Genomic DNA, 56,131 nt, shown 5'->3' on the forward strand with positions numbered 1-56,131 from the left:
GGGCATCGGGGGGCGGGACCGCGGGGGACCGGGGGGCGGGGGCGGCGGCGGGGTGCGCCGGGGGTCACGCTCGTCGTTCACCGGGCGGCTCCGTGGGATGCGGTGGACCGGATCCGCAGCAACCCGGGCCGGGGGTGCCCGGGGCCGAGGGGATCCGGCGTCGGACCGGCGCGGTGCACGCGGTCCGGGTGGTCGTGCTCGTCGGGCAGGGCGCCATCGGACTCAGCCACCCGCACTCCGCCGGCCACGGCGGGGGCGGCCGGTGCCGAGGACGAACGAGCGGACCAGGTGGTTCCAGCGGCACTCGGTGCACACCTCGACGACGTGCACCGAGAAGTCGGGCACCTGCGCCGCGAGCTGCTCGAGGTCCGCCGCGGAGCGGGCCGAGCCGGAGACGTGACGCAGACTCTCGCCGAACACCCAGGAGACCTGGGCGAGCTCGTCGTGCCGGCAGACCGGACAGGCCCGGTCGGCGGGGGCGCCGTGGAAGCGCGCGGCGCGGAGCAGGTAGGCACCCGCATCACACACCTCCTCACGGCCGACCCGACCGGCCCGGACGTCGGCCAGCAGAGCACGGCGCTGCAGGGCGTAGTCCACCACCTGTCGCGGGCTGAGCACCCGTCCAGGGTACGCGGGACGGACCCGCGGACCCATCGCCGTCCCGCACGGGGCCCTGCGGGCACGACCGTTCCGTACCTGGTCGGGGGACTCGTCCGGTCCGCGGTCGCCTGTGATCACGATCATCACACGGGCGGATCGATGTATCGGACCGATAGGGTGACCGGTCGGCGGTCCGCACGGAGGAGGTCGCGATGCTGGACTTCGCGGTCCTCGGCCTGCTCCAGGACGGTCCGCTGCACGGGTACGAGCTGCGCAAGCAGCTCGGTCGCCGGCTCGGCGGCTTCCGCGCGTTCTCCTACGGCTCGTTGTACCCGGCCCTGCGCCGGCTGCTCCGGGCCGGGTCGATCGCGGAGACCACCGACGAGGCGGGTGATCAGTACGGACGCACTCCGGGACGGCTGCGACGGGGCAGGCGGGTCTACCGCATCACCCCGGCGGGCCGGGACCGGTTCGCTGCCATGCTCGCCGAGGCCGGCCCCCAGGCCTGGGAGGACGGAAGCTTCGACGTGCACCTGGCGTTCTTCGCGCGGACACCGGCGGAGACCAGGATCCGGATCCTGGAGGGCCGCAGACGGGCCGTCGAGGAACGCCGGGACGGCCTGCGCACCGCGCTCGGCAGACCCTGCGAGGGCGTCGACCGCTACACCCGCGAGCTGCACCGGCTCGGGCTGGAGTGCTCCGAGCGCGAGGTGTGCTGGCTGAACGAGCTGATCGCGACCGAACGGGCCGAGCAGGATGCCACGGACGGCCGTGACGAGAGGACCTTCCCCGGCGGCGGGCCATCCCGGCCCGCGACCGGCGGGGTACGACAGGACGAGACAACAGGAGGAGCCTGACATGAGCCAGGTTCGGGTGGCGGTCGTCGGCGTGGGCAACTGCGCGGCATCGCTGGTCCAGGGGGTTCACTACTACGCGGACGCCGATCCGTCGACCCAGGTCCCCGGCCTGATGCACGTCGACTTCGGCGGGTACCACGTCCGGGACGTGACCTTCGTGGCCGCGTTCGACGTCGACGCGAAGAAGGTCGGTCAGGATCTCGCCGACGCGATCTCGGCCAGTGAGAACAACACGGTCAAGATCGCGGACGTGCCGCCGCTCGGGGTGACCGTGCAGCGCGGGCCGACCCTCGACGGTCTCGGCCGCTTCTACCGGGAGACCATCACCGAGGCCGACGGCGAGCCCGTCGACGTCGCGGCGGTGCTGCGCGACACCGAGGCCGACGTGCTGGTGTCCTACCTGCCGGTGGGCAGCGAGGACGCCGACCGGTTCTACGCACAGGCCGCGCTGGACGCGGGTGTCGCCTTCGTCAACGCGCTGCCGGTGTTCATCGCCTCGGACCCGGAGTGGGCGGAGAAGTTCCGCGCGGCCGGCGTCCCGATCGTCGGCGACGACATCAAGTCCCAGGTCGGGGCGACCATCACCCACCGGGTGCTGGCGAAGCTGTTCGAGGACCGCGGCGTGCAGCTGGACCGCACGATGCAGCTCAACGTGGGCGGGAACATGGACTTCCTGAACATGAAGGAGCTCGAGCGGCTGGAGTCCAAGAAGGTCTCCAAGACCCAGGCCGTCACCTCGCAGGTGGACCGGGACATGGGCAAGGGCAACGTGCACATCGGCCCGTCGGACTACGTGTCCTGGCTGGACGACCGCAAGTGGGCCTACGTCCGGCTCGAGGGCCGCGCGTTCGGTGACGTCCCGCTGAACCTGGAGTACAAGCTCGAGGTCTGGGACTCCCCGAACTCCGCGGGCATCATCATCGACGCGGTGCGGGCGGCCAAGATCGCCAAGGACCGCGGCATCGGCGGACCGATCCTGTCGGCGTCGAGCTACTTCATGAAGTCGCCGCCGGAGCAGTACCGCGACTCCGAGGCACGCGACAAGGTCGAGGCGTTCATCCGGGGCGAGATCGACAACTGATCGGTTTCTCGGTACAACGGCCCGGGGACGACCGCGCAGGTCATCCCCGGGCCGTTCCCGTACCGGAGACGTTCCGGAATCTGAAATTACCGATCCGGAATGTTCTCGTTATTCGTCGTGATCGCAGTCATGCAATGAATGTGTTCTGCGTCATTTAATCGAGCGATATCTGTTCGTAATGTGCGGTCCGGCCTTGCGCGACCACCGCCCATCCGGGGTGAGGGGTGCAGGGTCACCGCCGGGCGACGACGCGGGCGGGTCGTGAGCGCTGTCCGGTCTCCCCACCGGAACTCCCCCTTCGTACCGGCGTCCACGGGTCCCGCCCCGACCGCTCCTCCGGTGGTGCAACATCCCGAGGACCCCACCGTGCCCCAGCGTCATTCCGCTCCGGCGCTCCGCGTCGCCGTCGTGGCCACCACTGCCGCCGCGGCCGCAGTTCTGTCCGTGCTCCCCACCGCCACCGCGGCACCCACGGGCACCACCGCTTCCGCGGCACCCACCGCGGAGACCGTGACCCGTGCCGTCGCCCCGGCCGCGAACGTGCTGCCGACGCGCGGCGCGACCCCGGCCGCGCTCTCGGTCTCCTCCGCGGCGCAGGCCGCGGCCCCGGCCGCGCAGGCCGCCGCCGCACGCAGCGGCGCGATGTCGACCGCGCTGGCCCAGCTCGGCAAGCCCTACCGCTGGGGCGCCACCGGCCCGAGCGCGTTCGACTGCTCCGGCCTGGTCCGCTACGCCTTCGCCAAGGCGGGCAAGGACCTGCCCCGCACGAGCCGTGCCCAGGCCCAGGTGGGCACCCCGGTGTCGAAGTCGAACCTCAAGCCCGGTGACCTGGTCTTCTTCTACAGCCCGGTCAGCCACGTCGGCATCTACATCGGCGGCGGCCAGATCGTGCACGCCTCCACGAGCGGTCAGCCGGTGAAGATCTCCGACGTCGACCGGATGCCGTTCAACTCGGCCCGCCGGGTCTGAGAGAAGCGTGCGGAACGAAGCTCAGCGTCTGAGAGAAGCGTGCGGAACGAAGCTCAGCTCTGAACGCACCCGCTCCCCGGTACGACCGGCCCCGTCCGCGCGCAGGACGGGGCCGGTCGTCGTAGGTTCACCGGGTGACCGCTCCCCGCCGCCCGCTCGCCCTGATCACCGGTGCCTCCCAGGGCATCGGCGCCGCCACCGCCCGGCTGCTCGCGCCGCGCTACGACCTGGTCCTCGGCGGCCGGGACGAGAAGCGGCTGGAGGCCCTCGCCGATGAGCTGACCGAGGCGGGCCCGGTCGCGGTCCGCACCATGGCCGTCGAGCTCACCGACGACGACGCGCTGGCCACCGCCCTCGACGGCATCGACCGGCTCGACGCGCTGGTCCACTCGGCCGGGGTCGGGGAGCTGGGCACCGTCCAGGAGACCACCGCGCAGACCTGGCGCCACCAGTTCGACGTCAACGTCGTCGCGGTCGCCGAGACGACCCGGCTGCTGCTGCCCGCGCTGCGCGCGGCCGGGACGGACACCGGGGCCGACGTCGTGCTCGTCAACTCCGGCGCCGGGCTCACCGCCCGCCCGGGCTGGGGTTCCTACGCGGCCAGCAAGTTCGCGCTGCGCGCCTTCGGCGAGGCGCTGCGCGCCGAGGAGGCCGGCAACGGCATCCGGGTCACCTCCGTGCACCCGGGCCGGGTGGACACCGCGATGCAGGAGCGGGTCGTGGCCCAGGAGGCGGCCGCAGCCGGGACGGCGGACGGCGGGTACGACGGCTCGAAGTTCCTGCGCCCCGAGTCGGTCGGCGCCGCGATCCTGGCCGCGCTGACCGCGACCCGCGACGCCCACCTCACCGAGATCATGGTGCGCCCGCAGGGCTGAGGGCGGACTGCGCGCGCAGCTCGTCGAGCGCCGCCAGCAGCGGTGGCGCGGCAGCGGCGGCGTCCCGGACCACCGCGAGGATCGTCCGCACCGGCGTGGGGCGCACGACCGGCACCGCGCAGGTCCCGGCCGGCAGGTCGACGGCCCCGAGCCGGGGGAGCACGGTGACTCCGATGCCGGCGGCGACGAAGGCCAGCGCCGTGCGGTAGTCGTGGGCCTCGACGTGGAACGGCGGGCGGAACCCGGCGGCGGCGCAGGCCTCGACCAGGTTGCGCCGGCACCACCCGCGGGCGAAGTCGTTGTCCACCCATCGCTGCCCGGCCAGGTCTGCCAGGTCGACCTGCTCCGCCCCGGCCAGCGGGTGATCGTCGGGCAGCACCACGACGTAGGGGTCGTCGAGCAGGTGGTGTACCGAGAACCCGGGCCAGGCCTCGTAATCCGGTCGCTCGACGGCGATCTGCAGGTCCGAGCGGTCGGCCGGGTCGTCGGGCAGCCACTCGCGCAGGGCCAGGTCGAGTCGGACGCCCGGGAAGCCACCGGTCAGCCTGCGCACGACCCGCGGCATCCAGGCGGACCCGACGGAGGCGAAGTAGGCCACGGACAGCGACCCGGTGCGCCCGGTGCGCAGGTCCTCGACGAGCACCTGGGCCTCCCCGAGCCGGGCCAGCACCGCGTCGGCCTGTTCGGCCAGCAGCAGCCCGGCCGCGGTCGGCCGCAGCCCGCGGCCCACCCGCTCGAACAGCACCAGACCGGTCTCGCGGGCGAGCGCGGTGACGTGCTGGCTCACCGCCGACGGCGTGTACCCCAGGTTGGCGGCGGCGGACTGCACCGACCCACCGGCCACGACCGACCGGAAGATCATCAGGCGATGGGTGTCGAGCACCACCCGACCGTACAGCAGAACTGAATCCAAGAACAGAACATGTCGCTGGTGCTGAACCGTGGGCGGTCCGACGATGTCCTCATGACCACCGCGCACCTGGGGCTGCTCGCCCTCACCACGCCCGCCGTCCTCGCCGCGCTGTACCGGTCGTTCCGGGACCGACCGCGACGGTTGCCCGTCCGCACCGGCTACGACACCCGCCGGCCCACCCTGTGAGCCCCGCGACCCGGTCCCGCCTGCTGCCGCTCGCCGCCGCGGCCACCACCGTCGTGCTGTGGGCGTCGGCGTTCGTGGCCATCCGCGCCGTCGGTCACGACCTGTCCCCGGGTGCGCTGGCCCTGGGGCGGATGCTGCTCGGGGCCCTGACCCTGACCGCGATCCTGAGCGTCGTCCGCGCCCGGAGACGCACCTCCGGCCCACCGCTGCCCCGCGGACGCCTGCTGGCCGCGGTGGCAATCTGGGGTGCGGCCTGGTTCGGCGTCTACAACCTCGCGCTGAACGCGGCCGAGCGGCACCTCGACGCCGGCACCACCGCGCTGCTGGTGAACGTGGCGCCGGTGGTCGTCGCCGTCCTGGCCGGGCTGCTGCTCGGGGAGGGCTTCCCCGCGCGGCTGCTGGCCGGGATGGGCGTCGCGTTCGCCGGGGTGGTGCTGATCGCGGCCGCCTCCTCCGCCGGGGGCGTCGACCTGTCCGGGGTGCTGCTGGGGCTGCTCGCCGCGCTGGTCTACGCGGGTGCGGCCGTCGCGCAGAAGCGGCTGCTGCCCCGGGTGGACGCCCTGACGATGACCTGGACCGGCGCGGTCGCCGGTGCCGTCGCGCTGCTGCCGTTCCTGCCGTCGCTGGTCGCCGAGCTCGCCACCGCACCGGCGACGGCCGTCGCCGGCGTCGTCTACCTGGGGGTGTTCCCGACCGGCGTCGCGTTCCTGACCTGGGGGTACGCCCTCACCCGCACCACAGCGGGCAAGCTGGCCGCGACCACGTACGCGATCCCGCCGCTGGTGGTCGGACTGTCCTGGGCGCTGCTCGGGGAGGTGCCCGCACCGGCCGCGCTCGCCGGCGGCCTCCTCTGCCTGGTCGGCGTCGCCGTCGCCACCCGTCCGGCCGGGTCCCGGGGTCGGGGATCCTCCGAACGACCGACCCCGGTGACCGGCTCGGTCACTACGCTCGACGGGCATGGGGGAGTCCAGGGACGACGAGCGGTCCGTGCTGCGGGTGTCGGACGCCGAACGGAATGAGGTCGCGGAACGGCTGACGCTGGCGCACGACGAAGGCCGGCTGTCCCTGACCGAGTACGACGAGCGGTTGCAGCAGGCCTACGCGGCGACCGTCCGCGCGGATCTCGACCGGCTGGTCGCCGACCTGCCCGCGGTGGAGCGCACGGCCCTGCCGTCGGTGCGCGCCGAGACCGCGGAGGTGGAGAAGGCCGAGGCGAGGCGTGAGCACCTCACCGAGTGGCGGTCGTGGGCCGGCACCGCGGTCATCCTGACCGGCATCTGGGTGGTGACCGCGATCTCGTCGGTCTCCGACGGGGAAGGACCCCCGTTCTTCTGGCCGATGGTGCCGATGGGGATCTGGGCCGCGGTCCTCGTCGCACAGTTCTTCTTCGGCTCCGATGACGACGACGACGAGGACGACGACGAGGACGACAAGGACTGACGACGAGGACCGACGCGAGGACCGAGGCCCCGCGACGGCTGCCACGCGCCCCGGACCGGGCATAGAGTCGCCCCCGTGCTCGACCCCGCCCGCCTCGATCTGTCCGCGCTCGCGGACGCGCTCGAGGACCGCACGCCGGAGGTCACCTGGTACCTCGACCCGGCCGACGCCGAGGTGCACGGCGTGTCCGGCGGCACCCGGCCCGATCCGGACTGGGTGGAGATCCGACCGGTGACCAGCCGGGAGTCCTATCGGGACATGTCCGACTTCACCGCGGGCGTGCAGCACCGCCGGGCCGCGGCGCTGCTGGACCGCGCGATCGACGGCCGGGGCGCGTTCCGCCGGTTCAAGAACACGCTGTTCGAGTTCCCCGAGGTCCGTGACCAGTGGTACCGCTTCCGCGACGCCCGTGCCCGGCGCCGGGCGGCGGACTGGCTGGTCGCAGCCGGCCTGATCGGTGCCGAGGACGGCGAGCGGATCAAGGCCCGCCACCCCGATCCGGACCCGTCCAACGACGACGTGCCCGCCGCCGTCGCCGACGACCTGGCCCTGCTCTACGGCCCCCGGCTGCGCCAGGTGCTGCTGTTCGGGTCCTGGGCCAGCGGGGAGGGCTCGGTCGAGTCCGCGATCGACCTGCTCGTGGTGCTCGACGACGACGGGGTCCCGATCCTGCCCTGGGAGGAGGTCCGCGCGATGGACGACGTGCTGTGGCAGCACACCCGGCGGACCGGGCTGACGATCAGCGTGCTGCCGGTCGGGCAGGGCGAGCTCGTCCGTGCCGCCGACCCGACGGTCGTGCGGGCCCGCGCCGAGGCGGTGCGGGTCCGGTGACCCGGCGGGTGCACGGCGGGCTCGCCCGGGCCCGGGTCGAGCTGGGCGGGGCCCGGGTGCTGGCGGAGAACGGCTTCGGCGACGCCGCGGTCTCCCGCGCGTTCCACGCCGCGTTCCGGGCCGCCGAGATCGCGCTGCTGGTGCTGGGGGAGACCCGCGCCGAGCACTCCGAGGTGGTCAGCGCGTTCGTGCGCCGGGTCGTGCGGGAACGGTCGCTGGACCCGCGCGCCGGTCGGCTGCTGCGGTCGCTCTACAACCGGCGGGCGCTGGCCGACCACTCCGACGCGACCGCCCCCGCCGCCGAGGCGCGCGCCGCTCTCGACGACGCCGCGTTCGTCCTCGACGCCGTGGAGGCCTGGCTCGCCGAGCCTGCCCTGTCCACGCCCCCGGCACCGGAGAACGGGGCGACCCGGCGGCCGGAGAAGCCGGTCCGGCGCGGGTCCCGGGCCTGACCGTCCGCAGCAGCGGCCGGCATCACGCGGGTCAGAAGAAGTCCCCGCCGAAGTCGGAGTCGTTGTCGAACAGGCCCCCGCCGTCGAAGCCACCGTCGGAGCCCGGGTCGGCTTCGTCGACCCCGCCGTCGAAGCCCGGGTCGTCGAGGGCGGCGCCGTCGGCGAACCCGTCGGCGTAGGCGGCCTGGTCGGCGCCGGCCATCCCGCTGAACAGCGAGGTGAACAGCAGCGCCGAGCCGACGCCCCAGGCCCCGGCGACGAGTGCGGGCTTCCACCAGGGCTCGGAGTACCAGCCGCGCGGCACCGGGCGCCCGGCGACGGTCCCGCCGGGGTAGTAGTGGCTGTTGCGGTCGGTCGGTCGCGGCGACGCGCCCAGGCTGCGTCCCTCCACCTCGACCTCGCGGTCCTCGGTGACCTCACCGGCGCGGGACTGGCCGGGCAACGGCGGCAGCTCGGGTCCGGGGTCCATACCCATCGCTGTGCGTGCTGCACGGACGTAGTAGAGGCCCTCGTAGGCGGTCTCGGTGACCTGCCGGCACTGGGCGGGGGTCCGCGCCTGCTCCATCTGCGAGCCGGCCGCGGTGTAGCGCTCGGCCGCGTCGGCGAGCGCCTGACGGCTCGCCTCGTCGGTCCCGGTCAGGGCCAGGACCTGGCCGCCGAGCCGTTCCACCCAGCGCCGGGACTCGGCCTGGGCGTCGGCCAGGGCGGCGGCGGAGTCCGCGTTGTGCCGCCGCACCAGCCAGACGACGGCCGCGACGACGGCCAGCACCACGATCAGGGTCAGGACTGTGCTCATGACGGACCTCCTGCCCGCCTCAACGGGCAGGAGGTCGCCCGCGTTCCCTACCGGACGACGTTGACCAGGCGCCCCGGGACGACGATGACCTTCTTCGGCTCGGCCCCGTCCAGCGCGGCGACGACCTTCTCGTCGGCCAGCGCGGCCGCCCGGATGTCGTCCTGGCCGGCGTCGGCGGCGACGACGACCCGGGAACGGACCTTGCCGTTGACCTGGATCGGGTACTCGACGGTGTCCGCGACCAGGTAGCGCTCGTCGGCGACCGGGAACGGCGCGTAGGCCAGCGTGTCGTCGTGGCCCAGCTTCTGCCACAGCTCCTCGGCGATGTGCGGGGCCAGCGGTGCCAGCATCAGCACCAGCGCCTCCGCGACCTCGCGCTCGACCGGCGTGCCCCGCTTGGTCAGGGCGTTGTTCAGCTCGATCAGCTTCGCGGCGGCGGTGTTGTAGTGCAGCGCGGGGTAGTCGGCGCGGACGCCGGCGATCGCCTTGTGCACGGACCGCAGGATCTCCTCCGACGGCGCCGTGTCGACGACGGTGACCTCACCGGTCGTCTCGTCGACCAGGTTGCGCCACACCCGCTGCAGGAACCGCTGCGGGCCGACGACGTCGCGCGTCGACCACGGGCGGGAGGCGTCCATCGGACCGGTGTACATCTCGTACAGCCGGAAGGTGTCCGCGCCGTAGCGGTCGCACATGTCGTCGGGCGTCACGACGTTCTTCAGCGACTTGCCCATCTTCCCGTACTCCCGGGTGACGGGCTGCCCGTTCCACGTGAAACCGGCGGTGCCGTCCGCCCCCACGACCTCGACGACCTCCTCGGCCGGCACGTAGGTGCCGCGGGCGTCGGTGTAGGCCCAGGCCTGGATGTAGCCCTGGTTGAACAGCTTCCGGAACGGCTCCTCGCTGCTCACGTGGCCCAGGTCGAACAGGACCTTGTGCCAGAACCGCGAGTACAGCAGGTGCAGCACGGCGTGCTCGACCCCGCCGACGTACAGGTCGACGCCGCCCGGGTCGGCGACCGACCGCGCCGTGTCCTTGCCGATCCAGTACTTCTCGGCCTCGGCGGAGACGAACCGCTCGGTGTTCTCCGGGTCCAGGTAGCGCAGGTAGTACCAGCACGACCCGGCCCACTGCGGCATCGTGTTCGTCTCGCGGCGGTACTGCTTCGGGCCGTCGCCCAGGTCCAGCTCGACGGCCACCCACTCGTGCGCCCGGGACAGCGGCGGCTCCGGCTCGGAGTTCGCGTCGTCCGGGGCATAGGTCTTGGGCGAGTAGTCGTCGACGTCGGGCAGGACGACGGGCAGCTGGTCCTCGGGCAGCGCGATCGGACCGTGCTCGTCCCAGACGACCGGGAACGGCTCGCCCCAGTAGCGCTGCCGGGAGAACAGCCAGTCGCGCAGCTTGTACTGCACGACGCCCTCGCCCGCCCCCTTCGCGGCCAGCCAGTCGATGATCGTGCGCTTGGCCTCGTCGACGCCCAGCCCGTTCAGGCTGATCTCGTCGTTCGCGGAGTTGATGGTCGGGCCGTCGCCGGTGTAGGCGCCACCGTCCCAATCCGACGGCGGCGCCACCGTGCGCACGTGCGGCAGCCCGAACGCGGCGGCGAAGTCCCAGTCGCGGGTGTCCTCGGCGGGCACCGCCATGATCGCGCCGGTGCCGTAGCCCATCAGCACGTAGTCGGCGACGAACACCGGGACGGCCGCGCCGTTCACCGGGTTGGTGGCGTACGCGCCGGTGAACACACCGGTCTTGTCCTTGTTCTCCTGCCGGTCCAGCTCCGACTTGCGCGCGGCCTCGGCGCGGTACGCGGCGACGGCCTCGGCGGGCGTCGCGGCGCCACCGGTCCAGCGGGGATCGGTGCCGTCCGGCCACTGCGCCGGGACCAGCGAGGACACCAGCGGGTGCTCGGGCGCCAGCACCATGTAGGTGGCGCCGAACAGGGTGTCCGGGCGGGTCGTGAAGACCTCGACGGCGTCGTCGGAACCGACCACGGGGAACCGGACGCGGGCCCCCTCGGAGCGGCCGATCCAGTTGCGCTGCATCGCCTTGACCGACTCCGGCCAGTCGACCCGGTCGAGGTCGTCGGCCAGCCGGTCGGCGTAGGCGGTGATCCGCATCATCCACTGCTTCAGGTTGCGGCGGAAGACGGGGAAGTTGCCACGCTCGGAGCGGCCGTCGGGGGTGACCTCCTCGTTCGCCAGCACGGTGCCCAGGCCGGGGCACCAGTTGACCGGGGCCTCGGAGATGTAGGCCAGCCGGTGGCCGTCGATCGCCGCGCGCCGCTCGCCCTCGGACAGCTCGGCCCACGGACGGCCGTCCGGGGTCGGGCGGGTACCGGCCTCGAACTCGGCACGCAGCTCGGAGATCGGGCGGGCGCGGTCGGCGTCGGTGTCGTACCAGGACTCGAAGATCTCGCGGAAGATCCACTGGGTCCAGCGGTAGAACTCGACGTCGGTGGTGGACACCGAGCGGCGCGGGTCGTGGCCCAGGCCCAGCTGGCGCAGCTGCTGCCGGTAGCGGGCGATGTTGGTCTCGGTCGTCGTCCGCGGGTGCGTCCCGGTCTGCACGGCGTACTGCTCGGCGGGCAGCCCGAAGGCGTCGAAGCCCATCGGGTGCAGCACGTTGTGGCCGTTCATCCGCAGGTAGCGGCCCAGCACGTCGGTGCCGATGAAGCCCAGCGGGTGCCCGACGTGCAACCCCGCCCCGGAGGGGTAGGGGAACATGTCCATCAGGTAGACCTTCGGCTTCTCCGAGCCGGGCTGCCCCGGGTCGGGGGCGTGGAAGGTCTGCTCGGTCTCCCAGAAGTCCTGCCACTTCCGCTCGATGCGGGCGGCCATCTCGGCGTCGTAGCGGTACGCCGGTCGGTCCGCACGCTGCTCGGACGCGGTCGTGGTCTCGGTGCTCATGTCCGTCTCACCTCGGGGATGCCTGTCGTGACGGCCCGACTCGGGGCCCGGAACACGTCGCGGCCCCTCGTGCGCATCACGCAGGAGGGGCCGTCGCGGCGCCGTGTTGTGGCTACGACGCCGCGCCGGGAAGTCGGCGGGCCGTGCACATGTGACCAGGGTAGCCGGGGCGGGCGCCCCCGTTCCTCCGGGTTCTACCCTGGTCACGTGCCCACGACGCTCCGCCTGCTCCTCGCCGCCCTGCTCCTGCTGGCCGGGGTGGTCCTCGTCGTCCTCGCCGTGCTGGGAGCGACCGGCCGGCTGCCGCGCAACCGCTTCGTCGGTGTCCGCACCGCGGACAGCCTGCGGACCGCCGACGCGTTCGCGGTCGCCAACCGGGTGGCCGCGCCGCCGGTCGGGGCCGCCGGGGTGATCGCCCTGGTCGGCGGGACGGTGCTGCTGGCCCTGGACCGCCCCGGCGCCGCCCCGTGGGTGCTCGGCGCGATCGCGCTGGTCGGGACGGTCGTGCTCGCCGGACTCGGTGGCGCGGTCGGGGCGCGGGCCGCCGCCGCGGCGATCGCCGCGCAGGCCGCGGCCCCGAGCTGCGGCGGGGTCTGCGCCGGCTGCGACCTGGTGGCCGGCTGCCGCGACGCGACCGGCACCGAGCCGGGCTCCGAGCCCGGGGCCCGCACCGGCCTGTCCCACGAGGCCTGACCGGGCCCGCCGGCCGCGGAAACCCGGCCCGCCGGTGAACGGGCCGACGAGCTCGTCGGTGACCCGGCCCCCGTAGAACCCGCCGGGCTGCGGGCGAACCGTCTCCCCGTCGAGGGTGATCCGCTCGAACGGCGCCACGTGCACCGCGACGCGGTCGGCCGCGTCAGTTCCAGGCCGGATCCCGCGGGAACGTGGCGAGCAGCGCCAGCGGGACGCCCTGACGGCGCAGCACCCGTTCCCACAGCTGGTCGTAGACGGTGGTCAGCAGGTCGTCGGGCAGGCCGGGGACGACGTACCAGTCACCCCGGGCGATCTCGCCACCCAACTGACCCGCGTCCCAGCCGGAGTAGCCGGCGAAGATCCGCAGGCCGCGCAGCCGCCGCGCGAGCGGGGCCGGGTCGGAGTCGAGGTCGACCAGCTGCACCGGCGGCCGGACCGGCATCAGCCCGCCGATCCCGCTGCCGGTCTCCCCGGTCCGAAGGGCGGCCAGGCAGAGCGCGGTGCGGGCCTCCACCGGCCCGCCGACGAACATGGTCCCGGGGTCGCTGGTGAGCCCGGCCCAGCGCGGGAGCACGTCCCGCACGGCGGCCTGGCCCGGCCGGTTGAGCACGACCCCGAGGCTGCCCTGCGGACGGTGCTCGATCATGTAGACGACCGTCCGGGAGAAGTTCGGGTCGCCCAGACCGGGGGCGGCGACGAGCAGACTCCCCGGCGTGACCGGGGGAAGAGCGGCGCCTCGCGTGGCGCGGTGTTCCCGCACAGGTCCATGTTCGCACCTAAGACGCGGACGCGGTTCTGCCACCCGTTCGCCGTAGCGTCGTACTCCAGACATGATAGTTCATACGTTCGTGTAGGACGTACGTCCACCGATGTGTACGTCCGTACAGGACGTACGTCCGGGTCAGAGGTTCTCGGCCGCCCAGGCCCGCAGCGCGGCCTCGGCCTGCTCGGCGTCCATCGGGCCCTGCTCCATCCGCCGCGCCAGCATGTGCCGGTAGGCCTTCCCGACCGCCGGCCCCGGCGGGATGCCCAGCAGCTCCATGATCCGGTTGCCGTCCAGGTCGGGGCGGATCGCGTCGAGCTCCTCCTGCTTGCGCAGCTCGGCGATCCGGTTCTCCAGGCCGTCGTAGTTGCGCTGCAGGGCCGCGGCCCGGCGCCGGTTCCGCGTCGTGCAGTCCGAGCGGACCAGCTGGTGCAGCCGCTCCAGCAGCGGCCCGGCGTCGGCGACGTAGCGGCGCACGGCCGAGTCGGTCCACTCGCCCTTGCCGTAGCCGTGGAACCGCAGGTGCAGGTAGACGAGCTGACACACGTCGTCGACCAGGGCCTTCGGGTACCTGAGCGCCCGCAGTCGCTTGCGGGCCATCTTCGCCCCCACCACCTCGTGGTGGTGGAACGAGACCCGCCCGTCCGGCTCCTTGCGCCGGGTCGCCGGCTTGCCGATGTCGTGCAGCAGCGCGGCCAGGCGCAGCGTGAGGTCCGGCCCGTCGGTCTCGCGCTCGATCGCCTGCTCCATCACGACGAGCGAGTGGGTGTAGACGTCCTTGTGCTGCATGTGCTCGTCGGTCTCCAGCTGCATCGCCGGGACCTCGGGGACGACGTGCCGGGCCAGACCGGTGTCGCAGAGCAGCTCCAGACCCCGCCGGGGGTGCTCGCCGAGCATCAGCTTGGTGAACTCGGCCTGCACCCGCTCGGCGGTGATCCGGGTCAGCTCGTCGGCCATCGCCGTCATCGCGGTGGTGACCCGCGCGGCGGGGGAGAAGCCGAGCTGGGAGACGAACCGGGCGGCGCGCAGCATCCGCAGCGGGTCGTCGGAGAAGGAGCGCTCCGGGGTGTCCGGGGTGTCCAGGACCCCCTGGGCGAGCGCGGCGAACCCGCCGTGCGGGTCGACGAAGCGGCGCTGCGGCCCGGTCAGCTCGACCGCCATGGCGTTGACCGTGAAGTCGCGGCGCACGAGGTCGCCCTCGACGGTGTCGCCGAAGCGGACCTCGGGGTTGCGGGAGGTGCCGTCGTAGGTGTCGGCGCGGAAGGTCGTCACCTCGAGGGTCTGCCCGTCGCGACGCAGTCCGACGGTCCCGAACGCGATCCCGGTGTCCCAGACCGCCTCGGCCCAGCCGCGGACGATCGCGAGGATCTGCTCGGGGCGGGCGTCGGTGGTGAAGTCGAGGTCGCCGGAGTCCCGGGTCGACGCGCCGGTGCCGCGCAGCACCGCGTCGCGGACGCTGCCGCCGACGAGGTAGAGCAGGTGCCCGCGGGCGGCGAACCGGGCGGCCAGCTCGTCGGCGACGGCCGGGACGTCGAGCAGTGCGACCACGGCGTTCTCCTGTGCTCGCTGCAGCTCGTCCGGGTCCGGGGCGGATCCGGCCGGGGGCCGGGTCACCTGTCGGGCGGTGGAGGACGGGGACGACGAGGACACGACGGGCCAGTCTAGGCAACGCGCCCGGCCGCCGGGCACGGGTCCTCCGGTCGTCCCGCACCGTCCGACCGGTGATCGACGACGGGGCGACCGGGTGACGCCGCGGCCGCGGGCGGCTCGTCGACCCCCCTTCGGGCCACCTCCTCGTTACCATCGCCACATGTCCCCCTCCCGCGGCCGCTCCTCGGCAGGGCGCGGCGCGGAACCCGGCCGTGAGAGCCGGAGCGCACGCGCCGGCCGTGCCGGGCGCTCCGACCGGTCCCCGGACGGTCGTCGCCGGCTGCGCACGGTGGACGAGACGTCCGCCGGTGGGCTCGTCGTGCACCCCGAGACCGGCGCCGCCGCGCTGATCGGCCGGCTGGACCGCCGGGGCCGGTTGCTGTGGTCGCTGCCCAAGGGCCACATCGAGGCCGGTGAGACCGCGGAGCAGGCCGCGGTGCGCGAGGTGCAGGAGGAGACCGGCATCATCGGTGAGGTGCTGGCTCCCCTGGGCACCATCGACTTCTGGTTCGTCGCCGAGGACCGGCGCGTCCACAAGACGGTCCACCACTACCTGATGCGCGCCCTCGGCGGCGAGCTCTGCGACGAGGACGTCGAGGTCTCCGAGGTGGCCTGGGTTCCGCTCGACGAGCTCGAGGGCCGTCTCGCCTACGCCGACGAGCGCCGGCTGATCCGGCATGCGGCCGACCTGCTGGAGGAGACGGCGTGAGCCGGGTCGCGGCCCTGGTCGCGATCGTGCTCACCGCGGTGGTGGCGCTGTTCCTCCCCGCGGCGTTCCCGGCGGGCGCCCCGCAGGCGGCCGCCCGGGACAGTCCGGTGCAGCAACCGCTGCGGCAACCGGCCCAGCAGCCCGCCGCCCCGGTCCGGCTCGACGTCGCCACGATGACCCCGCGGGTGGTGACGTCGGCGGGGCCGGGCGAGCTCGTCGTCACCGGCACCGTCACCAACACCGGCCCGGGGACCGTCGACGACCTGTCCGTCCGGGTGCAGCGCGGGCCGGCGCTCACCGGTGAGGCGGCGCTGCGGACCGCGCTGGCCGGGGAGGCCGCGGTCGACGACGCGACGCCGCTGTTCGCCGACCTCGGCCCGCTCCCGTCGGGTGCGTCGGTCCCGTTCCGCTACGCCGTCCCGCTCACCGGGCCCCCGCAGTCGACGCTGGCGCTGCCCGGCCCGGGCACCTACCCGCTGCTGGTGAACCTCAACGGGACCGTCGACGGCGCGCCGTCGCGGCTGGCCGGGGTCCGCACGTTGCTGCCGGTGTCGTCGCTCCCGGGGGCCGCGTCGCCGCCGGCGCCGGGGGCCGCCGCGCCGGTGACGATGCTGTACCCGATCACCGACCCCCCGCGCCGGGTCCCGCCGCTGCCCGGCGAACCGCCGCTGCTGACCGACGACGACCTCGCGGTCTCCTTCGCCGAGGGCGGGCGGCTGCGCGGCCTGGTCGAGGCGCTGGGCTCCGCGGCGCCCGCCGGGTCCCCGACCCGGTCCGCGCTCTGCCTGGCGATCGACCCCGAGCTCGTCGCCACCGCGGCGGCCATGCGCGACGGCTACGACGTCGTCACCGGCCCCGACGAGTCCGAGCCGGGGCGCGGCGCGGAGGCGGCGGGCCAGTGGCTCGCGGCGCTGACCGCGGCCGCGCGCGGGACCTGCGTGATCGCCCTGCCGCCGTCGGACGCCGACCTGGTCGCCCTGGTCCGCGGCGGTCAGGCCGACCTCGCCCGGACCGCGCTGGACAGCGGCCGCCGGACCCTGTCCGCCGAGCTCGGGACCACGGTCCTCGACGGCGTCGTGTGGCCCGTCGACGGCGTCGTCGACGAGGCGACGCTGGACGCGCTCGGCGGTGGGACCCGGCTGCTGCTCACCGCCGACGGGGTCACCGGCGCGACGGCGTCGGGCCGGGTGCGGGTGGGCGGCTCCGGCGGCGCCGGCCGGGACGGCGACGAGTCCGCGCTGCTCACCGACCCGCTGCTCACCGAGGCCGCGACCGGACCCGCCGGTGTCGAGGTGCAGCAGGGGGCCGCGGGCGGGCTCGCCGGCCAGGACCTCGCCGGGGCGCTCGCGCTGCGCGCCGGGGAGGCCGACGGGCCGCTGGTCGTCGCGCCGCCGCACCGCTGGGCCGCGGACGGACCGGCCGCCGCCGGAGTGCTGACCGCCCTGACCTCGCTGATCGAGGACGGCCGGATCGCCCCGACCGGCCTGCCCACCCTCACCGGGGGCGAGATCCGGACCGGCGGGACACAGCTGTTCTACCCACCGCAGGCCGGCGGCGCGGAGATCCCGGTGAGCGTCGTGTCCGGGGTGGCCGACCAGGTCAGGACGATCGAGGCGATGCGCGCCGCGGCCGAGGCCCGCACCGGGGTCGGGGCGAGCCCCGCCGACGTGTTCGACCCGCTGGTGACCGGCACCCTGCGGGCGGTGTCGTCGTGGTGGCGGGGCGACCCGGCGCGCGCCGAGCAGGAGCAGACCGTCGTCGCCGACCGGGTGGCCCAGATCCGTGCCTCGGTGCGGGTGGTCGAGCCGCCCAGCCCGTACTCGCTCGGGACCAGCGACGCACCGCTGCTGATCACCGTCGCCAACGGGCTGCCGGTGACGATGAACGTGCGGGTGGTGCTGTCGAGCACCACCGGTCTGCGGGTCGCCCCGATCGAGGTGCAGGCGGTACCGCCGCGCGGCCGCGTCCAGGTGCGGGTCAGCGCCCAGGTCACCCGCTCCGGGGTGTTCAGCGTGGACGCCGGTCTGCTCACCCCGGACGGCGTCGCGCTCGGGCCGGACACCCGGCTGCGGGTCCGGTCGACCGTCTACGGGACGGTCACCGTCTGGCTGACCGCGATCGCGGGCGGCGTCCTCGTGGTCCTGGTGGTCCGACGGGTGCTGCGCAGGCTGCGTCCGGCCGCCGCACCCGGTCCGTCCGGTGGCCCGGGACCCGGCCCCGGACCGGGCCCGCCCCCCGACGCCCCCGTGCCACCGGGGCCTGCGCCGTCCGGACGCGCCCACCGCTCCTGAGCCCGGGACGGACGTCGGGGAGACATCGGGGGAGGGATCGGGGGAGACAAGGAACACCGACGTCGTTCGCCGTACGGTATTGACCGCTCGTCGCATCACCCCTGCTTCCGGGCGAATCGCGAGGATGGGTGGGCAAACCGATCGGCACCCGCCGCCGAAGACAGGGGAGACGGGTCCGGGGGCGTGTTCTCGGCTCGTCCGCATCCGACCGAGTGCCGTAGGCTGACGCCGGACACGACACCGAGCGCCAGGGGAGGGCGAGGCCGTTGAGCGGGCAGATCGGCGAGCGCACTGCCCGGACCGGCCCCCACCCCGTCGAGGACGACGTGGCACCTCGTCCGCACCCGTCGCTCGACCCCGTCGACGCCGCGGCGACCGCCGACGCGCCCGGGACCGCCGGGGCGCCCGCGGACGAACAGCCGACGGCCGCCGTTCCCGCCGTTCCGGCCCAGGCCCGGCCCACCGAGCGCATCCCGGCCGTCCGCGAGACCGCGAGCACGACGGCGGGTTCGCCGCTCACCGAGCGCTACGTGCTCCGCCAGCGGATCGGGTCCGACCCGGCCGCCGGGGCGGAGTTCTGGCGCGCCGAGGACACCGTGCTGCGCCGTCCCGTCGGCGTCACGCTGCTGCGCAGGCTGCCCGCAGACGACCGTTCCGACGACCCCGAGGGCACCGCCCGCGCCGGCGAGATGATCGTGCGCGCCCTGCGCTCGGGCTGCTTCGAGCACTCCGGCAGTGCCCGGCTGCTCGACGTCCTGGCCCCGGGCACGCACGGCCTGCCGGCCGACGTCCTGGGCGCCGCCGTCGCCGAGTGGGTGCCCGGGCGGTCGCTGGCCGAGACCGTGGCCGAGGGCCCGGTCCGCGCGCAGCGGGCCGCGAAGGCCGTCGAGACCCTGTCGGCCGCCGCCACCGAGGCCCACCAGCAGGGCCTGGTCCTCGGCTGCGACCACCCGCAGCGGGTCCGGATCACCCCGGACGGCCGCGCCATGCTGGCCTTCCTGCTCCCCCGCCCGTCGGTGTCCGCCGCCGACGACGTCCGCGGGCTCGGCGGGATCCTCTACTGCCTGCTCACCCGGCGCTGGCCGCTGTCGGTGTCCGACGCCGCCCGGGCCGGGCTCGTCGCCGCCGACCGCACGCCCGCGGGCCGGCTGCGCCCGGCGTCGCAGCTGCGCCCCGGGGTGCCGCTGGAGCTGGACACGCTGTGCAGCGGAGCGCTCGGCCAGGGCGACGGCGTCAGCCGGGTGCACACCGCCGCGGCGATGCACCGGATGCTGGCGGACGTCGTCGCGGAGGACGCCGACCAGGCGTTCTTCCCGCCGGTGCACGACGGCGCCCCCGCCGAGCCGGACGACGTGTGGCAGGACTCCGACCGGCTGCCCGACACCCGCAACGACCCCCGGCGCCGCCGCAACCTGCGGATCGGTCTCGGAGTGCTCGCCGTCGGTGTGCTGGCCCTGCTCGGGTGGGTGGCCGTGCAGCTGGGCATGTTGTTCGGTGGCGGTGGCACCCCGCCGGTCGTGATCCCGCCCGCGGCGAGCGCACCGGTGCAGCAGCAGGTGCCCGCCCCGCAGGGCCCGGCCGCGACGTCGGGGACGGGCGTCGCGGTGCAGGGCGTGTCGGCGACGGTGTTCGACCCGGTCGGCGACGCGGACAACGCCGGCACCGTCGGCAACGTCGTCGACGGCGACCCCTCCACCGTGTGGAGCACGAGCCGCTACTTCCAGCCCTTCCCGGCGCTCAAGCCCGGGATCGGTGTGCTGGCCTCGTTCGGCGCCGCCGAACCGCTCACCGGGCTCACCATCGACTCGCCGACCGCGGGCGCGGTCGTGCAGGTCCGCTCGGCCCCGTCCGCCGCGCCGACGCTGGCGGACACGACGCTGCTCGACACCGTCACCCTGTCCACGGGACGGACGACGGTGGAGCTCGACCCGAGCCGCCCCACCCAGCACGTGCTGCTGTGGATCACGAACCTGGGTCCGAACAACCAGACCCAGATCGACGACGTCACCTTCCGCCGCACCGCCCCCTGAGCCGACCCGTTCGCGATCGCGACGGACCGGCCCGGCAACGCCCGTGGGCACTCCGTCGCGCTGCCTACCGTGCGCGGGTGACGACCGTCGACCGGATCCCGGACCGGGCCCAGCCCGATCTGGACGAGATGTTCCGGAGGTATGCCGACCGGCTCTGGTCGGTGGCCCTGCGGATGCTCGGCGACCGGGCCGAGGCCGAGGACGCGGTGCAGGAGGCGTTCCTGTCCGCGCTCCGCTCGCCCGGGTTCCGTGGTGATGCGGCGACGGGGACGTGGCTGCACCGGATCCTCGTGAACGACTGCGTCGACCGGCTCCGCGCGGCCGGACGGCGGAGGGACCGGCTGCGGACGCTGGAGGCCGTCGTCGCGGCCCGGGACCACGCGGGCGGGCTCGTGGTGCGGCTCGCCGTCTCCGACGCGCTGGCCCTGCTGCCGGCGGACCAGCGGGCGGCCCTGGTGCTCGTGGACGGCCTCGGCTACGGCGTCGCGGAGGCGGCGGAGATGCTGGCCGTGGCGCCCGGGACGGTGAAGAGCCGCCGGGCCCGCGCACGGGCCCGGCTGGCCCCTGTGTTGCGGGAGGACGAGGGATGAGTAGTTCTCACCGGTTCGACGACAATGAGGGCCGCGCCAATCGTCAGAACGACGACAACCACGCAGCACCTGCTTCGTGTCATGTCGACGAGGAAGACCTCGTCGAGGTCGGAGCCCGGGTGGCCCGGGAGCTCGGCCCGGTGGCGATGCCGGACGACGTGGCGGCGCGGATGCGGGCACGGCTCGTCGCGGAGGCGTCGGGGAGCGCCACCGGACCGCACTCCCACGCGCTCCCGGTAGGCGGGAGCGGCCCGCTGAGGACCGCCGGACGCAGCGCCGCCCACAGCCTCCGGGGCACCCCCTGGCGGGCGCTCGCCGTCGCCGCGGCGGCGGTCGTCGTCTCCGTCGCCGGTGCGGCCGCGCTCGCCCCCACGGTCCCGGAGGTCGTCCCGGTCGCCGGGACCGCGCCGGAGGAGCTCCGGTCCGCCGCCGCGGGCGCGGCGGCACCCGTCGGTGCGCTCGACGACCCCGCCCGGGTCCGCGCCTGCCTCACCGCTGCCGGCGCCGCCCGGCCGGACGCGCCGTTCCTGGCGGCCCGCCCGCACGCCGTGGACGGCCGTCCGGCGGTCCTGCTGGTCCTCGGCGCACCGGAACGGGGCCGCTACCGGCTCGTCGTCGTACCACCGGACTGCGGGCCGGGCTCCGCACGGGTGCTCGCCGAGACCACCACCGGCTGACCCGGCAGGGCACCGGCGACGCCCGCGTCACCCTGGCCACGTTCGGCGGGACCGACGGGCGGGAATGCCCCTGTCTAGGATCGCGTTCGAGCCATACGGCAGCCACGACGCAGGAGCCGGCCAGCAGGGCCGGCACCCGCAGGCCCCGTCATCGCGCCCGTCTCGCGGGCGCGCCAGGAGGGATCGGTACCGGTGACCACCGACGACACGGTGCACAACCTGATCATCATCGGGTCCGGGCCGGCCGGCTACACCGCCGCGGTGTACGCCGCGCGGGCCCAGCTCGCCCCGCTCGTGTTCGAGGGCAGCCAGTTCGGCGGCGCCCTGATGACCACGACCGAGGTGGAGAACTACCCGGGCTTCACCGAGGGGATCATGGGCCCCGAGCTCATGCAGCAGATGCGCGGCCAGGCGGAGCGCTTCGGCGCCGACCTGCGCCCGCAGGACGTCGACGAGGTCCGCCTCGACGGCGACGTCAAGGAGGTGCGGGTCGGGAAGGAGACCTTCCGGGCCCGTGCGGTGATCCTCGCGATGGGTGCCGCCCCCCGCTACCTGCACGTCCCCGGCGAGCAGGAGCTCCTCGGCCGCGGTGTCAGCTCGTGCGCCACCTGCGACGGCTTCTTCTTCCGCGACCAGAACATCGCCGTCATCGGCGGTGGCGACTCGGCGATGGAGGAGGCCACCTTCCTCACCCGCTTCGCCGAGACCGTCACGGTCATCCACCGTCGCGACGAGTTCCGTGCCTCGAAGATCATGTACGAGCGCGCGAAGAACGACCCGAAGATGCGCTGGCGTACCAACTCCGAGGTCACCGCGGTGACCGGCGAGGGCTCGGTCAAGCAGCTGCAGCTGCGCGACACCGTGACCGGTGAGACCAGCACGCTCGACGTCACCGGCATGTTCGTCGCGATCGGCCACGACCCGCGCAGCGCGCTGGTCGCGGGCCAGGTCGACGTCGACGACGAGGGGTACGTGAAGGTGGACGGACGTACCACCTACACGAACGTCCCGGGCGTCTTCGCCTGTGGCGACCTCGTCGACCACACCTACCGCCAGGCGATCACCGCCGCCGGCTCCGGCTGCTCGGCCGCGATCGACGCCGAGCGCTGGCTGGCCGGCCACGAGGTCAGCTCCGAGCTGGTCGGTGGCAGCTACGGCTCGGAGGAGACCGCCCCGGCGGCCGCCGTCGCCGACGCCGCGCACTGACCGCCCACCGGCACCCACCAGACCCGCATCCGCGACCGAAGGAGAACCCCATGGGCAACAACACCGTCGACGTCACCAGCAGCTCGTTCGACCAGGACGTCCTGAAGAGCGACAAGCCCGTCCTGGTCGACTTCTGGGCCACCTGGTGCGGCCCGTGCAAGATGGTCGCCCCGGTGCTGGACGAGATCGCCGGCGAGAACTCCGAGAAGCTGACCGTCGCCAAGCTCGACATCGACGCCAACCCGGAGGTCGCTCGCGACTACCAGGTCATGTCGGTCCCGACGATGATCCTGTTCTCCGGCGGCAAGCCGGTGAAGCAGATCGTGGGCGCGAAGCCGAAGGCGGCGCTGCTCGCCGATCTCGCCGACCACATCTGATCACACTCCGTGCGCCGTATAGCGCACAGACATCACGCTGCGTGTCCCGGTTGATCACAACCGGGACACGCGCGTATCCGCCCCGCTGCACTCCTCCGGGGGTCGGGCAGGGCACAATGAGTCCGGCACGCGTCCGGTCACCGGGCGAAACCGACCCATCACGGGCGTCGCACGGCGCCTCACGACTGCGAGCGAGGGGTGCATGCAGCTGCTCCGGCGCGGGGACTGCGGTCCGGCCGTACGCGAGATCCGGACGACGCTGGGACAGCTCGGTCTGCTCCCGGCGGTGCCGCCGGGCTCGCGCGCCCAGGACATGTTCGACGACGGCGTGGACCGCGCCGTCCGCATGTTCCAGCAGGGCCGTGGCCTGATCACCGACGGCATCGTCGGCCCGGACACCGCCCGCGCGCTGCGGGAGGCGGGATGGAGCCTGGGCGACCGGATGCTGTCGTTCACGCTCTCCACCCCCACCACCGGCGACGACGTCGCTCACCTGCAGGAACGCCTGCTCGAGCTCGGGTACAACCCGGGCCGGCCGAGCGGGCTGTTCGACCAGCAGACCGAGCAGGCCCTGATCCGCTTCCAGCGGGACTACGGCATGACCCCCGACGGTGTCTGCGGGCCGGAGACGCTGCGCGCACTGCGCCAGCTCGGCCGCAAGGTCACCGGCGGTCGTCCGCACCTGCTGCGTGAGCAGGAGCTGCTGCGCCGTGCCGGGCCGCGGATGCGTGGCAAGCGGATCGTCATCGACCCGGGCCACGGCGGACACGACCGCGGCGTCGACGTCGGCGGGGTCACCGAGGCCGACCTGATGTGGGACCTCGCCCGCCGGGTCGTCGGCCGCATGTCGGCCACCGGGATGGAGGCCCTGCTCTCCCGCCCGGAGAACGGCAACCCGCCGGACAGCGAGCGCGCGCAGTTCGCCAACGACGTCGGCGCGGACCTGGTCGTGTCGCTGCACACCGACGCGAGCTTCAGCCCGCACGCGCAGGGTCTGGCGACCTACTACTTCGGCAACGGGTCGGGCACCACGTCCAATGTCGGCGAGGCGCTCGCCGGGCTGATCCAGCGCGAGCTGCTCACCCGGACCTCGATGCTCGACTGCCGTAGCCAGACGTGCACCTGGGAGCTGGTGCGCCGGACCCGGATGCCGGCCGTCCGCGTCGAGGTCGGGTACCTGACGCATCTCGGGGACCGCCGCAAGCTGCTCGACCCCGGCTTCCGTGACGTCGTCGCCGAGGGCATCCTCGTCGCCGTCAAGCGGCTCTACCTGCTCGGGCAGGACGACCAGCCCACCGGCACGTTCACCTTCAACGACGTGCTGGCCCGTGAGTACACCCGGGACGAGATCCGGGCCGTCTGAGGCCCGCCACGACCTGCAGAACCCGGCTCGGCCCCGTCCACTCGGGGCCGAGCCCGGCAGGCCGCTCACGGCCCGCTCAGAGCGCCCTCAGATCGTCCCTGTGGGTGGCGTGAACGACAGTCGGCAGGACCCCGCACGGGCCGGTGTCGCCGTCGGACGCGGCGCCGCGCTCTGCATCGGGATGGTCACCGTGTTGAACAGCTGTTCGAGCGCGGCCTCGACGTCGGACTTCCACTCCAGCCCCGAGCGCAGCTCCATCCGCAGCCGCGGCCAGCGGTGGTGCGGGCGGACGGTCTTGAAACCGACCGAGCGCAGGAAGTCCGCGGGGACGACGCAGTCGGACTCGGTGCCGGGGCGGGCGTCGCCGAACGCCTCCACGGCCTTCACCCCGCGCCGGGTCAGGTCCTTCACGACGGCCTGGGCGAGCGCCCGGCCCAGCCCCTCGCCGGAGAACTCCGGAGCCACCTGCATCGTGGTCAGCAGGACGGCGTCGGCGCTGACCGGGCCGGTCGGCATCTCGGTGGCGCGGGGGACCGACGCCGGCGGCGCGAACAGCACGTACCCCGCCGGGGCACCGCCGACGTAGACGACCCGGCCGCAGGAACCCCACTCGAGGAGCACCTCGGACAGCCAGGCCTCCTTCTCCAGGTCGGTCGTGCCGTACCCCTCGGCCTGCTCCGCCAGCTGGGGCGAGAGCTCCCAGTAGACGCAGTTCCGACACCGCTTCGGCAGATCGCCGAGGTTGTCGAGGTTGAGCGCGGCAACATGCCAGGACACGGAAACCGACCTCCGGATGTCGTCGTCACGCGCTGCACGCGCTGCTGCGCGGTCCGGCCCGTCCGGGGCGTGGTCCCGACCCCGGCGCCGGAGCGGCCGTCCCCCTGGCCACCCCCGGGTCCGGTGACCCGCGCAGCCCGAGAGTAGGTGGATTTCCGCGATCCCGTCACCCCGAGAGTGCTCACCGGTACGAACGTCACGACGAAGGGCGGGCCGATCACCCGTCGCGGTTACACTCGGCGGGTCCTTCCCTTCGCAGAGGAGCACGCGATGACCCTGCCCGACCGCCCGCAGCAGCCCGACGTCCGCCGTCCCGCGGCCGCGGCAGCAGCGGCGGCAGGGGAGGGGGCCGTGGTCCCGCTCGCCCCCACCGAGCGTTTCGCGACCCGCACCGCCGGGATGACGGCGTCGGAGATCCGGGCGCTGTTCGCCGTCGCGAGCCGCCCCGAGGTCGTCTCGCTGGCCGGCGGCATGCCGAACCTGGCGGCGCTGCCCCTGCAGTCCCTCGCCCGCGAGGTGGCCGAGCTGGTCGACGTGGACGGCATGTCCGCGCTGCAGTACGGCTCCGCCCAGGGCGTCCCGCAGCTGCGCGAGCAGATCTGCGAGGTCATGCGCGAGGAGGGCATCGAGGCCGACCCGAACGACGTCGTCGTCACCGTCGGCTCGCAGATGGCCCTCGACCTGCTGACCCGGATCTTCGTCGACCCGGGTGACGTCGTCCTGGCCGAGGGGCCGTCCTACGTCGGCGCGCTGGGCAGCTTCGCCGCCTACCAGGCGCGGGTCGTGCACGTCGCGATGGACGAGCACGGGCTGGTCCCGGAGCTGCTGCACGAGGCGCTGGAGTCCCTGGCCCGGCAGGGCGTCGTCCCGAAGTTCCTCTACACGATCCCGAACTTCCACAACCCGGCCGGCGTGACGCTCGCGCACGAGCGCAGGCCGCGGATCCTGGAGCTGTGCCGCCGCTACGGCGTCATGGTCGTCGAGGACAACCCGTACGGGATGCTCGGCTTCGACGGCGAGGTGCACCCGGCGCTGCGTTCCTACGACCCGGACGTGCTGTACCTGGGGTCGTTCTCGAAGACGTTCGCGTCCGGGCTGCGGGTCGGCTGGGCGCTGGTGCCGCCGCTGGTGCGGGACCGGCTGGTGCTGGCCGCGGAGTCGGCGACGCTGTGCCCGCCGTCGTTCACGCAGATGCTGGTGTCGCGCTACCTGTCGCACCACGACTGGCGCAGCCAGATCAAGACGTTCAGCGAGAACTACCGCGAGCGCCGCGACGCGATGTTGGCCGCGCTGGAGACGTACCTGCCCGAGGGCTGCACCTGGAACGTCCCCGACGGCGGGTTCTTCGTGTGGCTGACCGTGCCGGAGGGCGTCGACACGAAGGCGATGCTGCCCCGCGCGGTGACCGCGCGGGTCGCGTACGCGTCCGGCACCGGCTTCTACGCCGACGGGTTCGGCAGCCGGCAGCTGCGGCTGTCGTTCTGCTTCCCGACGCCCGAGCGCATCACCGAGGGAGTGCGGCGGCTCGCGGCGGTCCTGGAGGCCGAGATGGAGGTCGTGCGGACCTTCGGGACGCCGGTCCGCCCCGAGCTGAGCCGGGGCACCCAGAGCCCGTCGCCGGACACCACCTGACGCCGTCCCACGACGGCGATGTTTCACGTGGAACGCCCCGGACCGGCTCCCGGTCCGGGGCGTTCCCGTTGATGGCGCAGAATGCCCGCGTGAGCGATCGAACGGTGGCCGTGCTGGCCGGAGGCCTGTCCCACGAGCGTGAGGTGTCCCTGCGATCCGGTCGTCGACTGGCGGGCGCGCTGCGCGCGAACGGTGTCGACGTCCGCGAGTGGGACGTCGACGCGCGCCTGCTGGAGCGGTTGTCGACCGACCGGCCGGACGCGGTCGCCGTCGCACTGCACGGCGGCGAGGGGGAGAACGGCGCGGTGCAGCAGGTGCTGGAGCTGCTGGGCATCCCGTTCGTCGGGACTCCGTCCGGGGCGTGCCGGCGGGCGTGGGACAAGCCGAGCGTGAAGGCCGAGCTCGTCCGAGCGGGCCTGTCCACGCCCGACTGGGTCGCCCTGCCGCACTCGACCTTCCGGGAGCTGGGCGCCCAGGGTGTGCTCGGCGCGATCGTCGACCGGCTGGGGCTACCGCTGGTGCTGAAGCCGGACCAGGGCGGCTCGGCGCTCGGCGTGCAGGTAGTCCGGAACGCGGCGGACCTCCCGGCCGCGATGGTCAGCTGCTTCGCCTACGCGGAGACGGTGCTCGTGGAGCAGTTCGTCGCCGGGACCGAGGTCGCGGTGTCGGTCGTCCACGACCGCGAGGAACCCCGCGCGCTGCCCGCGGTGGAGGTGGAGGTGCAGTCCGGGTTCTACGACTACACGTCCCGCTACACGCCCGGTGCGGCCACGTTCCACTGCCCGGCACGGCTGCAGTCGGACATCCTCGACACGCTGGCCGACACTGCCCTGGCCGCACATCGACTGCTGGGCATGCGTGACGTGTCGCGCACCGATGCGATCGTCGACGCCGACGGTCATGTGCACGTCCTGGAGATGAACGTGTCGCCGGGCCTGACCGACACCTCGCTCCTCCCGACCGCGGTGGCCGCGGACGGTTCCGATCTCGCGACGGTCTACCTGGCGCTCGTCGAGCGCGCGGCGGCCCGACAGGGCTGAGCGATGTTCCACGTGGAACCACAGCCGTGTGGTTTCCCGTGGAACATCGGCCGAGCACGCCGGGCGACAGGACCGGTCGCCCGGAGCGGGACCCGCAAGACGGCGGCGTCGGTCACGGTCGCGTCGACGCTCGGGGCTCCACCGGCCCGATGCCCTTCGCGCCGTGCACCGGAGGGATCGTCGTCCACTCGCCGCGGGGCTCGATCGCGCTCACCGGGGGAGCCGTGGGTGGCGTCGAGCTGCCAGGCAGCACGCATCACCGTGACGGAGTCGCCCAGCGGGTGGATCCGTCCCGCCCACCCGGGCACGGCCGAAGCCGGCGTGCAGCAGGGGCCGTCGCATCGGTGTCGGGCGGGCATCCCCGGAGGACCGCCGAGCGATCCCGGAGGAGGACGGGTCTCGGGCGACGCCGGGACGCACGGCGCGCACCACCGAGTGCCGGTGTCCGACGCCCACCGGCAGACCGCGATCTCGCACCGCTGCTGCACTTTCTGTGCCGGCGCGTCGAGGCCGGGGGAGGACCGGTCGGATGCGCACCACGACCGGTTCCGCTCCAGCAGGACGACGACCGAGAACCGGCCTCGTGGGACGTGGGCGCGTCCGGCGGTCGCCGAGGTCACGCTCAGCCGGCACCGCGGGGCGACGGCATGCGCGCCGCGGGCGGGCGGTTCGGCGCCGGTGGGCACCCGACCGTCCGCACGGTGTTCCACGTGAAACACGCGCGCACGGAGCCGGGTGCCGGTCGATCTGATCTGCCTCACTCGGGGCGCGGCTGGGCTTCTGCGGCGGCGTACCGGCTCGTTCCCACCGCGCCACCCCGTCCCGCCCCGTAGGGCCCGTGCACACGCAGGCTGGCCCGGCCTCGCCAGGTTCTACATCGCCGGGTTCTGTATCGCCGGAGATCCGCGCTGCCAGGTTCGGTGGCGCCGGGGTTCGGGCATGACGGCGCGGCCCGCGCTGTCGCCGCCCACGGTGTCGGTAGGTTCGGTGTCCCCGCGGTTCAGCGCCCTGGTTCCGGCGGCCCTGGGTTCGGCGGCCCTGGGGTCCAGCGACCCGTGCCTCAGCGCTCCCCGGTTCAGCGCTCCGCGGCTCGGCACACCGGGGGGTTCAGCGCCCCGCGGCTCGGTGGCACCGGGGTTCGGCGCCCCGGGGGTCGACACCCTGGGGTTCGGCACCTCCGGAGTTCGGCACCGCCAGGTTCCGCACTGCCCGGGCTAGCCGGATCCGCTCACGCAGCCCACTCGATCCCGCAGTGCCACCCCATCCCTTCAACTCCAGCCCCACAGCACCCGGTCCCACAGCACCCGGTTCCACTCACGTCACCTGACCCCTGAGCGCCACCCGGTCCAGAAGCAATCGAGACCGCGCCGACCAGTCCCGCATCCCGCGCCAGGCCGGCGGTCGAGCTGCGCGAGGGCGCAGTGCAGAACCACCCCGGAACACCACACCCCGGGCCGACGGACACAGGGCGGCCGTGTCCGACACCGTCGCCGATCATCGGCACGAACCCGGTGACGCAGCAGTGCCGACGCCCCACCAGAAGCTTCCTCCGAGGCACAGCCCGGACCGCGGGACCACGCGTCGGTGTCGCGCCTGCCCACCGCACGGCCCGAAGTCGATGACGGGCCCGTGGTGTGAGGCGCCGTCCTGAGCACCGCACTGCCGACGACTCGCACGAGGTCCCACCGCTGGCCCCGCGCAGACCGACACACGGCCCCGCCCCCGTCGATGTTCCACGTGAAACAACCGCTCCACGGGAAACTGCCGCATCGCTCCACCCGCGGTCCGGGTCACGCCCCGAACCGACGGTCGACACCGCCACCGGGAGCAGCGACCCCACCCCACTCCGGTCACGCACGCCCACGGCAGGCGCCGCCCCGACCACCATCCCGTCCCGGCACCACCCGAACCCGTCACCGCCGCCCCGTGAAGCACCGATCCGCCTCCAGCGACCGTCGACACGGCCGGATGTAGACGTACGTACGACAGATCGGGTCGCACTGCGGGCCTTTCGCCCCAGCCGACAGCGAGATGACCAGACAGCGGACGAATCGGGCATCATCCGTGCCTCAGCGACCCCCTGCGCCTCCTGAAACCCCCCTCGGCCTCCCCACAAGCAGGATGTCCGAACGACATCTCAGAGACCGTCTCAGGGCGCCCTCAGATCCGCTCCACGGCTCGATACCTCACGTCCGAACAGGAACCCGGAAACGCCGACGGCCGCCGTCCACGGGGACGACGGCCGTCGGGGCAGGGGACAGGTGTGCCTATCAGTCGCGGTCGCTGATGCCCATCAGCCCGGTGATCCGGTCCAGATCCTCGACCGACCCGAACTCGACGACGATGCGGCCCTTGCGCTGACCCATCTCGACCTTCACCCGGGTGTCGAACATGTCGGCCAGCCGGTCGGCACGCTCGACGAACTCCGGACGCTGCTCGCCGCGACGACGGGCCCGGCGTTCCCGTGGGGGCCCCTCCTGCCGCGCGAGCACGACGGCCTCCTCGGTCGCGCGGACCGACATGCCCTCGGCGACGATCCGGGTGGCGAGGTCCTCCTGCTGCCCGGCGTCCTCGAGGCCGAGCAGGGCGCGCGCGTGCCCGGCCGACAGCACCCCGGCGGCGACCCGGCGCTGCACCGACACCGGCAGCTTCAGCAGCCGGATCATGTTGGTGACGACGGGCCGGCTGCGACCGAGCCGGTCGGCGAGCTCGGAGTGCGTCACGCCGAACTCGGCGAGCAGCTGCTCGTAGGCGGCCGCCTCCTCGAGAGGGTTGAGCTGGACGCGGTGGATGTTCTCCAGGAGCGCGTCGCGGAGCATCACGTCGTCGGCGGTGTGCCGGACGATCGCGGGCAAGGTCTCCAGCCCGGCACGCTGGGCGGCGCGCCACCGGCGCTCACCCATGATCAGCTCGTAGTCGACACCGGCGCGCCGGACGACGATCGGCTGCAGCAGCCCGAACTCACGGATCGAGTGCTCCAGCTCGGCGAGCTGGTCCTCGTCGAACTGGGTCCGCGGCTGCTTGGGGTTGGGGACGATCCGCGGCAGCGGGATCTCGCGGTATTCCGCCCCGCCGTCGACGACCGGGGTCTCGGGATCGTGGTCGTCGCGTCGGACGGCCGGGCCCGGGCGGTGCAGCGGCGCACCGGGTCCGTTGCCCCCGGGCCGGTCACCGGCCTCCGTCGGGCCGGTGGGAATGAGCGCGGCGAGGCCGCGGCCCAGCCCACCCTTGCGCTCGGCCATCTCAGCGACCGTCCTGGCGGTAGGCGCCACTCGCCCCGTGCTCGGCGATCTCACGGGCCGCGTCGATGTAGCTCATCGCGCCGCGCGAGCCGGGGTCGTAGGCGAGCACGGTCTGGCTGTAGCCGGGGGCCTCGGAGACCTTCACGCTGCGCGGGATGACCGTGCGCAGGGCCGTCGGGCCGAAGTGCTGGCGGACCTCGGAGGTCACCTGGTCGGCGAGCTTGGTGCGGCCGTCGTACATGGTCAGCAGGATGGTCGACACGTGCAGCGAGGTGTTCAGGTGCGAGCGGACGAGGTCGATGTTGGACAGCAGCTGCCCGAGCCCCTCCAGCGCGTAGTACTCGCACTGGATCGGGATGAGCACCTCGGACGCCGCGACCAACGCGTTGACCGTCAGCAGCCCCAGCGACGGCGGGCAGTCGATGAGCACGTAGTCGACGTCGAGCCGGGACAGCGTCTCGTCGTTGAGCGCCTGGGCCAGCCGGGACTCCCGGGCGACCATGCTGACGAGCTCGATCTCGGCGCCGGCCAGGTCGATCGTGGCGGGCAGGCAGAGCAGGTTCGGCGACGCGGTGCTGACCGCGACGGCTTCCTCGAGCGGGATCTCGCCGAGCATCACCTCGTACACCGACGGCGTGCCGGTGCGGTGCTCGACGCCGAGCGCGGTGGACGCGTTGCCCTGCGGGTCGAGATCGATCACCAGCACCCGGATGCCGTGCAGGGCCAGCCCCGCGGCCAGGTTGACCGTGCTCGTGGTCTTCCCGACCCCGCCCTTCTGGTTCGCGACGCTCATGATGCGGCGCGCGGCCGGGCGGGGCATGCCGTGCCGGTCGGGGTGCAGGACGCGTGCGGCCCGCTCGGCCTCGTCCGCGATGGGGGTCCATCCGGCACTCATGCGCGACCCTCGCTTCCTGGACGGTTCGTGCCCGGTCGGTGTTTCACGTGAAACGGCGCTCCGGCACCCATCATCGCCGTTCCTTCCTCGGGATGCGGCGGGGCGCGCCGGTCCGCGGGATCTCGACCACCGTGGTCAGCGGATCGACCACACCGGCTCCGGTCTCGTGGATCCGGGGCTCGCCCCCTCCGAGCGCACGGACCGCCGCGGCGTCGCGGGCGATCTCGTCCGGGGCGGAGGCCCCCTTCAGCACCAGCATCGCACCCCCCTGCCGCAGCAGGGGCAGGCAGATGCCCGCGAGCCGGGCCAGCGGTCCGACGGCCCGGGCGGTGACGACGTCGGCCCCCTCCCATCGTCGCAGAACGGGCCGCTCCTCGGCACGCCCCCGTTCGACGGCGATGTCCAGGCCGAGATCGGTCAGCACCTCGCCGAGCCACTCCACCCGTCGGGCGAGCGGCTCGATCAGCACGATCCGCAGGTCCGGGCGGGCCAGGGCGAGCGGGATCCCGGGGAGCCCGGCCCCGGAGCCGACGTCGGCGACCCGGGCGTCGGCGGGCACGACCTCACCGAGGACCGCGCAGTTCAGCACGTGCCGGTCCCACAACCGGTCCCGCTCGCGCGGGCCGATCAGGCCGCGCTCGATCCCGGAGGTCGCGAGGTGCTCGACGTAGCGGACGGCCAGCCCGGTCCGGTCGCCGAAGACCTTCTCCGCGACCTCCGGGGTCGGGATGGGGGAGGTGGTCACTTCTTGTGGACCACGACCTGGCGACGCGGCTCCTCGCCCTCGCTCTCGGAGACGACACCCTTCACGGTGGCGACGGCGTCGTGCACGACCTTGCGCTCGAACGGCGTCATCGGCCGCAGCCGCGCGGACTCGCCGCTGGCCTTGACCTCCTGGGCGGTCTCCAGACCGAGTGCGGTGAGCTCGTCGCGGCGGTGCCGTCGCCAGCCCGCGATGTCGAGCATCAGCCGGCTGCGGCTGCCCAGCTGCTGCTGGACGGCGAGGCGGGCCAGCTCCTGCAGGCTCTCCAGCACCGAGCCCTTGTCACCGACGAGCTTCTGCAGGTCGGGGTCGTCCTCGGCGCCCTCGATGCTGACGATGGCGCGGCCGCCCTCGACGTCGAGGTCGATGTCGCCGTCGTAGTCCAGGATGTCCAGCAGGCGCTCCAGGTAGTCACCTGCGACGTCGCCCTCCTGGATCAGCAGGCTCTCGCCGGACGGCTTGTCCTGCACGTCCGGACCCTCGGCGGGCTCCTTGGCGGTGGTGGGCACGCGCTACTCCTCTCGTCAACGGTTCGCGGTCCGTCGCGTCCGGGCCCGCGCGGCGGTGGGGTCCGCCGGGGCCGGCGGGGCGCGCCGGGGTCTGTGGGGTCGTGCCTGTGGGGTCGTGCAGGGGTCGTGCGGTGGGGTCGTCAGCGACGCTTGCCGCGCCGGGCCTTGGCCCCCGGGCGCTTCTGCACCGGCTTGGCCCCGGGCTTCTTCTGGCCGTTCCCGTTCCCGTTCCCGTTGCGGGCCGCGCCGTTGCGCTGCCCGTCGGAGGTGGTGCCGGTGTCGGCGGAGGCACCGTCGGACCCGGTGGCGCGGGCCTGCGACGCCGCCTCGGCGGCCTTCTCCTCGGCGGGGCCGATCGGCTCGTCGGCGATCTCGCGGACCTCCTCCGCGGTGCCGCGACGGGCGTCGCGGATCGGCTTCTGGCCGGGGCGCGGGGCGCGGGCCTTCGCGGACTCGGTGGCCTTCTCGGCCTTGTCCGACTCCTCGGCGTCGATCTTGCGGTAGACGACGTACTGCTGGCCGAGGGTCCACAGGTTGTTGGCGACCCAGTAGAAGAGGACCGCGAGCGGCAGGAACGGCGCACCGACGACGACACCGATCGGGAACACGTAGAGCATCAGCTTCTGCATGATCTCGGCCTGCGGGTTCGCCGCGACGGTGCCGGCGGCGATCTGCGCCTGCTGGCGGGCGACCGAGTGGCGCGCGGTGATGTGGGTGAAGATGCCGGCCGCGATCATCAGCGGGATCATCACGATCCACTGCGAGACGAGGTTGCCGCCGAGCTCGGCGACCGACGCGGTGTTCTGCAGCGGCCACACGGCCGAGCCCAGCTTGGCGCCGAACAGGCTGGAGTCGACGAACGAGGCGTTCTCCGCCGCGTTGAAGACGTAGTTCTCGGTCTTGCCCGGCTTGAACTCGCGGAGCACGTGGAACAGGCCGATGAAGACCGGGATCTGCACCAGGATGGGCAGGCAGCCCATCAGCGGGTTGGCGCCGTTCTGCTGCTGGAGCTTCTGCATCTCCGTGGCGAGCTTCTGGCGGTCGTTCGCGTACTTCTTCCGGAGCTTCTGCATCTCCGGGGCCATCTCCTGCATCTTGCGCATGGAGCGGACCTGGACCACGAACGGCTTGTAGAGCAGCACGCGCAGCGTGAAGACGAGGAAGACGACCGACAGCGCCCAGGCGAACCCGTTGTCGTCACCGAGGACGAAGCCGAAGACCTTGTGCCAGACCCACATGATCCAGCTGACGGGGTAGTAGATGAAGTCCAGCACTGCTGCGTTGCTCCTCGTGGTCTCGGGCGGGGCCCGCGGGTCAGCGGTCCGTACCGCGTGAGAGGCCTTCGGTCCGGGGCGGGTCGGTGGACGTCTGCTCCGGCCCGGGATCGGGTTCGGTGCCGCTGCGCGGGACCCCGTCGCTGCGCCGCCGGCGCGGCGGGACCGGGTCCCACCCGCCAGGGTGCCACGGGGCACACCTCAGCAACCGCCACACGGTGAGGCCGAGACCGCGCACGAAGCCGTGCTCGCGGAACGCCTCGACCGAGTAGGCGCTGCAGCTCGGGTGGAACCGGCAGCTCGGCATCAGGTTCGGGGAGATCCACACCTGGTACCAGCGCACCGCGGCCATCGCGGCCCGCGCGCCGCCGCCGGGACGGGCGCCGGGGAGCCCTCCGTCGTCCATCGGAGCCTCCTCACCCGTCGGAGCCGCGTCGTGTGCCGGACTCATCGCGCGTCGTCCGTGGCCGGGCGCGGACGGCGCGGTCGCTGCGCCGCCCGCAGTGCGGAGTCGAGGTCGGCCGCCAGCTCCGCGGACGAGGCGTCACCGGCGGGCGGCAACGCACGGACGACGAGCGCGGCACCTGCGGGCAGCGCCTCCAGCCGGTCCGCGACCAGGTGCCGCAGACGCCGGGCGACCCGGTGCCGGACCACGGCGTTGCCGACGGCCTTGCTCACGACGAAACCCGCCCTCGGCGAGGCGTGCTCGGGCACGCCGCCGGGGCGGGTCAGGTCGAGGTGCACCACCAGCCTCGACCGGCCGGCGCGTCGTCCGCGCCTGATCGTCGAGGCGAACTCGGGCCGGCGGGTGAGCCGGGCGTGTGCCGGCAGCACGGCGCGGGCCGGTGGGGGCGCCGGCCGTCAGGCCGAGAGGTTGCCGCGCCCCTTGCGACGGCGCGCGGCGAGGATCGCGCGGCCGGCGCGGGTGCGCATGCGCAGCCGGAAGCCGTGCGTCTTGGCCCGGCGGCGGTTGTTCGGCTGGAAAGTACGCTTGCTCACGGTCGGCTCCTGGTCGGCGGTTCGCAGGCGTCCTGCGACGCCGAGATGTCTACGGTCACTGGCTCGGGTTCGCGGGCCACCGGCCACACGACACACCGCAGGAATGCGGGACGTCGCGTTCGACGGGCGCGACACGCCCATCCGACCAGGTGTCCGGTCGTCAAGGGTACGCAGCGCGTTTCGAGGGGGTCAAACCGCCCCCACCGGGCGCCGTGACCCCGCCGGCCGGCCGCCGCGACGGCTGCTGCTAGCGTCGCCGCCCCCGCCCGGGACCGGCGCGGGACCAACGACCGACGCCCCGATGCGCGCCGGCCGAGGCCTGCTGCGTACCTTTACGCACAAGTGTGGACAACTCTGGGGATACATCGCCCCAGAGGTCGAGTCCGCGCGTCCGGACGGCTCACCGCCAGTGCTCCGGGGGGAGCAGACCGCCGACAGCGGCCGATCGGGAGGGGGAAACGCGGATGACCGACCAGCCGGGCGACCTCGGCGCGGTCTGGAACCGGGTCATCGCCGATCTCTCCGGCGCGTCGGCCGAGTCCGGTACGCCCACCCTCTCCCCGCAGCAGCGCGCGTTCCTGCGCCTGACCCGCCCCCTCGGCCTGCTCGACGGCACGGCGCTGCTCGCCGCGCCGAGCGAGTTCGCGAAGGACGCCATCGAGCGGATCCTGCGCAGACCGATCAGCGACGCCCTCGGCCGCCACCTCGGCGTGGCGGTCAACCTCGCGGTCGTCGTCGACGCCTCCGCGGCGTCCGGCGGCACCGAGGTCCCCGACCCGCCCGGGTTCGGCATGCACCGCGGCGTCACCGCCGGGGACAGCGTCCGTGACACCGGCACCGGCGACCGCGCGGGCGACGCCCCGGCTGCGGTGACCACCGGGGACCACGGCGCCGGTCCCGCACCCGAGCACGTCGCGCACGAGCACGTCGACGGCGCGGGCCCGGACACCGGGCCGCAGCCCGCCGTCGACGGCGGGTACGGCAACGGCTTCGCCGGCGGGTCCCGCCGCGACGACGCCGGCCCCTCCGGCACGGACCGCGGCTGGTCGGCCGAGCAGCCGCCGTCGTCGTCCGGGGGGTGGGCGCCGCAGCCCGGAGGTCGCCCCGAGCCGGGCTCGCGCGACGGGCAGACCTCGTGGCCTGCCTACACCGCGCCGCAGGCGGGCGACCCGGTCGCGCCGCGGTCGCAGACCCGGCTCAACGAGCGCTACACCTTCGACACCTTCGTCATCGGTGCGTCGAACCGGTTCAGCCACGCCGCCGCGGTCGCTGTGGCCGAGGCGCCGGCGCGGGCGTACAACCCACTGTTCATCTGGGGCGAGTCCGGGCTGGGCAAGACCCACCTGCTGCACGCCGTCGGGCACTACGCCCAGCGGCTGTTCCCCGGGATGCGGGTCCGGTACGTCAGTACCGAGGAGTTCACGAACGACTTCATCAACTCCCTGCGCGACGACCGCAAGGTCGCCTTCCAGCGCCGCTACCGCGATGTCGACGTGCTGCTGGTCGACGACATCCAGTTCCTGGAGGGCAAGGAGGGGACGCAGGAGGAGTTCTTCCACACCTTCAACACCCTCCACAACGCGAACAAGCAGATCGTCGTCTCCTCCGACCGTCCGCCCAAGCGCCTCGAGACCCTCGAGGACCGGATGCGGACGCGGTTCGAGTGGGGGCTGATCACCGACATCCAGCCGCCCGAGCTGGAGACGCGGATCGCGATCCTGCGGAAGAAGGCCGCCCAGGACCGGCTCGCCGTCCCCGGTGAGGTCCTGGAGTTCATCGCGGAGCGGATCGAGCGCAACATCCGCGAGCTCGAGGGCGCGCTGATCCGGGTGACGGCGTTCGCGTCGCTGAACCGGCAGGCCGTCGACACCCAGCTCGCCGAGATCGTGCTGCGCGACCTCATCCCGGACTCCGCGGCCTCCGAGATCACCGCCCCGACGATCATGGCGGTCACCGCCGAGTTCTTCGGCCTCACGCTGGACGAGCTGTCCGGGCCGGGCAAGACGAAGGCGCTCGCCCAGGCCCGTCAGATCGCCATGTACCTGTGCCGCGAGCTGACCGACCTGTCGCTGCCGCGTATCGGGCAGACCTTCGGCGGACGGGACCACACCACCGTCATGCACGCCGACAAGAAGATCCGTAACGAGATCTCGCTCCGGCGGAAGACCTTCGAGCAGGTGCAGGAGCTGACCGCGCGGATCAAGCTGCGCGCTCGGCACTGACCTCCGCCGGGGCCCGCCGAGGCGGGTTGTCCACCGGTCGCACTGCTTCTCCACAGCCCGACCGGCTCCGCCGTGACCTGGCAGGACGCGTTCGCGGCGGTCACCGCGCGCACCGGGACCGATCCCGTGCAACCCACAGGGGCCACAGCCCCCCAGATCGCCGCTGCGGCGCGTTCGGCGCCCTCCCGGGGCGATCGGCACCCCCGCCGTCGCGGACGTCCGGGGCGCCCGGCCCGGTCGACGCGATACCGATCGGGTCCGGCGTGGCGCCACCCGCGTGTCGGTCCCACTCCTCCCGTTCGTCGTCCGGTAGAGGGCACTCGGCGCTTCGTCACTCGCCCCGGTGATCGCTTGCGCCCACCCGCCGGTCACGCTGCGTCGACAACCCTGTGACGAGTGAGACGTCTGTGGGTTCTTCGCGCAACGCGGGAGTGCCGAACTGTCTGTGCCCCCGGTCACCCAGGGTCCACGATCCACCACGTTTTCACCCACATCTGGGGACAACTCTGTGGTTGGATCGTCTCCGGCCCGTGGACGGATGGCCCGGGATCCGTGGACAACTCTGTGGTGAACCCGGGATGAACCGGGGACGGATGGGCGTCGACGCGGTCGGTCCACCGCTCCACGGACCTGTCAACGGGTGCCCCCACCCCCGCGTCCCCAGCCGACGCGGCCTGCTGACCAGCACGGATGCGCTCCATCCACACTGTGCACAGGACTTAGTACTACTGCGGTTGTTCTCTCTCTATCTCTTCTTCCCAAGAACACCTGTGTGGACCGACCCCCGGACGGGGGTCACGGACGGGGACACCCGACGGGCACCGGGGTGGCGTGGAAACTGTCGGGGCGAGGCTCTACCGTGAGCGTCCCGGCGAACCCCGGCTTCCGATCCGTCCCGGCCACTCCGCTCCGCAGCCCCTCCGGGCCACGGGGCCGGCCGGACCCGGAGGCCGAACCGGTCCGCCGCAGCACCGTCGTCCCGTCGACGACCCGGCCCCGCGCCGTGGTCGGAGTCGGGCGCTACCGGGGAAGGTCTCCAGATGAAGTTCCGGGTCGAACGCGACGTCCTCGCGGATGCGGCTGCCTGGGTGGCGCGCAGCCTCCCGGCTCGTCCGCCGGTGCCCGTGCTCGGCGGGGTCCTCATCCAGTCCGACAGCGAGTCCGGCGAGAAGCTGACGGTCTCCGGCTTCGACTACGAGACCTCGGCCCGCGTCGAGCTCGACGCGACGGTCGGGGAGCCGGGCCGCACGCTCGTCTCCGGGCGGCTGCTGGCCGACATCACCCGCGCGCTGCCGTCCAAGCCGGTCGACCTGACCGTCGACGGCTCCCGCGCCACGATCAACTGCGGCAACTCCCGGTTCAGCCTCCCGACGATGCCGGTCGAGGACTACCCGCAGCTGCCCGACATGCCGCAGCGCGCCGGGTCGGTCGCCGCCGACGCGCTGGCTGCCGCCGTCGCCCAGGTCGCCGTCGCGTCCGGCCGGGACGACACGCTGCCGATGCTGACCGGCATCCGGCTCGAGATCGAGGGCTCGCAGCTGACGCTCGCGGCCACCGACCGGTTCCGGCTCGCCGTCCGCGAGCTCGAGTGGTCCCCGGAGGACGCCTCGATCTCGACCGCGGTGCTGATCCCGGCCAAGACCCTCGCCGAGGTCGCCAAGACCCTTGCCGGGTCCGGCACCGTGGAGATCGCGCTGTCGGCCGGGGACGGGATGCTCGGCCTCACCGGTGGCGGCCGTCGCTCCACCAGCCGGCTGCTCGACGCCGAGTTCCCGCGCTTCCGCCAGCTGATCCCGGCCGAGCACACCACCGCCGTCGAGCTCGACGTCGCGCTGCTGGTCGAGGCGATCAAGCGTGTCTCGCTCGTCGCGGACCGGGTCGCCCAGATCCGGATGGAGTTCGGCGAGGACGGCCTGCGGCTGGCCGCCGGCGGCGACGACGTCGGGTCCGCCGAGGAGGAGCTGCCCTGCGCGCTCGACGGCAGCCCGCTGACGATCGCGTTCAACCCGGGCTACCTGCTCGACGCGCTCGGCGCGCTGCACACCGACCGCGCGCAGCTGACGTTCACCACACCGAACCGGCCCGCACTGGTCCGCCCGGTGCCCAAGCCCGCCACCGACGACGCGGGCGAGGCGCCGTCGCCGGAGAAGTCGGGCTACCTGCACCTGCTGATGCCGGTGCGGCTGCCGGGCTGACCCCGACCGGGTCGGCCCGCCGGTGCCGACCCCCGCCGGGCGGACGTCCCGGCGAGGGGGAAGACTCCTCCCCGGTGTGATCGACGAGGGCCACCGGTGCCCTGTGGGGCATGCCGGCGGCACGGACGTGAAGGGGGCCTCTGCCGTGCAGATCGGCATGATCGGACTCGGCCGCATGGGCGGCAACATGCGGGAGCGGCTGCGGGCCGCCGGGCACGAGGTGGTCGGCTACGACCCCCGCCCGGAGGTCAGCGACGTGGCCTCGCTCGCCGAACTCGCGGGTGCGCTGGCCGCACCGCGCGTCGTGTGGGTCATGGTTCCCTCCGGTGAGCCGACCCGGAACACCGTCGCCACGCTGGCGACCACGCTCGAGGCCGGTGACCTGGTCATCGACGGCGGCAACTCCCGCTACACCGACGACCAGCCCAACGCCGCCCTGCTCGACGCGCACGGCATCGGCTACATCGACTGCGGCGTCTCCGGCGGGATCTGGGGCAAGGACAACGGCTACGGCCTGATGGCCGGTGGCGAGCCGGAGCACATCGCGCGCGCCATGCCGATCTTCGACGCGCTGCGTCCGGAGGGTGTGCGCGAGGAGGGCTTCGCGCACGCCGGTCCGGTCGGCGCGGGCCACTTCGCGAAGATGGTCCACAACGGGATCGAGTACGGCCTGATGCAGGCCTACGCCGAGGGCTTCGAGCTCATGGAGGCCAGCGAGCTGATCACCGACGTACCCGGGGTGATCCAGGCCTGGTCGCGTGGCACGGTCGTCCGCTCCTGGCTGCTCGACCTGCTGGTCGACGCGCTCAAGGACGACCCGCGCCTCGAGCAGCTCGAGGGGTACGTGGACGACTCCGGGGAGGGTCGTTGGACGATCGAGGAGGCCATCGCGCACGCGGTGCCGTTGCCGGTCATCTCCGCGGCCCTGTTCGCCCGGTTCTCCTCCCGGCAGGCCGAGTCGCCGGCGATGAAGGCCGTCGCCGCGCTGCGCCAGCAGTTCGGCGGGCACGCGGTGAAGAAGTCCGGGCCCGCCGGGTCCCCGGGGGACAAGGCGGGACCGTCGTCCGGCGGCGGTTCGACGCAGCAGTGACCCGGCGCCGAGCCGGACGGGAAGGGTGACCAGGCGGTGTACCTCAGGCGGTTCTCGGTCACCGACTTCCGGTCCTGGCCGGAGGCCGAGCTGGAGCTCGACCCCGGTGTGACCGTGCTGGTCGGGGCCAACGGCGTCGGCAAGACCAACCTGGTCGAGGGGATCGGCTACCTCGCCACCCTCGGCTCGCACCGGGTGTCCTCCGACGCGCCGCTGATCCGGCGCGGGGCCGAGCAGGCCGTCGTCCGCGGCGAGGTGCACCACCACGGCCGGAAGCTCGGCGTCGAGCTGGAGATCAACAACGGGAAGCAGAACCGGGCACGGGTCAACCGCTCACCGGTCTCGCGGCCGCGCGAGGTCCTGGGGATCCTGCGCAGCGTGCTGTTCGCGCCGGAGGACCTGGCGCTCGTGCGGGGCGACCCGTCGGAGCGCAGGCGCTTCCTCGACGAGCTGCTCGTCGCGCGGTTCCCGCGCTACGCCGGCGTCCGCGCCGACTACGACAAGGTCCTGCGCCAGCGCTCGGCCCTGCTGAAGTCCGCGAAACCCGCGCTGCGCGGGGCCCGCGGCCGGTCCCGGTCGCCGGTCGCCGCGGACCCGGACCTTCCCGACGACCTGGCGACGCTGGAGGTCTGGGACGGGCACCTCGCCCGTACCGGCGCGGCACTGCTGGCCGGGCGGCGCGAGCTCGTCGTCGCGCTGGCGCCCTACGCCCGGGAGGCGTTCGCGGCGATCGCGCCGTCGTCGGACCCGATCGGCCTGGACTACCGGTCCAGCCTCGGGACGGCGGGGGTGGCGGAGCTGCCGTCCTCGACCGGGGAACTGGAGACGCTGCTGCTCGACCGGCTGGCGCAGGTGCGGTCCCAGGAGATCGAACGCGGGGTCTGCCTGGTCGGCCCGCACCGCGACGAGCTGGACCTCGCCCTGGGCGAGGGACCGGCGAAGGGCTACGCCAGCCACGGCGAGTCCTGGGCGTTCGCGCTGGCGCTGCGGCTGGCGTCCTACCGCCTGCTGCACGCCGACGACGTCGAGCCGGTCCTCGTGTTGGACGACGTCTTCGCCGAGCTGGACTCGGCCCGGCGCCGCGCGCTGGCCGATCTCGTGGCCGACGCGGAGCAGGTACTGGTGACCGCCGCGGTGGCCGAGGACGTGCCCGCGGAGCTCGACGGGGCCCGGTTCGCCGTCGGCGACCGGAGGGTGAGCCGCGACGGCGAGGTGCCCGCATGATCGCCCCGACAGGTCTCGAACGCGTCACGGCATTCTGGGGACAAGGCTGTGGATACTGTGGATAACTCAGGCGAACCGGGGGACGGACGCCGTTCCGGAACCGGAAACCGGAGGACAGGGCGTCGGGGAACGGGCACCGACGGCACCGCCCCTGGGGACGGACGCGACACCGGACCGGGTCACGACGCGGTCACGGTCGCGGACGTCCCGGGCGCGGGGGTCCCGGGAGAGCAGGGGGACCTGCTCTCCGGCGACCGCGCGAACCTGCGCGGTGCCGACCTCGCCCGCGAGGCGTTGCGCGCGGCCCGTGAGGCGTCGGCCCGCAAGGCCGAGGAGCGGGCCCAGGCCGACCGGCCCAAGCTGCGCGTGGTCTCCGGGCGGGGGCGTCGCCGTCGCTGGTCGGGGGCTGGGCCCGACGACCGGGACCCGCAGCCGTTCGGACGCCTGGTGTCGCGGGTGTCGGTGGACCGCGGCTGGTCGAACCGGCTGACCGACGCGACCGTGCTCGGCCGGTGGCCGCAGCTGGTCGGACCGGACGTCGCCGACCACTGCACACCGGTCTCGCTGCGCGACGGCGAGCTGACCCTGCAGGCCGAGTCGACGGCGTGGGCCACCCAGCTGCGGACGCTGCAGCGTCAGCTGCTGACCCGGCTCGCGGCCGCGGTCGGGCCGGACGTCGTGCGCCGGATCCGGGTGGTCGGGCCGAGCGGCCCGAGCTGGCGGCACGGTCCGCGGCACGTCCGCGGTCGCGGCCCTCGCGACACCTACGGCTGAGCCCCGCTCCACCCGCACACGGACCGCCGACCGGGTGGTGCGAGCCCGGTCGCTCACGTTGCGGACGCGTCACGACGCCAGGGGCGCGTACGGGGGCCCGGATCGGGTGGGGAGCTGCACCGGAGTGCACGGGCCGCTCTCGTCGGCGGTGAGCGCGGGATGACACGGCCGCCGGTCCGCTCGGCCCGGCAGGGGCACGTTCGACCCCGTACCGGACGCCGTTCGCCCGTCTGTGGCGCTTCTGGGCGGGTCCTATCCGCCTTCCCGGGCGTTCCGCCGGGTAGGATCGACAGGTGTTCCCCGGGTGGCTCCCCAATGACATGACCAGAGCGCCCGGTCGGTGGAACCGCTCCGTCGTCGTCGCACCGGTGGTGCGCGCGTCGCGCGGGTGGTTCACGTGGCGAGGAGAAGCAGCTACCCGTGGCTTCCGACAAGGCAGCGAACAACGCCTACGGCGCGTCGTCCATCACGGTCCTCAAGGGCCTGGAGGCGGTCCGCAAGCGGCCCGGCATGTACATCGGCTCGACCGGTGAGCGGGGTCTGCACCACCTGATCTGGGAGGTGGTGGACAACTCGGTCGACGAGGCGATGGCCGGTCACGCCACGAAGGTCGTCGTGACCCTGCAGGCCGACGGCGGCATCCGCGTCGAGGACGACGGTCGTGGCATTCCCGTCGAGATGCACCCGGTGGAGAAGAAGCCGACCCTCGAGGTCGTCCTCACCAGCCTGCACGCCGGCGGCAAGTTCGACGACAAGTCCTACGCCGTGTCCGGTGGTCTGCACGGCGTCGGCGTCTCGGTCGTGAACGCGCTGTCCACCGCGCTCGACGTCGAGGTCCGCCGGGACGGCAAGATCTGGCGCCAGCACTACGAGTACGCCGTGCCCGGCGAGCTCGTCGAGGCAGGCACCACGAAGAAGTCCGACACCGGCACCACGATCACCTACTGGGCCGACCCGAAGATCTTCGAGACGACCACCTACACGCTGGAGACGATCCGTCGCCGGCTGCAGGAGCAGACGTTCCTGAACAAGGGCCTCACCATGGTCCTGCGTGACGAGCGCAGGCCGGAGAAGCCGGCGGGCGTGCCGTCGTCGGACGCGGTCGACGAGGACGGGAACCCGGTCGAGGCACCGGTCACGGAGATCGACACGGACTCCGAGCCCGACGCCGAGGGCTACGTCGCCAAGCCCAAGGAGTACGTCTTCCACTACCCGAACGGGCTGGAGGACTTCGTCGCGCACCTGAACAAGTCCAAGGACCCGATCCACCGCAAGATCGTCAGCTACACCGGCGAGGGCCCCGGCCACCAGGTCGAGGTCGCGATGCAGTGGAACTCGGGCTACTCCGAGTCGGTCTACACCTTCGCGAACACGATCAACACGCACGAGGGCGGCACCCACGAGGAGGGCTTCCGCCACGCGCTGACCGCCACGGTCAACAAGTACGCGCGCGACAAGAAGCTCATCAAGGAGAAGGACCCGGCGCTGTCCGGCGACGACATCCGCGAGGGCCTCGCCGCGATCGTCTCGGTCAAGGTCTCCGAGCCGCAGTTCGAGGGCCAGACCAAGACCAAGCTCGGCAACACCGAGGTCAAGTCGTTCGTCCAGCGCGTGTCGAACGAGTGGCTCGCCGACTGGTTCGAGCGCAACCCCACCGAGGCCAAGACGATCGTCACCAAGGCGGTCTCCTCGGCCCAGGCCCGCCTGGCCGCGCGTCGTGCACGCGAGCTCGTGCGCCGCAAGAGCGCCGGTGACATCGGCGGCCTGCCCGGCAAGCTGTCGGACTGCCGCTCCCGCGACCCGGAGAGCTGCGAGCTCTACATCGTGGAGGGTGACTCCGCCGGCGGCTCGGCGAAGGCCGGCCGCGACTCGATGCACCAGGCGATCCTGCCGATCCGCGGCAAGATCATCAACGTCGAGAAGGCCCGGATCGACCGCGTCCTCAAGAACACCGAGGTCCAGTCGATCATCACCGCGATGGGCACCGGCATCCACGACGACTTCGACCTGTCGAAGCTGCGCTACCACAAGCTCGTGCTGATGGCCGACGCCGACGTCGACGGCCAGCACATCCGCACGCTGCTGCTCACGCTGCTGTTCCGCTTCATGCGCCCGCTGATCGAGAACGGGCACGTGTTCCTGGCGCAGCCGCCGCTGTACAAGCTCAAGTGGGCCGGTCGCGGGGCCGAGCCGGAGTACGCCTACACCGACCGCGAGCGCGACGGCCTGATCGAGGCCGGCCGTGCCGCGGGCAAGAAGCTCCCCAAGGACCAGGGCGTGCAGCGCTACAAGGGTCTCGGCGAGATGGACGCCAAGGAGCTGTGGGAGACCACCATGGACCCGACGAACCGGCTGCTGCTCCAGGTGAGCCTGGACGACGCCGCCACCGCCGCCGAGCTGTTCTCGGTGCTGATGGGTGAGGACGTCGAGTCCCGCCGCTCCTTCATCACCCGCAACGCCAAGGACGTGCGCTTCCTGGACGTCTGATCCACACATCTGATCCAGACGAACGTATGAACACGCACGAGGAGACTTCGTGACGGACACGATCGACCCCGCCGCGCCCACGGGCGGCGGCGGAGAGGGTGGGGGCCGGGTCGAACCGGTCGACATCCAGCAGGAGATGCAGCGCTCGTACATCGACTACGCGATGAGCGTGATCGTCGGGCGGGCGCTGCCGCTGGTGGAGGACGGGCTCAAGCCGGTCCACCGCCGAGTCCTCTACTCGATGGGGGAGAACGGCTTCCGGCCCGACCGTGCCCCGGTCAAGTGCGCCCGCGTCGTCGGCGACGTGATGGGCAACTACCACCCGCACGGCGACTCGGCGATCTACGACGCCCTCGTGCGGCTGGCCCAGCCCTGGTCGATGCGCTACCCGCTGATCCAGGGGCAGGGCAACTTCGGCTCGCGCGGCAACGACCCGGCCGCGGCCATGCGGTACACCGAGTGCCGGCTCTCGCCGCTGGCGATGGCGATGCTCCAGGACATCGACGAGGAGACCGTCGACTTCCTGGACAACTACGACGGCAAGACCCAGGAGCCGGTCGTCCTGCCGTCGCGGGTGCCGAACCTGCTCATCAACGGCAGCTCCGGCATCGCGGTCGGCATGGCGACCAACATCCCGCCGCACAACCTGCGCGAGGTCGGCGCCGGCGTCGCCTGGTGCCTGGAGAACCCGGACGCCACCGACGACGAGCTCCTCGAAGCGGCGATGGAGCGGATCAAGGGGCCGGACTTCCCGACCTACGGCCTCATCGTCGGTCGCGACGGCATCGAGTCGGCCTACCGGACCGGGCGCGGCTCGGTGCGGATGCGCGCCGTCGTCGAGGTCGAGGAGGACACCAAGGGCCGCACCACCCTGGTGGTCACCGAGCTGCCCTACCTGGTGAACCCGGACAACCTCATCGAGTCGATCGCGGCCATGGTCCGCGACGGCAAGATCGCCGGGATCTCCGAGATCGTCGACGAGTCCTCCGACCGCATCGGCATGCGGATCGTCGTCACGCTCAAGCGCGACGCCGTCGCCAAGGTCGTGCTGAACAACCTGTACAAGCACACCCAGCTGCAGCACAGCTTCGGTGTGAACATGCTGTCGATCGTCGACGGCGTGCCGCGCACCCTGCGCCTCGACCAGATGATCCGGCACTACGTCCGGCACCAGATCGAGGTCATCGTCCGGCGGACCCGCTACCGGCTGCGCAAGGCCGAGGAGCGGGCCCACATCCTGCGTGGTCTGGTCAAGGCGCTCGACGCGCTCGACGAGGTCATCGCGCTGATCCGGGCGTCGGCCACGGTCGACGTCGCCAGGGCCGGCCTGATCGACCTGCTCGACGTCGACGACATCCAGGCCCAGGCGATCCTGGACATGCAGCTGCGACGGCTCGCCGCGCTGGAGCGCCAGAAGATCGTCGACGAGCTGGCCGAGATCGAGCGCGAGATCGCCGACTACCAGGACATCCTGGCCCGGCCCGAGCGGCAGCGGCAGATCGTCCGCGACGAGCTCGCCGAGCTCGTCGAGGCCCACGGCGACGACCGCCGCACCCGGATCGTCGGCTTCGACGGCGACGTCACCGACGAGGACCTGATCGCGGTCGAGGACGTCGTCGTCACGATCACCCGCACCGGCTACGCCAAGCGCACGAAGACCGACCTGTACCGCGCCCAGAAGCGCGGCGGGAAGGGCGTGCAGGGGGCGCAGCTGAAGCAGGACGACATCGTCAACCACTTCTTCGTCTGCTCCACGCACGACTGGATGCTGTTCTTCACCAATCGCGGGCGGGTCTACCGGCTCAAGGCCTACGAGCTGCCCGAGGCGAACCGCACCGCGCGCGGCCAGCACCTGGCGAACCTCCTGGCCCTGCAGCCGGAGGAGGAGATCGCCCAGGTCATGCAGATCAAGGACTACTCGGCGCGGCCGTACCTGGTGCTGGCCACCCGCAACGGCCTGGTGAAGAAGTCGCGCCTGACCGACTTCGACTCCAACCGGGCCGGCGGCCTCATCGGCATCAACCTGCGCGACGACGACGAGCTGGTCGGCGCCGTCCTCTGTTCGGGTGATGACGATCTGCTCCTCGTGTCCGCCGAAGGCCAGTCCATCCGGTTCACCGCGTCCGACGACGCGCTGCGCCCGATGGGCCGCGCGACCTCCGGCGTGCTGGGGATGCGGTTCAACGAGGGCGACAAGCTGCTGGCCCTCGGCGTGATCCGCCCCGACACCTACCTGCTCGTCGCCACCACCGGTGGCTACGCGAAGCGCACCCCGATCGAGGACTACCCCGTTCAGGGCCGTGGCGGGAAGGGAGTGTTGACCCTCCAGTACGACCGTCGGCGTGGCACGCTGGTCGGTGCGCTCATCGTCGGCATCGACGACGAGCTGTACGCGATCACCTCCACCGGCGGGGTCATCCGGACCTCCGCCCGCGAGGTGCGGAAGGCCGGCCGGCAGACGAAGGGAGTCCGCCTGATGAACCTGGGCGAGACCTCCACGCTGCTGGCCGTCGCCCGCAACGCGGAGGAGACCGAGGAGGACCCGGGCCAGCAGGCGTAGTGCCACGTCGGGTGGCCGGCCCGTGAGGGCCGGCCACCCGGCACACGCCGTGGGGCCGGGGTAGTACCGAGCGACGACCAGCGAGGAGAGCTCCCACTCGTGAGCACCGACGACCGCACCCCGTCGCAGGACGAGGCCCGCACCGTCGCCACCGACGCCGACCACGACCCGTCGACGGCGGCGGCCGACCACGTCCCCGGCCCGCGCGACGACGCCGCGGCCGAGCCGGCCGCGGCCTCGCCGCCCCCGTGGCGGCGGGTACCCGACATCCATGACGACCGCGACGGCGGCACCGTCGCGGACTCGCTGCTCAGCGAGGCCCCGACCGCGTTCATGACCGCACCCGGACCGAGTGCGGCCACCGGTGCGACGACCGCCGTCCGCGATCCGGAGCTGCACGAGAACGGCACGGGCCCGGCGGACCCGCCGCGCGCGTCGGTCCGCAACCGGCCCCCGCGCCAGGCGCTGCTGCAGCTCAAGCGGCTCGACCCGTGGTCGGTGCTCAAGATGGCCCTGGCGCTGGCCGTCGTGCTGTGGCTGGTCTGGATGGTCGCCGCGGGCGTCCTGTACGGCGTACTCGGCGGGATGGGCGTCTGGGACCGGCTCAACGGCACCTACGCCGACCTCGTCACCTCGCAGCAGGAGACCGGGGGGTCGCTGATCAGCGTCGGCCGGGTCTTCGGGCTCGCGGCCGTCGTCGGTGCGGTCAACAGCCTGCTGTTCGCGGTGGCCATCACCGTGGTCGCGTTCGTCTACAACGTGGCCGCTGACCTGGTCGGCGGCATCGAGGTCACGCTCTCCGAGCGGGACTGACCGGAGCGTCGTCGCGCACACCGCACGGGGCCGAGCGGCGGGGGACCCCCTCGTAACCCGCTCGACCCCGTGCGGTAGTGTTTCTCCTGTTGCACGGGCCTATAGCTCAGTTGGTTAGAGCGCATCGCTGATAACGATGAGGTCGCTGGTTCAAATCCAGCTAGGCCCACACCTTCCCCCTCCGACAGTCACTCGCGAGGAGACCTGCGATGAAGAAGCTGTTCGTGCTGGCCGTCGCTGCCGGTGCCGCGTACTTCGGCTGGTCCCGCCTCCGCGGTGTCGGGTCCGACGACCTGTGGCACGAGGCCACCACCCGCTGACTCCGCCTCCCGGGGTACCGTGGTCGGGACCCACCAGGGGACATAGCTCAATTGGCAGAGCACCGCCTTTGCAAGGCGGGGGTTAGGGGTTCGATTCCCCTTGTCTCCACCAGCAGAAACACACCTTCTCAGGTCTCCTCGTCCCCCTCGTGGGGCACATCCGGGGCACATGCCGCCGAGTCCATCCGGTCGGCGAGGTCGTCGAGCCGGTCCGGGAACAGGTGCCCGTAGAGGTCGAGCGTCATCGTCGCCGTCTTGTGCCCCAGCATCATCTGGACGACCTTGACGTCCGCTCCCGACGCGATCGCCAGCGACGCCGCGGTGTGCCGCAGCTCGTGCGGGTGGAAGCCGTCCGGCCCGACGCGGTCGACGGCAGGGTCGAAGACCGCTCACCTGCAGGACGCACTCGTGCGGGGACTCAACAGCAGCACATCGGGCGCCCGGTCTCCAGCGAGCGGCGCCGGCTCGCCGGAGACCTGCGCTTAGGTCACTGCCTCGGCGATGTTGCCCCGAATGTCCTGCACGGGGGCCGACGACTGGTGCTCGTCGACCCCCGCGAGATGAACGGTGAAACCGCGTACGACATCGCCGTACCTGCACTCGAGCTGAACTGCGACGACCTCGACACTGCCCGCGCTGCCAGCATCGTCCTGGGCAACGGAGACGACCCCGACCGCCCCGCGGCGTGGGCTGTCGTCGCCGACGCTTCGACCGCCTAACTGCGGGTCGTATCGCGACGGAGAACGACGACGTCCACAGCAGCGGTCAGTCCCAGGGTGTCCGGCAGCTCTTGCAGGACGCGGTCACGGTGGTCTGAGTCGATGTGATGGGCGCTGGGCCCCATGTCGACGAGCGCGCGCACCTGGTCGCGGCTCAGGGCGAGCCGCCACCTCACCGCTTGCCGAGCAACCTCGGTGAAGCCCTCGAAGGCGTGCCGGAGCCGGTCCGCCTTGCGGGGGTCGACGCCGATCGTGCCGAGGCGGCTGCGCAGCTCGCGCAGATGCTCCGCGCCCGCCGTCGCCATGATCAGGACCCCGTCGCTGCTCAGCACACGGTCGATCTCGCCCGGTGTCCGCGGGCCGAAGACGTTCAGCACGACATCGGCTGACCGCGACGCGAGTGGCAGTGGTTGCCACATGTCTGCTCCGACAGCGGCAGCTCTGGGATGAGCGCGGCTCGCACGCCGCAGTGCTGCGGCTGACAGATCCAGGGTCGCGCCCCACGCTGCAGGAAGTGCGTCGAGGGTTGAGGCGAGGTAGAAGCCGGTACCTCCGGCGAGGTCGGCGACGAGCCCGGTCTGTCGTGGGGCGTGCTCGACGGCGAATGCTGTGATCGTCGAGCGCACCGCCTCGAAGTGGCCTTTGCCCAGGAACGATTCTCGGGCCGTCACCATGTCCGCGGTGTCTCCACGGTGGCGGCGCCGGCCGGACAGCAACGTGAGGTAGCCAGGCCGGGCGATGTCGAAGGAATGGCCCGCCCGGCAACGGACCGTCCTGCCGTCTCGGCACAGCACGGCGGCATGGCACAACGGGCACCGCAGCCGTCCGAGCACGGCGTCCAGCGGGGTCGGGTATGAGGAAGCGCCGTCAGCGTGGCAGCCGACGGCCGGAGCGGTCTCCACAGTCGCGTGGTCCCTGTACGTGGAAGCGGGAACGCGGCGGTGGCACGTCTACACGACGAGCCCATGTCGGCACGGGTGAGAGGCCGTCGGACCTAGCAGGGTCGGACGGCGGGGTGCACCGCCTCAGGCGGTGCGGGGGCGCTTCGCGAGCGGGAGCCACATGCTCCTGAGCCTACCTACCTGGCCGATGACCAACGTCAAGCATCAGCCGGGACACGACAGCGCCGCCAGCGCTCTGTCGGGTCTCACCTGATGCTTGACGTTCCTGTCCCGGGTGATGGTTGACGTTCGGGCTAGGAAACTGTGCGGTCTGTCTGGGCCTTGAGATTACGGATCGCGCCGGTGCTGGTGCGGGTGACGGTGCGGTGGGCGCCGTCGGCGAGGTCGACGGTGATGGTGTGTTCGGCGACGTGGGCGGTGACCAGGGTCCGGGCCTGATCACGTCCGAGCGCGATGAGTTGGCGGGCGATCATGATGGTGCCGGTGGTCGAGACCCGGCGGGTGACAGTCACCGGTTCGACCGACGGGCGTGGTGGTGGTCCGGCGGGGCGGGCGCCGCGCAGGTGGCGGGCCTGGTCGTAGGTCAGCGGGTTCGGCCTGGTCCGGAGAAGTTCACGGGTTTCGGGGTCGAAGATCAGCAGGACGTGGTCCTCGATGCGGATGGTGACCCGGCGGCCGCCGAGGATCTCCGCGGCGAGGTTCCAGCGTCCACCGAAGCTGATCAGGCCCTGGGCGGAGACGGTGCGGTCGACCTCGATCGCGGTCCCGTCGGGCTCGACCGGTGGTAGCGGTGGCGGGCCGGCGGGCCGGCCTCCGGTCGCGGCGAGGGTGGCGAGCTGGTCCTCGGTGTAGGGGGAACGGACGGTCTTGATCCGGGCCCCGCCGGCGGTGAGGTGGATGACCTGGGTGTCGGCCCAGAACGTGACGGTGACCCCGGCCCGGAGCGGACCGAGCCAGAACTGTTTGCCGAGAACGGCGAGGTTTCCCGAGGCGGGGACGACCCGTTCGAACTCCACCGGTCCGCCCCGATAGACCTCGATCTCGGTGCTCGGCTCGTCGTCCGGGGCCGGGGCGGGGTGCTCGGAATGTGGGGTCGGGGCGGGCGCGGTGGTGAGTCGGGCGGGCAGCCGCAGCGGGAGCAGGTCCTCGTCGCCGCGCTGGTGCTGGCTGGGAGCGAAGCGGTCGACCGGGCAGGCCATGTCGATGGCCTGGTGCGGGCGGGTGCAGTTGTAGGTGGTGATCCAGGAGTCCAACGCCGCCTGCGCCGCGGTCAGGGTGTCGAAGGGATCGGTGTGGTCGAGCAGCTCCCGGCGCAGGGTCTGGTGGAACCGCTCGACCTTCCCGGTCGTGGTCGGGGTCGCGGGCTGGGTGAGGCGGTGGGTGATGGCGTTGTCACGGCAGATCCGGTCGAACAGGACCTCGCCGCCGCGGCCGAAGCGGGCGGTGAACTGTTTGCCGTTGTCGGTCAGGACCTCGTCGGGGATGCCGTAGCGGCGCAGCGCGTCGGCGAAGGCCAGACAGACCGCGCGGCCGGTGGCCCGGACCATGACGGTGGCGATGACGGCGAAGCGGGAATGGTCATCGACCCCGGTCACAATCTTGGCCTCGGTCACGGTGCCGTCGGGCTGGCGGAGGTGGATGCCGCCGACGATGTCGAGCTGCCACAGCTGCATCGGGGCGGGGCGTTCCCAGCGGCGATAGTCCGAGCGGCGTCTGCGTCGGCGGTGGGGTTCGACCAGGCCGTTGCGGTGCAGGATCCTCGCCACCGTGCTGCGCGAGGGGGCCTGGGCGCCGAAGCGGGGGCCGAGTTCATGGGCGATGCGTCGGGGCCCCCAGCGGGGGTTGCCGCGGCGCATCTCGCAGACCGCGACCTCCACCTGCTCGGATGCCTGGTGAGGGCAGGAGTCCGGGCGGTGTGAGCGCGAGGCGAGGCCGGCCAGGCCTTCGGCGCGGTAGCGGGTGATCCAGGTGTGCAGGGTCTGTCGGGAGACGCCGAACTGAGCCGCGACCTGGTAGCGCGGTTCGCCTTGCTCGACGGCCAGCACGGCGCGGTAGCGCTGCTCGACCACGGTCATGTCCACCAGGGCCAATCCCGGCCTCCCACCACCCGCTGACCAGCACGGACAGCGGACAGGAAAGCCGATCAGGCCCGAACGTCAAGCATCAGGTGAGACCGGAACGTCAAGCATCAGCCGGGACACGACAGCGCCGCCAGCGCTCGCCGTGTCTAGACCTTCCGTTCGGTATCAAGCGGCGCCTCCGGCGCCGCGCGGAGCATGCGGCCTCCGGCCGGTCACCGCGCGGCGGGCGGTTCCCGATACATGAAAACCAATGGTGTGACTCAGGGCCATACGGGTGAAGTTGTTGTGACTCTGGGGGTGGGGACTCCGAACCAGCGCAAGGCTCTGAGCGGGAAAACCAGGACCTGTCCACAGAAGTATCCACAGATGCATCCCCAAGACGGGGGACGTGATGGACGCGGAGCGCGCTGGTGTCGTCGGAGGTGCCCGCTACAGTTAGAGAACGCCTCGGGGAACCGCTCCGCGGCGGCCGCCCGAGGCGTTGTCTGTGTACCTGTGGCAAGGACACGGTAACTCCTCACGCTGAACCGCGCGACAGTGGGGCGGACGTGTCTGTGCGCGCATTTGGAGTAACCGTGTCCACTGACGACACCATGCAGGCTAGGGGCCTGGGCGTTTTCGCCGACTACGTCAACTCTGTCGGTTCTGGCCGGATGAAGATCATCGAGGACCAGTGGAAGCGGTTCAACGACCCTGACAGCGGGGCCAAGCAGGCGTACGGTCCGGCGCTGGCCGGGCTCCGCCACGCGGTCCGAAGCGGTGACGACCTGGAGCTGCGCCGGATGATCTTCCGAGCCAGCCGGACGATGGTCCGCTCCTACGAGGAGTTGGCTGCGGGGATGCAGGGTTTCCTGGCCAGGTCGCGTCCCGAGTGGGTCTCGACGAACAACGCCACCTGGACGTGGGCAACCCTGCCGATCAACGTCAACCAGCATGTCGGGATGCGCCTCAGCGGGGTGGAGACCGTCGTGCACCTCTACCTCAAGCAGACGCCTCTGACGGCACAGGGCGCGACCAAGGTCATCTGGCGCACACTCCAGCTCACCGTCGACCAGACTCGTCCGCATGCGGCGGTGGCTGTTCTGGACGTTCGGCGCGGCAAGCTGTGGAAGCCGACGCCGATCAAGAAGATCCGGGCTCTCGACGCGTGGATTGAGTCGGAGGCGTTGGGCTACATCGAGCACTGGCGGCGCAGCGCGGCTTGACGGTCCTGGTTCCTGGGGTGGTCGGGCGAGTCCTGATCACCCCAGGAACGTGGTGCGCCCGTAGGCATATGGCGTTGCACTAAAGCAGCTCCAGGTGGACTCCCGGCACCGCCAGTCCGTCTAGGCTCAACTGACGGGTGGCCGCATTGCTTGATCCCGAGCAGCCCTCGCCGGGCGGGCAAGTCTCCGGAATGGCACTCAGCAAGCACAGGGGGAGCGGCTGGCGCCGGGGCACATCGGGGGCACATCCGCCCCGGAACGGCCCGATACCCGCTGACACGACGTGGCAGCGGGTGGGCTGGTGATCGGGGCCGCCGAGCAGGACGCACAGGCAGGCGGCGAGCTTGGTTCGCGTTTGCAAGGCGGTGTCCGCGTCGGGCGGCGACGCTGAGCTGTGAGGTCACCCGGGCCCGACCGGCGCGGCGCAGCGGCATCAGGTACACCACGAGAGCGACGTGGCCGAGGTAGTTGGTGCCGAACTGCCGCTCGAACCCGTCGACGGTCGTGGTCCGCCGGGGAGGGGACATGACGCCGGCGATGTCGCGGGTGCGAGACACGATGTCTCCCTGATGGGTGAGGCCTGCGAGGGACGAGCCGGATGCGTGGCGGGTCAGGTCCCATCGGCACCGCGGGAGCTGACCGCGCGACGTGCGGCGACGAGCGTGACCGCGGCGAGCGCTGCGAAGACCGGAGCGGCCCCGACGCTGAGCGCGGCGAGGACGGCGGGCTGGTCCGCCAGGTAGGCCAGGGCGCGCAGGGTGAGGTTGAGCGCGTGGAGCACGACGCCGACCAGCGTGGTGACGGTGTAGATGCGCATCAGCCGGGAGTGGTCGCGCCAGTCGTCGGGGCCGCCGACCAGGCGGTTGAACAACGTCCCGGTCACCGGCCGACGGACGAGGACCGAGCCGAGGAACAGCACGCCGAGCGCGGCGGGGATCAGGGTGGGCAGCAGGAAGAACGCCCGTGCCTCCCCGGAGAATCCGGCGACGGCTGCGCACACCGCGGCGACCGCCAGACCGACGACGGCCGCCCGCAGTGATTCCCGGCGGGCCAGGCGCACCCCGAACGTCACCGGCGCCGCCACGGCGAGTGCGACGAAGGCCCAGGTCAGACCGCCCACCGCGTCGGCGACCACGAAGGCGACGGTCGGTACGGCGGCGAGGAGGATGCCGAGCCCGCCACCGGATCGCTCCAGGCTGGTGCGCATCGCGGCGCCGAGCGTCGCGGCCGGGGCCTGCCCGTCCGAGCGGCGGTCCTCCGGGCGATCCGATGGGACGGTCGCGGTCGGGTCGAGCGACACGAGTTCGTTCGGCACGGTGGGCTCCTCGGCTCGGCGGGGGGGGCCGACCACGTTCGTCGCTGTGCAGGTCGGTAGCCACGGCCTGACGATCCGTGGCTGAGCGGTCCGACCCGGAGCCGGTGGGGAGGATCGGCAGTCCGTGGCTACGCCCCGCGCGTCGCGGTAGGAACGAATCGGTGAGCGACCGAGAGGCGGCGCGGATGATCGACCGGACGGGCCTGGCGCAGTTCCTGCGCCGGCGTCGTGAGGTGCTCCAACCGGAGGACGTCGGACTGCCGCGGGGGCAACGGCGCCGCACCAGCGGGCTGCGCCGGGAGGAAGCCGCGGCCCTGTGCCACATGTCGACCGACTACTACGCGCGCCTCGAACGGGAGCGCGGCCCGCGGCCGTCGGAGCAGATGATCGCCGCGATCGCCCAGGGCCTGCACCTGTCGCTCGACGAGCGCGACCACCTGTTCCGGCTCGCCGGCCAGCACCCACCAGCCCGCGGAACGGGCGGCGACCACATCGGACCCGGGCTGCTGCGCATCCTCGACCGGCTCGTCGACACCCCCGCCGAGATCGTCACCGAGCTCGGGGAGACGCTGCGCCAGACGTCACTGGGGGTCGCGCTCACCGGCGACACGACCGGGTTCACCGGGCCGAGGCGGAGCGTCGGCTACCGCTGGTTCACCGAGCCCGCAGCCCGCAGGCGCCACCCACCGGAGGACCACGCGCTGCTGTCGCGGCGCTACGTCTCGGGCCTGCGCGCGGTCGCGGCCCGGCGCGGACCGGACTCCCGCGCGGCCCGGCTCGCCGAGCTCCTCCACCCGCACAACGAGGAGTTCCGCACGCTGTGGGACGCCCACGAGAT

The 56,131-nt window shown here is 72.9% G+C and carries 51 protein-coding genes, 2 tRNA genes and 2 pseudogenes (1 of these 55 cut by a window edge); 34 read left to right on the forward strand and 21 right to left on the reverse strand.

The features are described 5' to 3' along the window. Positions 1-77: 77 nt before the first annotated feature. Positions 78-230 (reverse strand): hypothetical protein, encoded by a 153-nt coding sequence (locus Ae505Ps2_RS31810; RefSeq protein WP_158071549.1) that lies wholly within the window; start codon positions 228-230, stop codon positions 78-80. Next, positions 223-618: a DUF5318 family protein gene (locus Ae505Ps2_RS06855; RefSeq protein WP_075312604.1), complete on the reverse strand. Its 396-nt coding sequence runs from the start codon at positions 616-618 to the stop codon at positions 223-225. The genes Ae505Ps2_RS31810 and Ae505Ps2_RS06855 overlap by 8 nt, the downstream gene beginning before the upstream one ends. A gap of 194 nt (positions 619-812) precedes the next feature. Here Ae505Ps2_RS06855 and Ae505Ps2_RS06860 point away from each other — a divergent pair, with 194 nt between their 5' ends. From Ae505Ps2_RS06860 to Ae505Ps2_RS06875, 4 genes and pseudogenes are all read left to right on the forward strand, one after another. Then, the gene (locus Ae505Ps2_RS06860) at positions 813-1,457 is read left to right on the forward strand and encodes a PadR family transcriptional regulator (protein WP_060714214.1); all 645 of its coding nucleotides are present in this window, start codon (positions 813-815) and stop codon (positions 1,455-1,457) included. 1 nt (position 1,458) lies between these two features. After that, the gene (locus Ae505Ps2_RS06865; RefSeq protein ID WP_043276188.1) at positions 1,459-2,538 is read left to right on the forward strand and encodes an inositol-3-phosphate synthase; all 1,080 of its coding nucleotides are present in this window, start codon (positions 1,459-1,461) and stop codon (positions 2,536-2,538) included. Positions 2,539-3,177: 639 nt separating this feature from the next. Then, positions 3,178-3,507 (forward strand): annotated as a pseudogene (locus Ae505Ps2_RS33175) (C40 family peptidase); the annotation flags it as partial. 134 nt (positions 3,508-3,641) lie between these two features. Then, positions 3,642-4,382: an SDR family oxidoreductase gene (locus tag Ae505Ps2_RS06875; RefSeq protein ID WP_075309319.1), complete on the forward strand. Its 741-nt coding sequence runs from the start codon at positions 3,642-3,644 to the stop codon at positions 4,380-4,382. Here the strand turns inward: Ae505Ps2_RS06875 and Ae505Ps2_RS06880 are convergent. Continuing rightward, positions 4,360-5,265, reverse strand: coding sequence for a LysR family transcriptional regulator (locus Ae505Ps2_RS06880; protein WP_075312602.1), 906 nt, complete (start codon positions 5,263-5,265; stop codon positions 4,360-4,362). The two genes, Ae505Ps2_RS06875 and Ae505Ps2_RS06880, sit on opposite strands and share 23 nt — an antisense overlap. Before the next feature lie 81 nt (positions 5,266-5,346). On the opposite strand from Ae505Ps2_RS06880, the gene Ae505Ps2_RS33970 reads away from it, so the two are divergent. The 5 genes from Ae505Ps2_RS33970 (at position 5,347) to Ae505Ps2_RS06900 (ending at position 8,204) form a co-directional block, all read left to right on the forward strand. Beyond that, positions 5,347-5,481: a hypothetical protein gene (locus Ae505Ps2_RS33970; protein ID WP_255407963.1), complete on the forward strand. Its 135-nt coding sequence runs from the start codon at positions 5,347-5,349 to the stop codon at positions 5,479-5,481. Beyond that, positions 5,478-6,500 carry a DMT family transporter gene (locus tag Ae505Ps2_RS06885; RefSeq protein ID WP_083695419.1) on the forward strand — a complete coding sequence of 341 codons (1,023 nt, stop codon included), beginning with the start codon at positions 5,478-5,480 and terminating at the stop codon, positions 6,498-6,500. The genes Ae505Ps2_RS33970 and Ae505Ps2_RS06885 overlap by 4 nt, the downstream gene beginning before the upstream one ends. Next, positions 6,439-6,921, forward strand: a complete 483-nt coding sequence (locus tag Ae505Ps2_RS06890; RefSeq protein ID WP_075309317.1) for a DUF1707 domain-containing protein — start codon at positions 6,439-6,441, stop codon at positions 6,919-6,921. The genes Ae505Ps2_RS06885 and Ae505Ps2_RS06890 overlap by 62 nt, the downstream gene beginning before the upstream one ends. A 75-nt stretch (positions 6,922-6,996) precedes the next feature. Then, positions 6,997-7,752 carry a UPF0158 family protein gene (locus Ae505Ps2_RS06895; protein WP_020621928.1) on the forward strand — a complete coding sequence of 252 codons (756 nt, stop codon included), beginning with the start codon at positions 6,997-6,999 and terminating at the stop codon, positions 7,750-7,752. After that, entirely contained in the window at positions 7,749-8,204 is a 456-nt protein-coding gene (locus Ae505Ps2_RS06900; protein WP_075309313.1) for a HEPN domain-containing protein, read from the forward strand. The genes Ae505Ps2_RS06895 and Ae505Ps2_RS06900 overlap by 4 nt, the downstream gene beginning before the upstream one ends. Before the next feature lie 31 nt (positions 8,205-8,235). Here Ae505Ps2_RS06900 and Ae505Ps2_RS06905 read toward each other — a convergent pair whose 3' ends face one another. Continuing rightward, on the reverse strand, positions 8,236-9,000 hold the full coding sequence (locus Ae505Ps2_RS06905) for a hypothetical protein (protein WP_075309311.1): 765 nt from the start codon (positions 8,998-9,000) through the stop codon (positions 8,236-8,238). Between the two features lie 47 nt (positions 9,001-9,047). Further along, positions 9,048-11,906, reverse strand: coding sequence for a leucine--tRNA ligase (leuS, locus tag Ae505Ps2_RS06910; RefSeq protein ID WP_075334026.1), 2,859 nt, complete (start codon positions 11,904-11,906; stop codon positions 9,048-9,050). A gap of 207 nt (positions 11,907-12,113) precedes the next feature. Here leuS and Ae505Ps2_RS30995 point away from each other — a divergent pair, with 207 nt between their 5' ends. Continuing rightward, a complete protein-coding gene (locus tag Ae505Ps2_RS30995) occupies positions 12,114-12,599 on the forward strand; it encodes an SdpI family protein (protein ID WP_020621930.1) in 486 nt (161 codons plus the stop codon). A 163-nt stretch (positions 12,600-12,762) separates the two neighbouring features. On the opposite strand, the gene Ae505Ps2_RS06920 is transcribed toward Ae505Ps2_RS30995, so the two are convergent. Next, positions 12,763-13,359: a YqgE/AlgH family protein gene (locus Ae505Ps2_RS06920; protein WP_020621932.1), complete on the reverse strand. Its 597-nt coding sequence runs from the start codon at positions 13,357-13,359 to the stop codon at positions 12,763-12,765. Positions 13,360-13,500: 141 nt separating this feature from the next. Then, complete coding sequence (locus tag Ae505Ps2_RS06925; RefSeq protein WP_075309307.1) at positions 13,501-14,976, reverse strand: CCA tRNA nucleotidyltransferase; 1,476 nt, start codon at positions 14,974-14,976, stop codon at positions 13,501-13,503. Between the two features lie 196 nt (positions 14,977-15,172). Here Ae505Ps2_RS06925 and Ae505Ps2_RS06930 point away from each other — a divergent pair, with 196 nt between their 5' ends. From Ae505Ps2_RS06930 to Ae505Ps2_RS06965, 8 genes are all read left to right on the forward strand, one after another. Further along, the gene (locus tag Ae505Ps2_RS06930; protein ID WP_043276193.1) at positions 15,173-15,721 is read left to right on the forward strand and encodes an NUDIX hydrolase; all 549 of its coding nucleotides are present in this window, start codon (positions 15,173-15,175) and stop codon (positions 15,719-15,721) included. Then, positions 15,718-18,012 (forward strand): DUF6049 family protein, encoded by a 2,295-nt coding sequence (locus Ae505Ps2_RS31815; protein WP_075553504.1) that lies wholly within the window; start codon positions 15,718-15,720, stop codon positions 18,010-18,012. The genes Ae505Ps2_RS06930 and Ae505Ps2_RS31815 overlap by 4 nt, the downstream gene beginning before the upstream one ends. A 266-nt stretch (positions 18,013-18,278) precedes the next feature. Next, positions 18,279-20,042, forward strand: a complete 1,764-nt coding sequence (locus Ae505Ps2_RS06940) for a protein kinase family protein (protein ID WP_075309303.1) — start codon at positions 18,279-18,281, stop codon at positions 20,040-20,042. Positions 20,043-20,119: 77 nt separating this feature from the next. Further along, the gene (locus Ae505Ps2_RS06945) at positions 20,120-20,632 is read left to right on the forward strand and encodes a sigma-70 family RNA polymerase sigma factor (protein WP_020622546.1); all 513 of its coding nucleotides are present in this window, start codon (positions 20,120-20,122) and stop codon (positions 20,630-20,632) included. After that, on the forward strand, positions 20,629-21,309 hold the full coding sequence (locus tag Ae505Ps2_RS06950; RefSeq protein ID WP_139318880.1) for a hypothetical protein: 681 nt from the start codon (positions 20,629-20,631) through the stop codon (positions 21,307-21,309). The genes Ae505Ps2_RS06945 and Ae505Ps2_RS06950 overlap by 4 nt, the downstream gene beginning before the upstream one ends. Before the next feature lie 192 nt (positions 21,310-21,501). Further along, positions 21,502-22,515 (forward strand): thioredoxin-disulfide reductase, encoded by a 1,014-nt coding sequence (gene trxB, locus Ae505Ps2_RS06955; RefSeq protein ID WP_075553505.1) that lies wholly within the window; start codon positions 21,502-21,504, stop codon positions 22,513-22,515. A gap of 50 nt (positions 22,516-22,565) precedes the next feature. After that, positions 22,566-22,892, forward strand: a complete 327-nt coding sequence (gene trxA, locus Ae505Ps2_RS06960) for a thioredoxin (RefSeq protein WP_020622767.1) — start codon at positions 22,566-22,568, stop codon at positions 22,890-22,892. Between the two features lie 202 nt (positions 22,893-23,094). After that, a complete protein-coding gene (locus Ae505Ps2_RS06965; RefSeq protein ID WP_075309297.1) occupies positions 23,095-24,255 on the forward strand; it encodes an N-acetylmuramoyl-L-alanine amidase in 1,161 nt (386 codons plus the stop codon). An 87-nt stretch (positions 24,256-24,342) separates the two neighbouring features. Here the strand turns inward: Ae505Ps2_RS06965 and Ae505Ps2_RS06970 are convergent, their stop codons facing one another. Next, positions 24,343-25,032, reverse strand: coding sequence for a GNAT family N-acetyltransferase (locus Ae505Ps2_RS06970; RefSeq protein WP_075309295.1), 690 nt, complete (start codon positions 25,030-25,032; stop codon positions 24,343-24,345). Between the two features lie 270 nt (positions 25,033-25,302). Between Ae505Ps2_RS06970 and Ae505Ps2_RS06975 the strand changes: the two genes are divergently transcribed. Both Ae505Ps2_RS06975 and Ae505Ps2_RS06980 read left to right on the forward strand, forming a co-directional pair. Next, positions 25,303-26,664 carry a PLP-dependent aminotransferase family protein gene (locus Ae505Ps2_RS06975; protein WP_233147687.1) on the forward strand — a complete coding sequence of 454 codons (1,362 nt, stop codon included), beginning with the start codon at positions 25,303-25,305 and terminating at the stop codon, positions 26,662-26,664. Positions 26,665-26,753: 89 nt separating this feature from the next. Further along, positions 26,754-27,704, forward strand: coding sequence for a D-alanine--D-alanine ligase (locus Ae505Ps2_RS06980; protein WP_075309293.1), 951 nt, complete (start codon positions 26,754-26,756; stop codon positions 27,702-27,704). Positions 27,705-29,974: 2,270 nt separating this feature from the next. Here the strand turns inward: Ae505Ps2_RS06980 and Ae505Ps2_RS06985 are convergent. From Ae505Ps2_RS06985 to rpmH, 8 genes are all read right to left on the reverse strand, one after another. Next, on the reverse strand, positions 29,975-30,946 hold the full coding sequence (locus Ae505Ps2_RS06985; protein WP_075309291.1) for a ParB/RepB/Spo0J family partition protein: 972 nt from the start codon (positions 30,944-30,946) through the stop codon (positions 29,975-29,977). 1 nt (position 30,947) lies between these two features. Next, a complete protein-coding gene (locus Ae505Ps2_RS06990; protein ID WP_075309289.1) occupies positions 30,948-31,841 on the reverse strand; it encodes an AAA family ATPase in 894 nt (297 codons plus the stop codon). Positions 31,842-31,911: 70 nt separating this feature from the next. Then, positions 31,912-32,586 carry a 16S rRNA (guanine(527)-N(7))-methyltransferase RsmG gene (rsmG, locus tag Ae505Ps2_RS06995; protein WP_075334030.1) on the reverse strand — a complete coding sequence of 225 codons (675 nt, stop codon included), beginning with the start codon at positions 32,584-32,586 and terminating at the stop codon, positions 31,912-31,914. Continuing rightward, a complete protein-coding gene (locus Ae505Ps2_RS07000) occupies positions 32,583-33,113 on the reverse strand; it encodes a R3H domain-containing nucleic acid-binding protein (protein WP_020622604.1) in 531 nt (176 codons plus the stop codon). Before Ae505Ps2_RS07000 ends, rsmG begins: the two co-directional genes overlap by 4 nt. 140 nt (positions 33,114-33,253) lie before the next feature. Continuing rightward, a complete protein-coding gene (gene yidC / locus Ae505Ps2_RS07005; protein ID WP_075309285.1) occupies positions 33,254-34,387 on the reverse strand; it encodes a membrane protein insertase YidC in 1,134 nt (377 codons plus the stop codon). Between the two features lie 40 nt (positions 34,388-34,427). Continuing rightward, entirely contained in the window at positions 34,428-34,793 is a 366-nt protein-coding gene (gene yidD, locus Ae505Ps2_RS07010) for a membrane protein insertion efficiency factor YidD (RefSeq protein ID WP_075553506.1), read from the reverse strand. A gap of 41 nt (positions 34,794-34,834) precedes the next feature. Then, a complete protein-coding gene (gene rnpA / locus Ae505Ps2_RS07015) occupies positions 34,835-35,221 on the reverse strand; it encodes a ribonuclease P protein component (RefSeq protein WP_075309283.1) in 387 nt (128 codons plus the stop codon). Positions 35,222-35,248: 27 nt separating this feature from the next. Next, on the reverse strand, positions 35,249-35,386 hold the full coding sequence (gene rpmH / locus Ae505Ps2_RS07020; protein ID WP_020622600.1) for a 50S ribosomal protein L34: 138 nt from the start codon (positions 35,384-35,386) through the stop codon (positions 35,249-35,251). 464 nt (positions 35,387-35,850) lie between these two features. Here rpmH and dnaA point away from each other — a divergent pair, with 464 nt between their 5' ends. The 11 genes from dnaA to Ae505Ps2_RS07070 all read left to right on the forward strand — a co-directional run bounded on the left by dnaA (position 35,851) and on the right by Ae505Ps2_RS07070 (position 49,183). Further along, positions 35,851-37,608 (forward strand): chromosomal replication initiator protein DnaA, encoded by a 1,758-nt coding sequence (gene dnaA / locus Ae505Ps2_RS07025; RefSeq protein ID WP_075334031.1) that lies wholly within the window; start codon positions 35,851-35,853, stop codon positions 37,606-37,608. Between the two features lie 1,040 nt (positions 37,609-38,648). Then, positions 38,649-39,803: a DNA polymerase III subunit beta gene (gene dnaN, locus Ae505Ps2_RS07030; RefSeq protein ID WP_075553507.1), complete on the forward strand. Its 1,155-nt coding sequence runs from the start codon at positions 38,649-38,651 to the stop codon at positions 39,801-39,803. 145 nt (positions 39,804-39,948) lie between these two features. Next, on the forward strand, positions 39,949-40,893 hold the full coding sequence (gnd, locus tag Ae505Ps2_RS07035; RefSeq protein ID WP_051050530.1) for a phosphogluconate dehydrogenase (NAD(+)-dependent, decarboxylating): 945 nt from the start codon (positions 39,949-39,951) through the stop codon (positions 40,891-40,893). Positions 40,894-40,929: 36 nt separating this feature from the next. Then, a complete protein-coding gene (gene recF, locus Ae505Ps2_RS07040) occupies positions 40,930-42,117 on the forward strand; it encodes a DNA replication/repair protein RecF (RefSeq protein WP_060713932.1) in 1,188 nt (395 codons plus the stop codon). Between the two features lie 57 nt (positions 42,118-42,174). Beyond that, positions 42,175-42,891: a DciA family protein gene (locus Ae505Ps2_RS07045; RefSeq protein WP_349289823.1), complete on the forward strand. Its 717-nt coding sequence runs from the start codon at positions 42,175-42,177 to the stop codon at positions 42,889-42,891. 420 nt (positions 42,892-43,311) lie between these two features. After that, entirely contained in the window at positions 43,312-45,378 is a 2,067-nt protein-coding gene (gyrB, locus tag Ae505Ps2_RS07050) for a DNA topoisomerase (ATP-hydrolyzing) subunit B (protein ID WP_075309277.1), read from the forward strand. 49 nt (positions 45,379-45,427) lie between these two features. Next, a complete protein-coding gene (gyrA, locus tag Ae505Ps2_RS07055) occupies positions 45,428-47,938 on the forward strand; it encodes a DNA gyrase subunit A (protein WP_075309275.1) in 2,511 nt (836 codons plus the stop codon). A 99-nt stretch (positions 47,939-48,037) separates the two neighbouring features. Beyond that, on the forward strand, positions 48,038-48,751 hold the full coding sequence (locus Ae505Ps2_RS07060) for a DUF3566 domain-containing protein (protein WP_083695422.1): 714 nt from the start codon (positions 48,038-48,040) through the stop codon (positions 48,749-48,751). Between the two features lie 95 nt (positions 48,752-48,846). Beyond that, a tRNA-Ile gene (locus Ae505Ps2_RS07065) sits at positions 48,847-48,920 on the forward strand. A gap of 40 nt (positions 48,921-48,960) precedes the next feature. Beyond that, the gene (locus Ae505Ps2_RS32515) at positions 48,961-49,071 is read left to right on the forward strand and encodes a DLW-39 family protein (protein WP_020628481.1); all 111 of its coding nucleotides are present in this window, start codon (positions 48,961-48,963) and stop codon (positions 49,069-49,071) included. Between the two features lie 36 nt (positions 49,072-49,107). Then, positions 49,108-49,183, forward strand: a tRNA-Ala gene (locus Ae505Ps2_RS07070). A 16-nt stretch (positions 49,184-49,199) separates the two neighbouring features. Here Ae505Ps2_RS07070 and Ae505Ps2_RS07075 read toward each other — a convergent pair. Beyond that, a complete protein-coding gene (locus tag Ae505Ps2_RS07075; protein WP_233147688.1) occupies positions 49,200-49,343 on the reverse strand; it encodes a hypothetical protein in 144 nt (47 codons plus the stop codon). After that, positions 49,344-49,403: pseudogene (locus tag Ae505Ps2_RS33185) on the reverse strand (integrase); the annotation flags it as partial. It abuts the gene before it with no gap. On the opposite strand from Ae505Ps2_RS33185, the gene Ae505Ps2_RS31005 reads away from it, so the two are divergent. After that, positions 49,395-49,790 carry a hypothetical protein gene (locus Ae505Ps2_RS31005; protein ID WP_139318878.1) on the forward strand — a complete coding sequence of 132 codons (396 nt, stop codon included), beginning with the start codon at positions 49,395-49,397 and terminating at the stop codon, positions 49,788-49,790. The pseudogene Ae505Ps2_RS33185 and the gene Ae505Ps2_RS31005 overlap by 9 nt on opposite strands. Here the strand turns inward: Ae505Ps2_RS31005 and Ae505Ps2_RS31010 are convergent. After that, on the reverse strand, positions 49,787-50,623 hold the full coding sequence (locus Ae505Ps2_RS31010) for a putative RNA methyltransferase (RefSeq protein WP_139319221.1): 837 nt from the start codon (positions 50,621-50,623) through the stop codon (positions 49,787-49,789). The two genes, Ae505Ps2_RS31005 and Ae505Ps2_RS31010, sit on opposite strands and share 4 nt — an antisense overlap. A gap of 362 nt (positions 50,624-50,985) precedes the next feature. Beyond that, complete coding sequence (locus Ae505Ps2_RS07090) at positions 50,986-52,767, reverse strand: IS481 family transposase (protein WP_249265376.1); 1,782 nt, start codon at positions 52,765-52,767, stop codon at positions 50,986-50,988. Between the two features lie 581 nt (positions 52,768-53,348). Between Ae505Ps2_RS07090 and Ae505Ps2_RS07095 the strand changes: the two genes are divergently transcribed. After that, positions 53,349-53,978, forward strand: a complete 630-nt coding sequence (locus Ae505Ps2_RS07095; RefSeq protein WP_075309269.1) for a hypothetical protein — start codon at positions 53,349-53,351, stop codon at positions 53,976-53,978. A gap of 610 nt (positions 53,979-54,588) precedes the next feature. On the opposite strand, the gene Ae505Ps2_RS07105 is transcribed toward Ae505Ps2_RS07095, so the two are convergent. Beyond that, positions 54,589-55,293, reverse strand: coding sequence for a DUF3159 domain-containing protein (locus tag Ae505Ps2_RS07105; protein WP_139320141.1), 705 nt, complete (start codon positions 55,291-55,293; stop codon positions 54,589-54,591). 185 nt (positions 55,294-55,478) lie between these two features. Between Ae505Ps2_RS07105 and Ae505Ps2_RS07110 the strand changes: the two genes are divergently transcribed. Beyond that, positions 55,479-56,131: the 5' portion of a helix-turn-helix transcriptional regulator gene (locus Ae505Ps2_RS07110; RefSeq protein ID WP_075309267.1), read on the forward strand. 211 nt of this gene lie beyond the right edge of the window; the window shows 653 of its 864 coding nt (coding positions 1-653); the start codon lies at positions 55,479-55,481; its stop codon lies beyond the right edge, outside the window.

The sequence above is a fragment of the Pseudonocardia sp. Ae505_Ps2 genome (assembly GCF_001932425.1).
Classification (GTDB): Bacteria; Actinomycetota; Actinomycetes; order Mycobacteriales; family Pseudonocardiaceae; genus Pseudonocardia.

What these genes read in the sequence shown, in the direction of transcription:
- Ae505Ps2_RS06905 (WP_075309311.1), bottom strand. Translation starts at nt 9,000, where the DNA reads ATGAGCACAGTCCTGACCCTGATCGTGGTGCTGGCCGTCGTCGCGGCC.
- Ae505Ps2_RS06890 (WP_075309317.1), top strand. Translation starts at nt 6,439, where the DNA reads ATGGGGGAGTCCAGGGACGACGAGCGGTCCGTGCTGCGGGTGTCGGAC.
- leuS (WP_075334026.1), bottom strand. Translation starts at nt 11,906, where the DNA reads ATGAGCACCGAGACCACGACCGCGTCCGAGCAGCGTGCGGACCGACCG.
- Ae505Ps2_RS06990 (WP_075309289.1), bottom strand. Translation starts at nt 31,841, where the DNA reads ATGAGTGCCGGATGGACCCCCATCGCGGACGAGGCCGAGCGGGCCGCA.
- Ae505Ps2_RS33970 (WP_255407963.1), top strand. Translation starts at nt 5,347, where the DNA reads ATGACCACCGCGCACCTGGGGCTGCTCGCCCTCACCACGCCCGCCGTC.
- Ae505Ps2_RS06950 (WP_139318880.1), top strand. Translation starts at nt 20,629, where the DNA reads ATGAGTAGTTCTCACCGGTTCGACGACAATGAGGGCCGCGCCAATCGT.
- Ae505Ps2_RS06975 (WP_233147687.1), top strand. Translation starts at nt 25,303, where the DNA reads ATGACCCTGCCCGACCGCCCGCAGCAGCCCGACGTCCGCCGTCCCGCG.
- Ae505Ps2_RS06860 (WP_060714214.1), top strand. Translation starts at nt 813, where the DNA reads ATGCTGGACTTCGCGGTCCTCGGCCTGCTCCAGGACGGTCCGCTGCAC.
- Ae505Ps2_RS32515 (WP_020628481.1), top strand. Translation starts at nt 48,961, where the DNA reads ATGAAGAAGCTGTTCGTGCTGGCCGTCGCTGCCGGTGCCGCGTACTTC.
- dnaN (WP_075553507.1), top strand. Translation starts at nt 38,649, where the DNA reads ATGAAGTTCCGGGTCGAACGCGACGTCCTCGCGGATGCGGCTGCCTGG.
- dnaA (WP_075334031.1), top strand. Translation starts at nt 35,851, where the DNA reads ATGACCGACCAGCCGGGCGACCTCGGCGCGGTCTGGAACCGGGTCATC.
- Ae505Ps2_RS07075 (WP_233147688.1), bottom strand. Translation starts at nt 49,343, where the DNA reads ATGATGCTGGGGCACAAGACGGCGACGATGACGCTCGACCTCTACGGG.
- Ae505Ps2_RS07090 (WP_249265376.1), bottom strand. Translation starts at nt 52,767, where the DNA reads ATGACCGTGGTCGAGCAGCGCTACCGCGCCGTGCTGGCCGTCGAGCAA.
- Ae505Ps2_RS06985 (WP_075309291.1), bottom strand. Translation starts at nt 30,946, where the DNA reads ATGGCCGAGCGCAAGGGTGGGCTGGGCCGCGGCCTCGCCGCGCTCATT.
- Ae505Ps2_RS06965 (WP_075309297.1), top strand. Translation starts at nt 23,095, where the DNA reads ATGCAGCTGCTCCGGCGCGGGGACTGCGGTCCGGCCGTACGCGAGATC.
- yidD (WP_075553506.1), bottom strand. Translation starts at nt 34,793, where the DNA reads ATGGACGACGGAGGGCTCCCCGGCGCCCGTCCCGGCGGCGGCGCGCGG.
- Ae505Ps2_RS06930 (WP_043276193.1), top strand. Translation starts at nt 15,173, where the DNA reads ATGTCCCCCTCCCGCGGCCGCTCCTCGGCAGGGCGCGGCGCGGAACCC.
- Ae505Ps2_RS06865 (WP_043276188.1), top strand. Translation starts at nt 1,459, where the DNA reads ATGAGCCAGGTTCGGGTGGCGGTCGTCGGCGTGGGCAACTGCGCGGCA.
- trxA (WP_020622767.1), top strand. Translation starts at nt 22,566, where the DNA reads ATGGGCAACAACACCGTCGACGTCACCAGCAGCTCGTTCGACCAGGAC.